General features: G+C 60.6%; 55 protein-coding genes and 3 pseudogenes (1 of these 58 running past the window's edge). 28 read left to right on the top strand and 30 right to left on the bottom strand.

Going from position 1 to position 56,240, the window contains the following annotated elements; all coding sequences use genetic code 11:
• Together cphA and F0185_RS30355 are read left to right on the top strand one after the other, a co-directional pair.
• On the top strand, positions 1-1,480 hold the 3' portion of the coding sequence (gene cphA, locus F0185_RS30360; protein WP_308624814.1) for a cyanophycin synthetase. It extends 1,121 nt beyond the left edge of the window; the window shows 1,480 of its 2,601 coding nt (coding positions 1,122-2,601); its start codon lies beyond the left edge, outside the window; its stop codon occupies positions 1,478-1,480.
• 171 nt (positions 1,481-1,651) lie between these two features.
• Entirely contained in the window at positions 1,652-2,212 is a 561-nt protein-coding gene (locus F0185_RS30355; protein WP_167231703.1) for an SRPBCC family protein, read from the top strand.
• Between the two features lie 16 nt (positions 2,213-2,228).
• Here the strand turns inward: F0185_RS30355 and F0185_RS30350 are convergent, their stop codons facing one another.
• The gene (locus F0185_RS30350; protein ID WP_167231700.1) at positions 2,229-2,684 is read right to left on the bottom strand and encodes a DUF695 domain-containing protein; all 456 of its coding nucleotides are present in this window, start codon (positions 2,682-2,684) and stop codon (positions 2,229-2,231) included.
• A gap of 63 nt (positions 2,685-2,747) precedes the next feature.
• Entirely contained in the window at positions 2,748-4,223 is a 1,476-nt protein-coding gene (locus F0185_RS30345; RefSeq protein WP_167231697.1) for a M20 family metallopeptidase, read from the bottom strand.
• A 122-nt stretch (positions 4,224-4,345) separates the two neighbouring features.
• Here F0185_RS30345 and F0185_RS30340 point away from each other — a divergent pair, with 122 nt between their 5' ends.
• The 3 genes from F0185_RS30340 (at position 4,346) to F0185_RS30330 (ending at position 7,675) form a co-directional block, all read left to right on the top strand.
• Positions 4,346-5,626 (top strand): hypothetical protein, encoded by a 1,281-nt coding sequence (locus tag F0185_RS30340; protein ID WP_167231694.1) that lies wholly within the window; start codon positions 4,346-4,348, stop codon positions 5,624-5,626.
• A 40-nt stretch (positions 5,627-5,666) separates the two neighbouring features.
• Positions 5,667-6,941 (top strand): hypothetical protein, encoded by a 1,275-nt coding sequence (locus F0185_RS30335; protein ID WP_167231691.1) that lies wholly within the window; start codon positions 5,667-5,669, stop codon positions 6,939-6,941.
• Between the two features lie 152 nt (positions 6,942-7,093).
• Entirely contained in the window at positions 7,094-7,675 is a 582-nt protein-coding gene (locus F0185_RS30330) for a DJ-1/PfpI family protein (RefSeq protein ID WP_167231688.1), read from the top strand.
• Here F0185_RS30330 and F0185_RS30325 read toward each other — a convergent pair.
• Together F0185_RS30325 and F0185_RS30320 are read right to left on the bottom strand one after the other, a co-directional pair.
• Positions 7,665-8,546, bottom strand: a complete 882-nt coding sequence (locus F0185_RS30325; RefSeq protein WP_167231685.1) for a hypothetical protein — start codon at positions 8,544-8,546, stop codon at positions 7,665-7,667. The genes F0185_RS30330 and F0185_RS30325 overlap by 11 nt on opposite strands.
• Before the next feature lie 63 nt (positions 8,547-8,609).
• Positions 8,610-9,392 carry a YfaP family protein gene (locus tag F0185_RS30320; protein WP_167231682.1) on the bottom strand — a complete coding sequence of 261 codons (783 nt, stop codon included), beginning with the start codon at positions 9,390-9,392 and terminating at the stop codon, positions 8,610-8,612.
• A gap of 212 nt (positions 9,393-9,604) precedes the next feature.
• On the opposite strand from F0185_RS30320, the gene F0185_RS30315 reads away from it, so the two are divergent.
• Positions 9,605-10,342: a hypothetical protein gene (locus tag F0185_RS30315; protein ID WP_167231679.1), complete on the top strand. Its 738-nt coding sequence runs from the start codon at positions 9,605-9,607 to the stop codon at positions 10,340-10,342.
• 40 nt (positions 10,343-10,382) lie between these two features.
• Here F0185_RS30315 and F0185_RS30310 read toward each other — a convergent pair whose 3' ends face one another.
• The gene (locus F0185_RS30310) at positions 10,383-11,858 is read right to left on the bottom strand and encodes a DUF5123 domain-containing protein (RefSeq protein WP_167231676.1); all 1,476 of its coding nucleotides are present in this window, start codon (positions 11,856-11,858) and stop codon (positions 10,383-10,385) included.
• 519 nt (positions 11,859-12,377) lie between these two features.
• Here F0185_RS30310 and tnpA point away from each other — a divergent pair.
• From tnpA to F0185_RS30295, 4 genes are all read left to right on the top strand, one after another.
• Positions 12,378-12,794 (top strand): IS66 family insertion sequence element accessory protein TnpA, encoded by a 417-nt coding sequence (gene tnpA, locus F0185_RS35620; protein ID WP_441295235.1) that lies wholly within the window; start codon positions 12,378-12,380, stop codon positions 12,792-12,794.
• On the top strand, positions 12,685-13,038 hold the full coding sequence (gene tnpB, locus F0185_RS30305; protein ID WP_167231673.1) for an IS66 family insertion sequence element accessory protein TnpB: 354 nt from the start codon (positions 12,685-12,687) through the stop codon (positions 13,036-13,038). The genes tnpA and tnpB overlap by 110 nt, the downstream gene beginning before the upstream one ends.
• 362 nt (positions 13,039-13,400) lie before the next feature.
• Positions 13,401-13,613: a hypothetical protein gene (locus tag F0185_RS30300; protein ID WP_167231670.1), complete on the top strand. Its 213-nt coding sequence runs from the start codon at positions 13,401-13,403 to the stop codon at positions 13,611-13,613.
• 525 nt (positions 13,614-14,138) lie between these two features.
• Positions 14,139-14,564, top strand: coding sequence for an SRPBCC family protein (locus F0185_RS30295; protein ID WP_167231667.1), 426 nt, complete (start codon positions 14,139-14,141; stop codon positions 14,562-14,564).
• 390 nt (positions 14,565-14,954) lie between these two features.
• Here F0185_RS30295 and F0185_RS30290 read toward each other — a convergent pair whose 3' ends face one another.
• Together F0185_RS30290 and F0185_RS30285 are read right to left on the bottom strand one after the other, a co-directional pair.
• Positions 14,955-15,413, bottom strand: a complete 459-nt coding sequence (locus F0185_RS30290) for an SRPBCC domain-containing protein (protein WP_167231664.1) — start codon at positions 15,411-15,413, stop codon at positions 14,955-14,957.
• 145 nt (positions 15,414-15,558) lie between these two features.
• Complete coding sequence (locus F0185_RS30285; RefSeq protein ID WP_167231661.1) at positions 15,559-16,212, bottom strand: CatA-like O-acetyltransferase; 654 nt, start codon at positions 16,210-16,212, stop codon at positions 15,559-15,561.
• 199 nt (positions 16,213-16,411) lie between these two features.
• Between F0185_RS30285 and F0185_RS30280 the strand changes: the two genes are divergently transcribed.
• A complete protein-coding gene (locus tag F0185_RS30280; protein WP_167231658.1) occupies positions 16,412-17,536 on the top strand; it encodes a serine hydrolase domain-containing protein in 1,125 nt (374 codons plus the stop codon).
• A 156-nt stretch (positions 17,537-17,692) separates the two neighbouring features.
• Here the strand turns inward: F0185_RS30280 and F0185_RS30275 are convergent, their stop codons facing one another.
• The gene (locus F0185_RS30275; protein WP_167231655.1) at positions 17,693-18,634 is read right to left on the bottom strand and encodes a hypothetical protein; all 942 of its coding nucleotides are present in this window, start codon (positions 18,632-18,634) and stop codon (positions 17,693-17,695) included.
• A gap of 82 nt (positions 18,635-18,716) precedes the next feature.
• Positions 18,717-19,187, bottom strand: coding sequence for a pyridoxamine 5'-phosphate oxidase family protein (locus F0185_RS30270; protein ID WP_167231652.1), 471 nt, complete (start codon positions 19,185-19,187; stop codon positions 18,717-18,719).
• A 286-nt stretch (positions 19,188-19,473) separates the two neighbouring features.
• On the opposite strand from F0185_RS30270, the gene F0185_RS30265 reads away from it, so the two are divergent.
• The 6 genes from F0185_RS30265 to F0185_RS30240 all read left to right on the top strand — a co-directional run bounded on the left by F0185_RS30265 (position 19,474) and on the right by F0185_RS30240 (position 27,351).
• Positions 19,474-19,899, top strand: a complete 426-nt coding sequence (locus F0185_RS30265; protein WP_167231649.1) for a hypothetical protein — start codon at positions 19,474-19,476, stop codon at positions 19,897-19,899.
• The gene (locus F0185_RS30260) at positions 19,896-21,353 is read left to right on the top strand and encodes an ATPase domain-containing protein (protein ID WP_167231646.1); all 1,458 of its coding nucleotides are present in this window, start codon (positions 19,896-19,898) and stop codon (positions 21,351-21,353) included. The genes F0185_RS30265 and F0185_RS30260 overlap by 4 nt, the downstream gene beginning before the upstream one ends.
• A 9-nt stretch (positions 21,354-21,362) precedes the next feature.
• Positions 21,363-22,736, top strand: coding sequence for a hybrid sensor histidine kinase/response regulator (locus F0185_RS30255; protein WP_167231643.1), 1,374 nt, complete (start codon positions 21,363-21,365; stop codon positions 22,734-22,736).
• Between the two features lie 88 nt (positions 22,737-22,824).
• Entirely contained in the window at positions 22,825-25,545 is a 2,721-nt protein-coding gene (locus F0185_RS30250) for a PAS domain-containing hybrid sensor histidine kinase/response regulator (protein WP_229477271.1), read from the top strand.
• An 843-nt stretch (positions 25,546-26,388) separates the two neighbouring features.
• On the top strand, positions 26,389-26,781 hold the full coding sequence (locus tag F0185_RS30245) for a hypothetical protein (RefSeq protein ID WP_167231641.1): 393 nt from the start codon (positions 26,389-26,391) through the stop codon (positions 26,779-26,781).
• A 168-nt stretch (positions 26,782-26,949) separates the two neighbouring features.
• On the top strand, positions 26,950-27,351 hold the full coding sequence (locus F0185_RS30240; protein ID WP_167231638.1) for a hypothetical protein: 402 nt from the start codon (positions 26,950-26,952) through the stop codon (positions 27,349-27,351).
• 122 nt (positions 27,352-27,473) lie between these two features.
• On the opposite strand, the pseudogene F0185_RS30235 reads toward F0185_RS30240, so the two are convergent.
• Positions 27,474-27,708 (bottom strand): annotated as a pseudogene (locus F0185_RS30235) (IS30 family transposase); the annotation flags it as partial.
• Positions 27,709-27,716: 8 nt separating this feature from the next.
• Here F0185_RS30235 and F0185_RS30230 point away from each other — a divergent pair.
• From F0185_RS30230 to F0185_RS30220, 3 genes and pseudogenes are all read left to right on the top strand, one after another.
• Positions 27,717-28,139: a hypothetical protein gene (locus tag F0185_RS30230; protein ID WP_167231635.1), complete on the top strand. Its 423-nt coding sequence runs from the start codon at positions 27,717-27,719 to the stop codon at positions 28,137-28,139.
• Positions 28,140-28,292: 153 nt separating this feature from the next.
• The gene (locus F0185_RS30225; protein ID WP_167231632.1) at positions 28,293-28,736 is read left to right on the top strand and encodes a hypothetical protein; all 444 of its coding nucleotides are present in this window, start codon (positions 28,293-28,295) and stop codon (positions 28,734-28,736) included.
• A 585-nt stretch (positions 28,737-29,321) separates the two neighbouring features.
• Positions 29,322-29,441 (top strand): annotated as a pseudogene (locus tag F0185_RS30220) (IS3 family transposase); the annotation flags it as partial.
• 157 nt (positions 29,442-29,598) lie between these two features.
• Here the strand turns inward: F0185_RS30220 and F0185_RS30215 are convergent.
• Positions 29,599-29,901, bottom strand: a complete 303-nt coding sequence (locus F0185_RS30215) for a hypothetical protein (RefSeq protein ID WP_167231629.1) — start codon at positions 29,899-29,901, stop codon at positions 29,599-29,601.
• Between the two features lie 244 nt (positions 29,902-30,145).
• Here F0185_RS30215 and F0185_RS30210 point away from each other — a divergent pair, with 244 nt between their 5' ends.
• Entirely contained in the window at positions 30,146-31,405 is a 1,260-nt protein-coding gene (locus tag F0185_RS30210) for a hybrid sensor histidine kinase/response regulator (protein WP_167231626.1), read from the top strand.
• A gap of 4 nt (positions 31,406-31,409) precedes the next feature.
• Here F0185_RS30210 and F0185_RS30205 read toward each other — a convergent pair whose 3' ends face one another.
• The gene (locus tag F0185_RS30205) at positions 31,410-33,563 is read right to left on the bottom strand and encodes a putative bifunctional diguanylate cyclase/phosphodiesterase (RefSeq protein WP_167231623.1); all 2,154 of its coding nucleotides are present in this window, start codon (positions 33,561-33,563) and stop codon (positions 31,410-31,412) included.
• Positions 33,564-33,752: 189 nt separating this feature from the next.
• Here F0185_RS30205 and F0185_RS30200 point away from each other — a divergent pair, with 189 nt between their 5' ends.
• On the top strand, positions 33,753-35,240 hold the full coding sequence (locus F0185_RS30200) for a vanadium-dependent haloperoxidase (RefSeq protein WP_167231620.1): 1,488 nt from the start codon (positions 33,753-33,755) through the stop codon (positions 35,238-35,240).
• Between the two features lie 26 nt (positions 35,241-35,266).
• A complete protein-coding gene (locus F0185_RS30195; protein ID WP_167231617.1) occupies positions 35,267-36,385 on the top strand; it encodes a polyhydroxyalkanoate synthase family protein in 1,119 nt (372 codons plus the stop codon).
• Positions 36,386-36,403: 18 nt separating this feature from the next.
• Here the strand turns inward: F0185_RS30195 and F0185_RS30190 are convergent, their stop codons facing one another.
• On the bottom strand, positions 36,404-36,664 hold the full coding sequence (locus F0185_RS30190) for a hypothetical protein (protein WP_167231614.1): 261 nt from the start codon (positions 36,662-36,664) through the stop codon (positions 36,404-36,406).
• Between the two features lie 179 nt (positions 36,665-36,843).
• Between F0185_RS30190 and F0185_RS30185 the strand changes: the two genes are divergently transcribed.
• A complete protein-coding gene (locus F0185_RS30185) occupies positions 36,844-37,287 on the top strand; it encodes a hypothetical protein (protein ID WP_167231611.1) in 444 nt (147 codons plus the stop codon).
• Positions 37,288-37,297: 10 nt separating this feature from the next.
• Here the strand turns inward: F0185_RS30185 and F0185_RS30180 are convergent, their stop codons facing one another.
• From F0185_RS30180 to F0185_RS30110, 16 genes and pseudogenes are all read right to left on the bottom strand, one after another.
• Complete coding sequence (locus tag F0185_RS30180) at positions 37,298-37,921, bottom strand: O-methyltransferase (RefSeq protein WP_167231608.1); 624 nt, start codon at positions 37,919-37,921, stop codon at positions 37,298-37,300.
• 100 nt (positions 37,922-38,021) lie between these two features.
• Entirely contained in the window at positions 38,022-38,216 is a 195-nt protein-coding gene (locus tag F0185_RS30175; RefSeq protein ID WP_167231605.1) for a hypothetical protein, read from the bottom strand.
• Between the two features lie 286 nt (positions 38,217-38,502).
• Positions 38,503-39,549: a beta-ketoacyl synthase gene (locus F0185_RS30170; protein ID WP_167231602.1), complete on the bottom strand. Its 1,047-nt coding sequence runs from the start codon at positions 39,547-39,549 to the stop codon at positions 38,503-38,505.
• Positions 39,550-39,598: 49 nt separating this feature from the next.
• Complete coding sequence (locus F0185_RS30165) at positions 39,599-40,552, bottom strand: hypothetical protein (protein WP_167231599.1); 954 nt, start codon at positions 40,550-40,552, stop codon at positions 39,599-39,601.
• An 11-nt stretch (positions 40,553-40,563) separates the two neighbouring features.
• Positions 40,564-40,869 (bottom strand): type VI immunity family protein, encoded by a 306-nt coding sequence (locus tag F0185_RS30160; protein ID WP_167231596.1) that lies wholly within the window; start codon positions 40,867-40,869, stop codon positions 40,564-40,566.
• Positions 40,823-40,945: pseudogene (locus F0185_RS35535) on the bottom strand (hypothetical protein); the annotation flags it as partial. The gene F0185_RS30160 and the pseudogene F0185_RS35535, both read right to left, overlap by 47 nt.
• Positions 40,946-40,960: 15 nt before the next feature.
• On the bottom strand, positions 40,961-41,497 hold the full coding sequence (locus F0185_RS30155) for a hypothetical protein (RefSeq protein WP_167231593.1): 537 nt from the start codon (positions 41,495-41,497) through the stop codon (positions 40,961-40,963).
• 264 nt (positions 41,498-41,761) lie between these two features.
• Positions 41,762-42,694: a type VI immunity family protein gene (locus F0185_RS30150; protein ID WP_167231590.1), complete on the bottom strand. Its 933-nt coding sequence runs from the start codon at positions 42,692-42,694 to the stop codon at positions 41,762-41,764.
• A gap of 128 nt (positions 42,695-42,822) precedes the next feature.
• Complete coding sequence (locus tag F0185_RS30145) at positions 42,823-43,755, bottom strand: type VI immunity family protein (protein WP_167231588.1); 933 nt, start codon at positions 43,753-43,755, stop codon at positions 42,823-42,825.
• Between the two features lie 22 nt (positions 43,756-43,777).
• Positions 43,778-44,875, bottom strand: coding sequence for a DUF4150 domain-containing protein (locus F0185_RS30140; protein WP_167231585.1), 1,098 nt, complete (start codon positions 44,873-44,875; stop codon positions 43,778-43,780).
• A complete protein-coding gene (locus F0185_RS30135) occupies positions 44,872-45,960 on the bottom strand; it encodes a DUF2169 family type VI secretion system accessory protein (RefSeq protein WP_167231582.1) in 1,089 nt (362 codons plus the stop codon). Before F0185_RS30135 ends, F0185_RS30140 begins: the two co-directional genes overlap by 4 nt.
• A gap of 36 nt (positions 45,961-45,996) precedes the next feature.
• Positions 45,997-46,299 (bottom strand): hypothetical protein, encoded by a 303-nt coding sequence (locus tag F0185_RS30130; protein WP_167231579.1) that lies wholly within the window; start codon positions 46,297-46,299, stop codon positions 45,997-45,999.
• Positions 46,296-47,678, bottom strand: a complete 1,383-nt coding sequence (locus F0185_RS30125; protein WP_167231576.1) for a hypothetical protein — start codon at positions 47,676-47,678, stop codon at positions 46,296-46,298. The genes F0185_RS30130 and F0185_RS30125 overlap by 4 nt, the downstream gene beginning before the upstream one ends.
• Positions 47,679-47,832: 154 nt before the next feature.
• Positions 47,833-50,070 carry a type VI secretion system Vgr family protein gene (locus F0185_RS30120; RefSeq protein ID WP_167231574.1) on the bottom strand — a complete coding sequence of 746 codons (2,238 nt, stop codon included), beginning with the start codon at positions 50,068-50,070 and terminating at the stop codon, positions 47,833-47,835.
• Between the two features lie 531 nt (positions 50,071-50,601).
• Positions 50,602-50,739, bottom strand: a complete 138-nt coding sequence (locus F0185_RS35615) for an H-NS family nucleoid-associated regulatory protein (protein ID WP_441295236.1) — start codon at positions 50,737-50,739, stop codon at positions 50,602-50,604.
• A 671-nt stretch (positions 50,740-51,410) separates the two neighbouring features.
• The gene (locus F0185_RS30110) at positions 51,411-51,671 is read right to left on the bottom strand and encodes a hypothetical protein (RefSeq protein WP_167231568.1); all 261 of its coding nucleotides are present in this window, start codon (positions 51,669-51,671) and stop codon (positions 51,411-51,413) included.
• A gap of 151 nt (positions 51,672-51,822) precedes the next feature.
• Between F0185_RS30110 and F0185_RS30105 the strand changes: the two genes are divergently transcribed.
• From F0185_RS30105 to F0185_RS30090, 4 genes are all read left to right on the top strand, one after another.
• Positions 51,823-54,516, top strand: coding sequence for a phosphocholine-specific phospholipase C (locus tag F0185_RS30105; RefSeq protein WP_167231566.1), 2,694 nt, complete (start codon positions 51,823-51,825; stop codon positions 54,514-54,516).
• 27 nt (positions 54,517-54,543) lie between these two features.
• Positions 54,544-55,236 (top strand): hypothetical protein, encoded by a 693-nt coding sequence (locus F0185_RS30100; RefSeq protein ID WP_167231563.1) that lies wholly within the window; start codon positions 54,544-54,546, stop codon positions 55,234-55,236.
• A gap of 99 nt (positions 55,237-55,335) precedes the next feature.
• Entirely contained in the window at positions 55,336-55,590 is a 255-nt protein-coding gene (locus F0185_RS30095; RefSeq protein WP_167231560.1) for a hypothetical protein, read from the top strand.
• The gene (locus tag F0185_RS30090) at positions 55,587-56,045 is read left to right on the top strand and encodes a GNAT family N-acetyltransferase (RefSeq protein ID WP_167231557.1); all 459 of its coding nucleotides are present in this window, start codon (positions 55,587-55,589) and stop codon (positions 56,043-56,045) included. The genes F0185_RS30095 and F0185_RS30090 overlap by 4 nt, the downstream gene beginning before the upstream one ends.
• 80 nt (positions 56,046-56,125) lie before the next feature.
• Here F0185_RS30090 and F0185_RS30085 read toward each other — a convergent pair.
• A partial coding sequence (locus F0185_RS30085) for a transposase (RefSeq protein ID WP_187362618.1) occupies positions 56,126-56,240 on the bottom strand: 115 nt, incomplete at its 5' end.

The following is a 56,240-nucleotide window of genomic DNA, read 5'->3' as shown; positions in this document are numbered from 1 at the left end:
CAACGCCAACCTGTCGACCGGCGGCACCGCCGAAGACGTGACCGACCTGCTGCCGCGTTCCACGGTGCAGATCTGCATCCGCGCCGCCAAGACCATTGGCCTGGACGTGGCCGGCATCGACATCGTGTGCGAAGACATCGCCAGGCCGCTGGCCGCGCAGGGCGGCGGCATCATCGAAGTCAACGCCGCGCCCGGCATCCGGATGCACCAGTATCCGTCGGCAGGCACCCCGCGCGACGCCGGCGACGCCATCGTCGAATCGATGTTTTCCGGCAGCGACGGCCGCATTCCGCTGATCGCCGTCACCGGCACCAACGGCAAAACCACGACCACGCGCCTGATCGAGCACGCCGCGCGCCTGACCGGCCTGTGCACCGGCATGACCACCACCGAAGGGGTCTACATCAACGGCGAGCGGACCATGGAAGGCGACTGCACGGGCTACCATTCGGCGCTGTCGCTGCTGAGCGCGCCTGATGTCGACCTGGCGGTGCTGGAGACGGCGCGCGGCGGCATCCTCAAGCGTGGCCTGGCGTTCGACCGCTGCGATGTCAGCGTGGTGCTCAACGTCTCGGCCGACCATCTGGGCCTGGACGGCGTGGACACGCTCGACGAAATGGCTATGGTCAAGGAAGTGGTGGCGCGCAGCGCCTCCCGCGCCGTGGTGCTCAACGCGCACGACCCGCTGTGCGTGGACATGGCAAGCCGCATCGCGCCCGGTGTCGAGATACTGTACTTTTCACTCGACGCCAGCCACCCGGTGTTGCTCGCGCACCTGGCCGGGGGCGGGCGCGCGGTGTTCCTGCACGAGCGCGGCGTGGTGCTGGCCAGCGGCGCATCCCGCCAGCGCCTGCTCGACGAACGCGCCATGCCGGTCTCGATGAACGGGGTGGCGCGCTACAACGTCGCCAACGCGCTGGCGGCCGCCGCCGCGCTGGCCGCCGCCGGCTTCGCCAACGACAGCATCGTCGCCGGCCTGTCGAGCTTTGTATCGGACGGCAAGAACAATCCCCTGCGCTCGAACCTGTTCGACATCGGCGGGGTGCAGGTGGTGGTCGACTTCGCGCATAACTGCGCGGCCTACGGCGCCCTGTCCGAAATGGCGCGTGGCATGGCGGCGGGCCAGATCGTCGGCGTGGTCTCGGCCCCGGGCGACCGGCGCGACGGCGACCTGCGCCAGATCGGCCAGGTGTGCGCGGCCGGCTTCGATACGGTGGTGGTCTACGAGTCCGAAAGCCGCGGGCGGCCGGCCGGCGAAACGGCGCGCCTGATCTGCGAGGGCGCGGCCAGCGCGTCGCCCGAAGCAGGCCGTCTGCACTGCCGGCTCGACGCCCATGAAGCGATCCGCTTTGCGCTGCGCATGTGCAGCCCGGGCGACGTGCTGATCTTCGGATGCGGTTCGTCGTTGAGCGAACTGATCGAAGCAATTCGCCCGGACATGCCGCAGCTGGCGGAGAAAATTACCGCCGATATCGCCTAGGCTGGCAACGCTGAATCGGTGATGTAAGGAGCATTCCTACAGCGGTTCTGCGATAACGCCTATTCAAGCGCGCAAGCGGCTCGTCTAACATGAAAGGTCTGGCAAGGCCGGCGCATTGGCATGGCGCGCCGGTTGCGCCCTTTCATCTTCAACGACAATCAGGAGGAAACCATGTTGAACCGTATTCTCGGCTTGGTGGCGGTCGCGGTCGGCGGCACCTTGTTGGCCAAACAAATGCAAAACTCGGGCGGCAAGGGCAGTCAATCCCGTGTCAGTATCGAAGTCGATCTTCCCGTGCGGACCGTGTACCACCAGTTCACCCAGTTCGAGCAATTTCCGCAGTTTATGGAAAGCGTGCACGAGGTGCGCCAGCTCGACGACAAGCGCCTGCACTGGAAGGCGGACGTGTTCGGCAAGGTCATCGAGTGGGATGCCGACATCACCGAGCAGGTTCCGGACAAAAAAATTGCCTGGCACAGCATCTCGGGCACGCCGAACGGCGGCGAGGTGACGTTCGAGGCCTTGTCCGATGCGCGCACCAAAGTCACCCTGGAGCTCAATTACGAACCGCAGGATGCGGTGGAAACCATGGGCGACATGGTCGGCGCCGTGCGCATGCAGGCACGCTCGAACCTGCAGCGCTTCAAGAACTTGCTGGAGAAGCGCGGCAGCGAAACCGGCGCCTGGCGCGGCGCCATCGGCAAAGAGAGCGGCGCGGCGCCCATGCATTGAGCGGCCGGGCCGTCGCCTACCCGGTGGCAAAGGACGCGTACACGTCCCACTGCGGATCGAGATAGGCCATGCACTGGACCTGGTGCGAGCTCACCTCGGCGCGCAACTGCTCGTGAACCGGACCGATGCACTCGCCATTCTTCAGGTAGAACACGAACTCTTTGAACGTGCCGGTGGTGATCGCCAGCGCATGCACCACCGGCCCGCCAGCCTGGAGCAGTTCGCGGATACGGTCTTCCAGCTCGCTGATGATCCGGTTTTCTTCCGCATCCGGCAAGCCGCCCGGGTTCGGATGGTTCAGCGGAATCGCGAACCCGACGCGGATGCCAAGCTCCGGGTGCCCGGCCCAGCGCCTGGCCGAGTTGTTGATCCGCACCAGCATCGGACCGTCGCCATGGCTTCCTTCGGCAAGGGTCCAGCTGTCATCGAGGTCGTTCAATTGCTCAAGCGGCAAATGGGGGGCGGATGGCATAGAAAATCCTTGTTCGTCATTGGAAACATGACGCGTCGGCGCAGCGCCGGCGCGCCATCCGCTTTACGGGTGGGCCGCGATCACCTGCGCCACGGCCGCCGTCAGGCGCTTACCGTACGGCACATGCAGGAACTCGTTCGGACCATGCGCATTGCTTTTCGGACCGAGCACGCCGCAAACCATCATCTGCGCTTTCGGGAAGCTCTTTTGCAGCAAACCCATCAGCGGAATGGTGCCGCCTTCGCCCAGGTAGCCGACCGGCGTGCCGAAATGGCTTTCGCTGGCCGCGTTGACGGCGTTCGACAGCCACGGGCTCAGTTCCGGCGTATTCCAGCCGCTGGCCCCGTACGAGCCCGGCGTGCCGTCGGGCACGAAGCTCACGCGCGCATTGTAGGGCGCGTTATCTTCCAACAATGCTTTCAGTTGCAGCGCGGCGGCATTGCCGTCGAGCAGTGGCGGGATGCGCAGCGACAGCTTGAACGCGGAGTAGGGCCGCAGTACGTTGCCGGCATTGGCGAACTCTGGAAAGCCTTCGGCCCCCACCACCGACAGGGTCGGGCGCCAGGTACGGTTCAGGATCGCTTCGAGCGGGTCGGTCGTCACCGGCAGCACCGAGCCGCCGTCGGCGCCGCAGGCCCACGGCATGCGCTTGTAGACTTCTTCCTTGAGGATGGCGGCGGTCGCTTTCGCTTCTTCGATGCGCACGTGCGGAATCTCGCAATGGAAGCTTTCCGGCAGCAGGCGCCCGGTTTTCGCGTCTTCCAGGCGGTCGAGCAGGTGGCGCAGGATGCGGAAACTCGACGGCACCACGCCCGAATGCGCACCCGAGTGGATGCCTTCGGTCAGCACTTCGACCTTCAGGGTGCCCGAGACCATGCCGCGCAGCGAGGTGGTCAGCCACAGCTGGTCGTAGTTGCCGGCGCCCGAGTCCAGGCACACCACCAGCGACACCTGGCCCAGGCGCTCGCCCAGCATGTCGAGGTAGGGCGGCAGATCGTAGGAGCCGCTTTCTTCGCAGGTTTCGATCAGGCCCACGCAGCGAGGACGCGCAATGTTCTGGCGGTCGAGCGCCATCAGGGCGGTCAGCGAGGCATACACCGCGTAACCGTCGTCGGCCCCGCCGCGTCCGTACAGCTTGCCGTTTTCGTATTTGGGCGTCCATGGTCCCAGGTCGCCGCGCCAGCCGTCGAATTCGGGCTGCTTGTCGAGGTGGCCGTAGATCAACACGGTGTCGTTCGAGTCCGCCTTGGTGGCCGGCACTTCGAAGAAAATGACGGGCGAGCGGCCGGGCGCACGCAGCACTTCGAGTTTCAGGCCGGGGATTTTCTTGCTCTTGATCCACTCCTCGGCATCCCGCACGACCCGGTCGAGATAGCCGTTGGCTTCCCAGTTGGCATCGAAAGCGGGGCTTTTGGCGGGCACGGCGATGTACTGCACCAGGGCCGGAACGATTTCTTCATCCCACACGCGGTCGGCGTACGCCGCGAGTTCGCTTGGGGAGAGCGTGTCGCCGGCAGGCGACGTCACTGGATGGGTCATGGGATTCTCGCTGTTGAATGAATATTGTATTTTACTGTAGCACTTTGCTTCATGTAACGCGGCTTGTCGACAGGCGCTGGCGGATCGGCGATGATGGGTATCCTCCACTAAGGGACAACACGATGACGAGCGACGCATCGGCCATGGCCGGCCGCTTAAGCGTTCCCGACCTGATCGCGGCCTTCCGCCAGCCACGCGGCTACCGCGCGGCCTGGGAGCAGCTCGGGCTGTTCCTGCGCCAGGCGCCGGTCGATGAGATTGAATCCTTCGCCGACCAGGCACTGCCGGCGCTGCCGGACGAGGCCAGCATGATCGACAGCGTGCTGTGCGCAATGTCGGCGCCGGCATTGGCGCGCCTGGCCGGGAGCGCGATCGAGCTGATGGAACGGGACCAGCCGTCCGAGATGTGCGACGCAGTACTGCAAGCGGCCAGCCTGCAAATCGCACCGGCATTGCAGCCGCAGCTTGGCCGCCTGTTCGCGCTGGCGCCGAACCAGGGCAGCTACGCCGAAAACTGGCCATGGCGCGCCGCGCAGGACGAGGACATCGCTTTCCTGCGCCACCAGCTCGCCGGTGACGATCCGCACGCGCGCCTGAAGGCCTGGCGCTGCCTGCTCGAGACGCGCCAGCAAGCGGCGCTGGCCGCAGCGGTGGCGGCCTACCCATCGCTGGCGCTGGCGCAACCGCTACTGGCCTATCTGCGCGAGGTCGACCACGACGGCCCCGGACAGCCTTTGTGCGGCACAGCGTGTTCGCACCTGGTTTTTCCCGAAAACTATTTGTCCGACGGCGACGGCGACGGCAAGGCCGGCCCGGGCCCGGCTCACCCGAGCTGGACGCTGCCCGCCGGCGACGCCAGCTATCGCTTCGGCGGCGCCGGCAGCGGCGCCTGCGGACTGTGCGGCGGCCGCTTGCATCACCTGATTACGCTGCCCGCAGCGCAACTGTTTGACGCCGGCGGGGCCGCCGGGGCTGAGGTAGCGCTGGAAGTGTGCCTGTCCTGCCTGGGCTGGGAGCGCGACGTCCTGTTCTACCGGCATGGCGACGATGGTCTTCCCGGCGCGCTCGAGCAGGGCGCGCTGACGCCACGCTTTCCCGCGCACGCGCTCGCGCCCGCCGAGGTGCGGCTGGCGTCCACGCCGCCGCGCTGGCGCTGGCAGGGCTGGGGCCCGGCCAACGGCGCGGAAAACCTGCACCGGGTCGGCGGCCATCCGACCTGGGTGCAGTCGGCCGACTATCCCGACTGTCCTGCGTGCGCGAAGACGATGCACTTCGCCATGCAGCTCGATTCGGGACTGCCCACGACGAAGTGCGACACCTGGTATTGGGGTAGCGGCGGCGTTTGCTACGTCTTGCGCTGCGCACCGTGCCGTATCAGCGGCTTTTTATGGCAATGCACGTAAGTCAGCATGGCGGCAGAGACCATGACAAGGGAGAAGTAACATGAGCGGCAACGCGTTTCTGGATGGGCGCCGTGTGAGCGCGCGCGACGTGATACAGGCATTCCTGGACGAGGGGCATGATGCCGGGGTGTCGCAGCTGAGGATATTGCTGCGCGATGGGTCCGGCGACGAGGTCGATGAACTCGCCGGCGACGCGCTGCTGGCCTGGCCGCCCAGGTCCAGGAACCTGATCGACAAGGTGCTGTGCGTGGTGTCGGAAGCCGCCCTGGCCCGCCTGGCCGCGCGCACCGTCGACGTGCTGGAACAGGCGCCGCCGCCGGACATGCGCGAGCTGTGCGACCTGATCATCGAGGCGGCCAGCCTGCAGATCGGCCCCGCGCTGCAAGCGCATCTTGGCCGCCTGTTCGCGCTGGCGCCGAACCGGGGCCACACATGCGAAGACTGGCCCTGGCGTGCTGCGCAGGCGGAGGACGTCGCCTTCCTGGCCGACCAGTTGGTGACGCAAGACCCGAAGCAGCTCCGCAAGGCATTCGACTGTTTGCTGGAAACGCGCCGGCCCGACGCGCTGGCGCTCGCAATCGACGCCTATCCCACGATGGCCTTGCGGTACCCGCTGCCCCAGTTATTGCGCAGCGTCGATCACGACGGCCCCGGCCAGCCGCTGTATCCCGGCAATTGCGCGCATCTGATCTTCCCGCCAAATTACATCGAGGAGGGCAGCGCCGATCCCGCACCGGGCGCGCAGCACCCGAGCTGGACCCTGCCAGGCGACGGCGCCCTGCATCGCTTCGGTGGCGTGGGCAGCGGCACGTGCGGACTGTGCGCAGGCCGGCTGCATCATCTGGTGACCTTGCCCGAGTACGCAATTTTTGGCATGCATGGCGCGGACGCGTCCGCACTGTCGCTGGAAGTGTGCCTGTCCTGCCTGGGCTGGGAGCGCGGCATGCTGTTCTACCGCCATGACCACAATGGCCTTGCGCATGCGCTCGACCACGGCGCGGTGATTCCGAAATTTCCCGCCAATCCGCTGGCGCCGACCGAGGTGCGGCTAGCGCCCACGCCGGCGCGCTGGACATGGCAGAGCTGGGATGGGGGGAACCTGCACCGCATCGGCGGCCCTCCTGTCTGGATCCAGCATGCCGACTATCCCGATTGCCCGGCGTGCGCCCGCACCATGCGTTTTGCCATGCAGCTCAATTCCTACCTGCCGACGACGGACGAGACCGAATGGTGGTTGTGGGGCAGCGGCGGCATCGGCTATGTCTTCCAGTGCCATCCTTGCAGGACGATCGCTTACTTCTGGCAATGCACCTGAATCGCCGCGGACCAGCGGGAATGCCGCATTGGCGATTCCGGCGTATTATTTGAAAGTTAAGATCTGAAAATCAAGATCTGAAAATCAAGATCTGAAAATCAAGCAAACGGCAAGCATCACCTCGTTACACCCCACCCACCAAGGAGAAAAGCATGGCTGGAAAGAAGATTTTGTTTTTGACGGGCGATTTTGCGGAAGATTACGAAACCATGGTGCCGTTCCAGGCGCTGCAGATGGTGGGGCACACGGTGCATGCGGTCTGTCCGGGCAAGAAGGCCGGCGACAAGATCAAGACCGCCATCCATGATTTCGAAGGCGACCAGACCTACACCGAAAAACCGGGCCATCTGTTCGCGCTCAATGCCAGTTTCGATGACGCCGAGGCGGGCAATTACGACGCCCTGATGATTGCCGGCGGACGCGCGCCCGAATATCTGCGCCTGAACGAACGGGTCATCGCGCTGGTGCGCCAGTTCGCGCAAGCGAACAAGCCAATCGCCGCGGTCTGCCATGGCGCGCAATTGCTGGCCGCCGCCGACGTGATTCGCGGCAAGCGCATTTCGGCCTACCCGGCGTGCTCGCCGGAAGTGCGCATGGCCGGCGGCGAGTACGCGCAGATCGAGGTCGATCAGGCTGTGACGGATGGCAATTTCGTCACGGCGCCGGCCTGGCCCGCGCATCCGCAATGGCTGGCCCAATTCCTCGTGCTGCTGGGCACGGAAATCAAGCTGTAAGCGGTGGCGCCGGCGGCGATTGGGTGGGATCGATCCACCCGCGCCGCTGCAGGTGACAGACGCTGCTGCACAGCAGTGCCGGCATCAGCAGGTTAACCAAGGGCACCAGCATCAGCACGCACAGGATCAGGCCCAGCATGGTGATGGCGGGGCCTTGGGCATGCATCAGCGCGCGCCGCTGCTGCGGGTCGAGTACGCCCTCGGCGGCAAGCAAGTACATCAGCCGCACGTTGAACTCGAGCACGAAGCGCAAGACCACGTACAGCGACCACAGGGGAACGAGCAGGGACAGCATGAGTTTGAGGATCTTGCGCGTCCATTGCCATGCGGACAGGCGTGGCAGCGTGGGCAAGGGCCTCGGTTGCCATCCGGTATAGCGCGTGTGGGCGACCCGCTGGGCGCGCCGCAGCAACAGCCAGCGCAGCGGCAAGGTGACCGTGGTCAGGTTGGCGAAGGCGAACAGCAGCACATAAAAGAAGCCCGCCATGGCCAGTGCGGCAAGGAGAAACTGCAGGAATAGTCCGAGGTCCATGACGAATTTGACCAGGTCGCGCAGCAAACGCGCGATGTCGCCCATGATATCGGCGTAGCCCTTGCCTTGCCCGCCACCCCCGCCGCTCCCCATGCCCAGGCCGCCGTCCAGCAGGGTCAGCCCGCCGAACAGGGCGAACACACCGGCCCGCCCCGCCAGCTTGAAGAAAAACGCATGGTAGTGGTAGTACAGCCAGAGACACAGCAAGGTCGGCGCCGGGCACCACAGCGATGCGCGCCACCACAGGCCGGCGTGGCGCGCGTCGCGCAAGCCCATCCCGATGCACGCGACTGCTTCGCGCAAGCCAGCCGACCAGCGCCGATACGCCTGTTTCCACATGGATTGTCCGAAATAGAGAAACCGCGAGTATAGGTTACCGGTGGCGCGGCGCCCGCCCGAGCGTCAGAAGGTGAACGATTTGACCAGGGTCAGCTCACCGATGCTGCGCATCGGCAGCACGAACTCTTCGCGTTTTTCGCGCGGGGTGTTTTCGTTGTACACCAAGGTCACGCGCGCGGTGATCATTTCCATCTGGCGCTTGGTTTCGTCGAAGTGATAGCCGTTCGCGCCCAGCTTGCCCCAGTAATTGATGTACACGTGATAGTTGCCGCGCAAGGGCGCGGTCATGGTGTACATCTCGGGACCGGGGCCGTCCACGCTGTCGACGTCGAGGCCGCCGCCGTTGGTCAGCACCGGATGGCCAAAGTAGGCATGCTGGCCGTCCGGCGTGACGATGTGCAGGTCGATCTCGGCTTCGGTGTCGTCCCAGGCGCAGATCACGCGCAGGCCGGGCAGGGGGCGGCCCGAGTTGGTTTCGTAGAACTGCACGCGCCTGAGCGACTTGCCCTGCGGCGATTTGACTTCGACACTGTTCGAGCCGGCGCCGAACAGGTAGGGGCGCGCGTAGTGGCCCTGCTCGTCGGTCAGCAGGCGCAGCGGATTGCCGTTGACCACCAACTGGTGCGGCGCGCGCTTGCCGGCCGCTGCCGCGATATGGCCCTTGATCATGCTGCGCTTGCTCTGCGCGCCCCGGTCGATCGGGGAGTTCGGGTAGGCCATGGCGGCTTGCTCGCTCTTGTCGACCAGGCCCGAGCGGTTCCATCCGCCGGACGGCGAGGCGATTTCGGTGGCCATCGCAGGTGTCAGGGCCAGGGCCAGAAGGCACAGCGTCCAGGTCGGTTTCATCGGTTTCTCCATGCAGGTGGGGTGATTGTAACCGCTGGCCATTCATTTCGATATTGCCTTTGTTTTATTGTTAATTGGAGCGTAAGATTGAATGTAAGACAGCGCGATCCGCGCCATATCGTCATGCAGGCAAGAGGCTGATCCATCAGCCCGGCGTTACTCAGGGTTAGGGTAGGAAATGACACTCACACCAATCACTGGAGAGCATGTATATGAATATCAATCCGTTCGATCTGTCGGTATCCGATTTTGTGGCGCAATCGGCCAAGTGGTGCGAGGAATTCAGTATTCCGGAAGATTATCCTTACGATCTGAAGGTGGAGATCGCGGACCGCGTCTTGTTCGATGCCGGCACCGATAAATTCGAGCAGATCGCGGACGAAGCCGAAATCTGGATCGAACAGGAGCGTACGCGGCTGGGAGAAGCCTTGCCCACGTTTAGCACGCACGCCGATTACATCGTGCGCACCGAGCAGTTGCGTGACGAATTCAAGATTCCCAAGTTTCTGCCTTACACGGAGCAGGTCCGCATCGCCGATGAAGTGCTGCACTCGCTCGACCGCGCCAAATACGCGGCCATGCTGTCGACGGCCGACGAGTGGAGTAAAAAAGAAAGCGCCAACCTCGATGCCGACCAGCCGTTCGACGGCTGGAAAGAGCAGATCCGGCGCCAGCTGCTGCAGATCCAGAAAGGGAAATACCTGATGATTTATCTGCCGTACGGAGCGAGCAATTTCCGTATCGAGCAGGGCACCCTGACCAGCGTCGACTGGAACAAGGGCACGGTGCTGCTGCATAACACGGTATATAACCGCGATGAAACCGTGGCGATCGATAACATCCAGAGTATCGACGAGAGCCGTAGCGGTTCGGGCGCGCTCGGGTCGGTGCAAACGGCCGACCTGCGCCGGGTCGGCAGCGACTGGTACCGCGGTAACACCAAGCTGTAAGCAACGAGAGGCCATCGCCAGGCGACGGCCTCGGCCCGCTTTAGCGCGGCGCCCCGGACGGTATCGCGGCGCTGCCGAATTCATCCGCGCCCAGGTCGATTGCGCCTTCGGTGCGCGCTTGCCCATCGATATCGGCCACGCCGTTGACCGCAATCACGCCTGACGGAAAGTAGCGTGTCCACAGCGGGGAGCTCCAGTTCGTCACGGCCGCCGTCACGGCGCCGGCATTGATGGCGGGCGAGGCGGCCTGGAGCTTGAGGTTGCCGGTCGCGGGCGCCACGAACTTTGGATCGGCAACCACCTTCGTGCCGGGAAGCGATGACGCTGCCGTGCTGGTTCCCCACCAAATATTCTTGCCCCACACATTGTTACTGTTGCCGCTGCCGGAAATTTCGTACGCTTCTTCCGCGCTGTTTTCGCCGAAGAAGATGTTATTGCTGAAGCGGCTGTCGGTCACCTTGTACTGGAACAGCAGTTCGGTGCCCCAGCCCTGGTTCTTGTAGAAGGAATTGTTGTGCACCTGAATGCGGCGCGAGGCGCCTGCCGAGGTCGAGTAACCGCCCAGCGACAAGCCCGCTTCGCGGTTGTTATAGATGACGTTATTCATCATCAGGATATCCTCGGTGGCCTTGCCTTTGTGCTCGCTGGCGAACTCGAAGCCGATGTCATTTCCCGTCGAAATATTCCGGTCGAAAATGATGTTGCGGCCACCATCGACGTAAAACCCGCCGGCCGAGCCGACGTTGGCGTACCAGGGATTCTTCTTGCTCGAATTGTTCTTCGCCGTATTGCCGCGCACGATGCCGTTGCGGACCCGGTCGTTCTCGCCGCACCCGCCGCATTCGCCTTCGTAGCCGATGAAATCGAAACCGATGTTGTTATTGTCGTGCACGTTGTTCGACAATACTTCGAAGCGGTCCACATTGCCGTTGATCACCAGCGCTTCGCTCGCCTGCAACACGTTCTGGTACACCTCGTTGCCTTGCACCAGCAGATCGGTAATGCCGCTGGCGTGCGTGCCGAACACGGCCAGCCCGTGCGCCCCGACCGAGCAGGGCTCCTTGCAGGTGCTGGTGTGCTTGATGTTGTGGATCTTGTTGTTGACGATCTGAATGTTCGATCCCTTGCCTTCGACCAGGATGCCAACCGGTGTTGCCGACGCGCCGGTGATGAAGTTGGCAACGTCAAAGCCTTCCACGCGCACATAGTTCGAATTGGTAATCGTGATCAAGCCTTCGCGGTCGCTCGGCACCAGTCCGGTTCCGCTGAGGAGTACGCCGGGGTCGCCCTTGACGGTGATGAAGTTGCCCGCGCTGCCGTTCTTGTCGGCCAGTTTCACTTTTTGCGTATAGGTGCCAGCCAGCACGCGCACGGTGTCGCCGGCGATCGCCGTGTTGACCGCGTTCTGGATCGACTGTCCGGGACCGACGGTGATGGTGGCGGCGCAGGCTGCGCCGGTGTGGCCGATCATGGCCAGGCAAGTCAGTTGTAGTACGGCGATATGGGCACGCTTCATCAGGCATTCTCCAGGTTGGAACCGCTAGGTGGGGGTGATTGCAGCCGGACTTGTCGGTCCGTCATGCAATCTGCGCCCATCTTATTCTCGTTAATTCGAAAGAACAAGGACATTTCGTTTTCTTGCGTTTTGGCCTTTTGGAATTTCTTTTTCTTCCGAGAATGCCTGGGGTAGCGCGGGAAACGATGCGTGCGGCCGGGCAGGGTGGCACTGTCACGCGGCGAAGTTCTAATCGGAGAACCTTGTTTTTTTGAACGCGAATTGAGACAAATTCAATCGCTTGCACTGTCTTTTAAGAGCGCCCAACAAATCCTCCCGACATACCTCCAACAGATGAGTGAGCAGGCAAGCGAAAGAAAGGCATGGTGGATGTCGGCTCGCCGTTCATAACGGATGCGCCGTCTGCGAAAACGGTGTCGCCACCGACAAACACGATTCGTAAGCGGTCCATGAACCCCAAGCTGTTCAGGTGATTCAAACAGCGGCATCCTTGCCATATCGTTTTCATCGGGAGTAGATATGGCAGGCGGCATGGATTTTTGGCGTGAGCATGTGATGGCAATCGAGCGGGATGGCTGGGTGAGCAGCGAGTACGCCCGAGCCCACGATTTGTCGGTGAGGTCGCTGTATTACTGGCGGGCCAAGTTCAGGTCGATGGCAGCGGCGGCCGACATACAGAGCAAGTTCGTCACCCTGAATGTCACGCCGGTGCATGGCACGGCGCCATCGTGCGTGCTGACGATTGGCGCTGTGCGATGGAGCTTGGCCTGCTGCCCACCCCGGAATGGCTGGTGGCGCTGGCGACAGCAACTCAGCGAGCGCGCTGATGCATCCTGGCTACCCCATCGCACAGGTGCACCTGTGCCGGGCTCCGGTGGGCTTTCGCAAGTCAATCAAGGGCTTGTCGGTGCTGGTCGAGCAGGAACTGGGCCTTGATCCATTTTCCCAGGCGCTCTACGTGTTCGTCAACCGGCAGCGCACCAAGCGCAAAGTGCTGTACTGGCATCGCAACGGCTTCTGCCTGTGGCTCAAGCGGCTCGAGGCCGAACGCTTCGCCTGGCCGGACGAGCGGTCGGGCGTGGAGCCGATCAGCGCGCAACAACTGCAGTGGCTGCTCGAAGGCTTCGACCTGTGGCGTCACGCCCCGCATAAAACACTCGCGTACGCTTCTGTTTCCTGATGGGGGCTGTTAACATGCTGCATGCCTGCAGTTTCCAACATTCCAGCCCTCATGCTGCTGCCGATCGCTTCCCAAGCCCGACGTCGCCGCGTTCAGGTTGCCAGCGTCACTACCCAGCGACGCCGCCAGCCTGGCCGCCCTGCTGCACGCGCAATAGAAGGCGTTCGTCGCCACGGTCGAGACCCTTCATGCACAGGCCACGCAAGCGGCTCAATATGCCCTGGAACAGACCGTGTAGCGCAGGACGAGGCGCCACAGCCACCGGCAGATGCTGGCGGCAAGACGCTTTCACGCAAGGCGCGCGGTAAGCGCACTACCGCGCTGGCGGTCAACCGAATACAGCTGTAACCTGAAAGCCTCCAATGCAACGCATTACAGCACAACACCTCGCCCGGGCCATCGAAGCGCTGCGCACCATGACCATGGAGCGCAAAACGGCATTGGCAGACGAGGTGTTTCAACAGCAGCCCACGCTGTTTGGCTCCTTCCTCGTCTTGACGAGATTCGGCGTCTCCTTCGAGAAAATGGAATTCCTGCTGGAGCGTCTGTTCGTTTGCTTCCTGGCGATGCGATAGTCCGGTATCCAATGGCCGCACATCACAGAGGGCGAACTGGATAAGCAAGGCGCGCGCTTAAGCGGGACAGTCAACTTTGCCAACGGTCTGGGACCGGCACTCCCGAGCCAGTCGCAGGCCCAATTCATCGCCAGCTACCCAGAGGCACATTTGCTTGCCTGTGTGACAGCCGAGCTGACGCAGTGGCTAGCCAAGGTGCGGCCCGAGGAGAGCGACAAGTACGTGATGCTAGCTGCCATGAATATCGTCAACTGCCTCGCGCATGTTCCGCTGCACGGGGCATCGCGCTAGCGGACTGCTCAACTGGGGTTAGTGGATCGCTTACGAATAACCCGCATATCGAGTCTTTCGAGGATGAGCGGACTGGCCGGATACGGTACAGTTCAATCTTAATTCCCGGGCGGCCATTCGCACACCACGACGTTAGGCACAGAAAGGTCAAGCCATGGCGACTCAGGATATCGATGTGATGCCGCACTCGTAGAGTGCGTTACATAATTTATAGACTACAAAGGAGTAACCGAAATGCAAGTGGAAAGTCGAGTCACAATCTCTGTGCCGCCGGAGAAAATATTTGAGATTTACGCGGATGTCTATAACTGGAAAACTTGGGACCCAGATACCAAAGAATCGTCGATTGACGGGCCGTTCCAGACTGGGAGCAAAGGCAAGATTACACCGCAGAAAGGAATGACTGTCCCAATGAATTTCATTTCAGTGGTTCCCAACAAGGCGTTCACTGTCGAGTCGCGGATTCCACTCTTCCGTATGGTGTTTGAGCACGAACTCAACGCAACTGCTGCCGGAACCGAAGTCGTCCATAGAGTTACTTTTTCCGGTGGATTGTCTTTTCTGCTGGGGCGTATCGTCGGCAATCCGTTGCGCACTGGCCTTCCAATCACCTTGGCATCGCTCAAGCGACTGGCGGAGAATGGCCGGGTTGCTGCCTAACCGGGCGCACGAGCCGACGTTCCTCGGCAAGCCTCGATTCGCGGCTCAGCTCCAGAGTTGGCACGCGCCCAGCTTGTCTTTTCCTGCTCAGCGGTGTGCTGAATTTCTCCATCATCGTTTATCCAGGCGACCGGTGCAAGACGGCGCAGAGTTGACGCTTACGCTGGAAGGCTTCGCGGTGTATGACGACACCCCGGCCGGCGTGGTGCGGCGCGCTATCGCCGACGGCGCGTTCCCGGTGCATGGCGACGCCGTCAAGATGGTGCGCGCGATGCTCGACAGCGTAGGGCAGACGCCGGCGCCGCGCCGCCTTGCTGGCACGCGTGGCGGAGCTGGACGCGCAGAAGGATATTGCCCTGGCGGCCGATACGGCGGCGTGAATGACCTGATTCAGGCGGCGCGGCTGCGCTCGATCAGGGCCGCCTTGTCTCTTACCAGGTTGGCAGGGTGGCCCGATTCAAGCAGGACCTTCAAGTCGCATAAAACGATGCTGAATCCTTCGGTGGCATTGACTGTCTGATCCATCGCGTCGTCACCCTGGAAACCCCGGACCTCGACGCTGACAACCGTCATGTCGCTCTGCAGCTGCGACAAGCGGATGTCGACCAACAGGCCGCTCTTGGTCCACGTGAACCCAATATGGTGCGGCCGGTCGAATGCAGTCACGTGCACGCCTTCGATGGCGCCCGGCACCATGAATTCCCATTCGACCTGGGCGCCGGGGCTGAGCGCATCGGTGGTGGATGTCAACCAGAAGCGCGTGATGCGCTCGGGTTGAACGAAAGCGTCGAAGGTGTCCGTCGTGCTGCATCGAATCGGCATCGCCGCCCTGGCGACCAGCTCAACCATGGGAATCTCCTTGAATGGAATATGCCTGGTGGGTACGAAGCCATTTTACGCCGCTCGCGCCTGAAGGAGATCAACATCGAGTGCGGGGTGCCGGTCAATGTTCAGGCTTGCACTGTTTTCAACAGTTCAGGCTGAAGCCAATCGCTCATGTACCGGCATGCGCGGCCATGACCTCGCTCACCCGCTTGGCTATCGCCTGCGCCAGCAGATGCACATGATAGCCGTCGACAAAGCCGTGATGCGCCTGCACCGAAAACGGCATCGTCATCGTTTCGCCCGCCGGCGCGCTGAATTTGCCCCAGGCCAGCGAGGGAATGTCGCTATTGCGGTGGCAGAAAACCGGATGCTCGATCGCGCGCATGTCGAACCACGGCATGCAGGTGATATAGATGTTATCGCGGGCCTGGCGCGGCGTCAGGTCGGCGCTGGTATTGATCAGCGCGCGGCTCGCGGTCGCTTCGCGGCCGGCGCGCACGCTGCGGGCGATGAATTCGCGCAGGTCGGCACTGCGCGTAAAGCGCGCAAAATTGAGGTTGTTATCGCCGTTAATCACCGTGAACGAACCGATGAAATCATCTATCTTGATTACCTCATCTTCATGAATGCGGTACATGAAATTGTCGATCGTTTCAATCGCCGACAGCACGCAATACAGGAAGAAATGAAACGGCGGCAGTTCGCGCTGCTTGCAAAACGGCCGGAAGTCGGGCAGTTCCAAGGTCAGGCTGATATTCAGGAGGGGATTGTCAAATTGGCGGAATGCCTCATAGCGGTCGCGCCGCAGTTCGAAATTTTTCATGCGCGCAGTGTAACCGATGGTCGTTACCGCCATCAATCCGTGGCATGGGTTTCCCGCATCCCGGTAATGACGTTCCATCCCGCCGATTCAACCGCCTGTCGCGCGATCGACTACCTTTTCCCGGCGCCGGCGTATTGTGCTTACTCATCCTGCGTTGCAGGCAGTTTCCATCACCGTATGCCCGATCCCGGAGTTTCTTATGCTGTTACGACGAATTGCAGGTATCGCCGCACTGACCCTCGCCAGCGCCGCCTGCGCAGCGGCGGCCCCCGACCAGCTCGACGCCATCGTTAAAGCGGCCATGGCCGGCAGCCAGGTGCCGGCGGTGGGGGCCGTGATTTTGCGCGACGGCGCCATCGCCGCGCAAACGGTGCAGGGCAGGCGCCGCAACGACCAGCCACAGCGCGCCGGAGCCGACGATGTCTGGCTGATCGGTTCGACCGGCAAGGTCATGACCGTGGCCATGATCGCGCGCCTGGCCGAGCGCGGCGTGCTGGCCTGGGACGCGCCGCTGGCGACCATGCTGCCCGAGCTGGCCGCCGGCATGCTGCCCGAGTACCGCCAGCTCACGCTGCTGCAATTGCTGTCGCATCGGTCCGGCCTGCCGCGCGACTTGCTCGACCTCAAGGGCGCCGAGCACTTCTTCGGCGACACCCGTCCGACCGGGCAGCAACGCCTGGCCTACATCGCCGCGGCGCTCAAGGACAAGCCCGAGGTCGCGCCCGGCACCGCCTTCGCCTACAGCAATACCGGCTTCCTGATTGCCGCCGCCATCGCCGAAAAAGCCACCGGCGAGAGCTATGAAGCGCTGATGCGCAAGGAAGTGTTTGAACCATTGGCGATGCGGCGTGTCGGCTTCGGCAACACGGGCGAGGGACAGAATCGCGGCCACCAGCATGGCAAGCCGATGTTGAGGATGGTCAAGTTCGACGATGGCGCGCCGGCCATGTTCGCGCCGGCGGGATTTCTCCACATGAGCCTGGCCGACTGGGCGCGTTTCAATCTCGACCAGCTGGCCGGTGGCCAGGGCAAGGGAAAACTGCTGACGCCGGCATCTTACAAGCTGATGCAGACCGCGCAGCCGGGCAGTCCGGCCGGCCTGGACTGGGGCGTGCAAGCCTCGGTCGCGGGCCGGGCGGGTCCGGCCCTGGTGCACCAGGGCTCGGACGGCAACTGGCTGGCCATCGCGGTGCTGTTTCCGGAGCAGGGCAGCGGCGCGCTGGTGGTCGCCAACGCCGCCGAAGAGATGGGTGCGGACAAGGTCTTGAACGGCATCTTCGGCAAGCTGTTTCCGATCCTCAGTCCGGCCAGCAAGCGTCCCTGACCGTCTGTCGGGTCCGCCTCACTTTCCAGGGGCCACGTCCCGGCCCGGGAGCGGCGTATCGGCCAGCATGAAGCGGCGCCCATGGCCCGTCATTTTTCACGCGCCACCTTGACGCGATGCGCCCGGCCAAGCATGTCGTGCGCATTGCGGCGCGCGTTAAACCTGGATCCGCATGCGCCGCGTCATCCGCGCAATCGGGTCGACCATATCCTGCGAGTAGATCAGGCCATGGTCTTCTGGTGAAGCAATCTCAATCTCCAGTTGCGCGACGCCGCACTGGGCGAGCCGGTGTACTGTTTCCGAACTGTCATTGGGAAAATTCAGGCTCTGTTTGTTGAATGCGGGCTGGAAAATGCCGATGAGCGCCTTTTCGAGTGCGTCGATAATCAGCTCGAACGACATCGCGGTTTCCGGCTTGCCCGTATCCGACGTCAGGCGGCCGGGTTTGTACAGGATCGCAAACAGCTCGCGGTTGGTCTTCTTATGATTGAACAGGTTCGCAATGGCGCTTTCCGTGCTGTGTCCATTGCCCAGCCGATCCGCGACTTCACGTGCACCGTCCGTGCCCACGGCCTTGCCGATGTATTCGATGTTGAGATTGAAGAGCCCCGCCGGCGTGGCGCGTTGGGTCGCCGGAACGAAGGGGACCAGGTTGTTGGCGAACTTGAACTTTGCTTCCGCGCCATCGAAATGAAAGCGCAGCGCATCCGGCGTGCCGGGCGAGAAATGCGCGATCGATATGCGCTCCGGAAAGCGTAATCCCGCCAGGGTTGGCGTTACCAGCGGCGCTTTGCATTCGACCCGGACGGTTTCTTCCTTGCCATCGTCTTTGGTCACGGCCAGTGTCACATGAAAAACCCCGTTGGCCGGGTCGACGTAGTCGAGCGAATCGGCCACGATGCGCTGGCGGTAGGCGGACGCGATGAAGTAAATGTGAAAACCCGAGAAATCGCCATAAAAATGGCAGAGATCGAGACCCATGTCGAGCAGCGTCTTGTATTCGCCATCGCGCTGCGGCGCCTGCTTTAGCAGCGGTACATGAACCAATGGAATAATCGTCGCCGGACCTGCGTCAAGTTTCAATACCGATTGTTGCATCGTTGTCCTTTCAGCGTGTGTGGCAGCCAGGGCGGCGCGGCCTGTTCGCCGTCGGGCGTCAGGCCATGCGCGCGGCGCCGTCCTAGCGCAGGTCGAAGGTTTCCGTGTGGCCGAATCCCTGGGTGTAGTCGAGCAGGGAGATGGTGAGCGGCGTGATCCGGACGAACAGCATGCCCGGCCACGGCAGTGCGCTGGTGTCGGCCACCACCTGGGCGAACGCGGGAAACTTCTGAAGCAGGGCCGACGATGCGCGCCGGGCTTCGACCGGTTCGTGAATCATTTCGGCGAGCGCATCGATCGACATGCCCTGGATCTCGTTCCACGTGCGGTACGGCGCGTTGACCGTCAACGCCACGCGCGGATGGGTGCGCAGGTCGTGCGCCTTGTGGCTGTCGAGCGCAATGGCGACGTACAGCACCAGGCCGTCAGCCGCAAAGCTGACCGTGGACGCGTGCGGCGTGCCGTCGTCGCGGATCGACGCCAGGGTCAGGTCGGCCGCGCCGGAAAGGATGGTGTTGGCAAGCGCTTGCTGCGCAGGGGGAAGTCGGGTCATGGAAGTCCTTTCAGTCATTCGTGAAGGCAATCGCCGTCGCGTTGCCGCCATGGCAACACATCTGCAAACCGCGCGCGTTTGCCGCCAGGCGGTGGTCCGGGCGCCCTTTCAAGCCTAGCACACGGCGCCCGGACGGCGCGCACCGCTCGCCCGCGCGGCGCATTGTTGTATTCATGCGCCTGGGGTAGGGCCACCGAATAAAACCTGCGCCAAAACCGATAAACGTCCATACTGCGTCACGCCCAGTTGTAAATGTGCACATAACCACTACTTACTTGGCCATTTGATGGAATCCAGCGACGCGATGCGGCAAAAACTGATCGACGAGGTGCTTGCCGCGCCGCCGGAGGGCGACTTCGCGGGCAATCGTGTTGCCGGCGAGGCGGCCTTGCGCGCCTGGGAACGGCTGTCGAATCACCTCAGGCCCCTGATCGGCGACACCGCGCTGTGCGCCATGGTCGCGCGCGCCAGGCACCTGACTTTCCCCGATCTGCCCGCCAATCCGGCCAACCGCGACCTGCGTTCGAGCGCGCAGTTGCTCGAGCGCCTGGCCAGCGAGCTGGCGGCCATGGACGCGCAGGCGGCCGCCACCTTCAACCGGGCGTTGCTCCAGAGTTTTACCAGGCTGTTGTCTGGCCTGATAGGCGAGGCCCTCACGGTCCGTCTGATGAATACAGCATGGGCCCAGCGGTCCGGCGGAAAGAGTACATGAACCTGAAAGTGCAGCTGGGCCTCCAGCCGACCGGCGTACCCGGGCTCGACACCTTGCTGGGCGGCGGCCTGAGCGAGTTTTCCTTCAACGTCATCGCCGGCGCGCCGGGGAGCGGCAAAACCACGCTGGCGCACCAGATCATGTTCGCGCTGGCCGGCCCGCACAAAAAAGCCCTGTTCTTCACCGTGCTCGGCGAGCCGCCCCTGAAAATGCTGCGCTACCAGCAGCAGTATCACTTTTTCGATATCGACAAGGTCGACGACAGCATCCGCTACGTCAACCTGGCCGACGACTTGCGCGCCGGCGACTTCAGCGGCGTGCTCGAACGCATCACGCGCGAAGTCGAAGCGTTTTCGCCCGGCCTGGTGTTCGTCGATTCCTTCCGTTCGGTGGTGCAGATGGCCAGGAACGGCAACGAGGGCGTGAGCGACCTTCAGTATTTCATCCAGGAACTCGGCACCCGCATGACTAGCTGGCAAGCGACCACCTTCCTGATCGGCGAATACGCCAACGCCGACACCGAGGCCAATCCGATCATGACGGTGGCCGACGGCATGCTTTCGTTGAGTAACGATATCGTCGGCAATTCCTCGGTGCGCAAGATACGCGTGGTCAAGATGCGCGGCCAGGCCCACTTGCTGGGCGCGCACACCTTCCGTATCGACACGCAAGGCTTGACCATCTATCCGCGCATGTTGCCGCCGCTGGACGAGACCCCGAGCCGCGCCAGTACGCCGGCCCGGCTCGCCATGGGCAATGCCGAACTCGATGCCATGCTCGGTGGCGGCTTGCCGCAAGGGCACGCGGCGATGGTGGTCGGGCCGTCCGGCTCGGGCAAGACCATCCTCGGCACGGCCTTCCTGGCCGAGGGTGCGCGCCTGGGTGAGCGCGGCGTGATCGCCTGTTTCGAAAAAGGCGCGGCGCACTTGCGCAACACCGCGCTCGACGCCCTGATCCGCAACGGCGACGTGACCCTGGTCCGGAGCCGTTCGCTCGACCTGTCGGTCGAGGAAATCCTCGACGACCTCGTCGCCGCCGTCGAACACGGCGGCGCCACCCGCGTGGTGATCGATTCGCTGTCCGAGGTCAGCCTGTACCTTGCGCCCGAGTTCCAGAGTGACTACCGGTCCTCAGTGTTCCGCATCCTGGCCGGCCTGGCGCGCCTCGGCGTGACGGTGGTGGTGACCATGGGGCTGGACGACCGCTTCACCGAGCTGCGCTTCAGCCAGTCGGACACCGGTTTCTTGGCCGACGCCATCGTCGCCATGCGCTATGTGGAGATGGAGGGCAGCCTGGCCAAGGTGATGTCGGTGGTCAAGGTGCGCGGCAGCGCCCACAGCACCGACCTGCGCCGCTACACGATCGACGCCGGCGGCTTGCGCATCGAGCCGCGCGCCTTGCCGTACACCGGCCTGTTGTCCGGATGCGCGGTGGCCGTCGTGCCGCCCGGCTAAGGAGACGCCATGGCGATTGAGCACAGTACCGAAGGATCGCCGGCATTGACGCCAGTCATGGACGCGGCCCTGCAGGACGACTGCGCCGACCCCGCCACCTTGCGCGCCATGCTGGCGCAACTGGCCGGCGAGGTGGCCGGCCTGCGCGCCGCCGCCGTGGTGCAGTCGGCCCAGGGCGATCAATTGCGCGAAGCGAACGGCAACCTGGTGCTGGCCACCCTGGAGGCGCGTACCCTGCGCGACGCGGCCGAAGGCGCGCGCCGGCGCCAGAACGAATTTTTGGCCATGCTGGCGCACGAGCTGCGCAATCCGCTCGCGCCGATCAGCCTGGCCAACGCCATGCTGGTGCGACTGCCGGAGCCGTCCATCGACCTGCTGAACCTGCACGCGATCATCCACCGCCAGGTTGTGCACCTGACCCGCCTGCTGGATGACTTGCTGGACGCGGCGCGTATCAGCAGCGGCAAGATTTCACTGTTGCGCAGTCCGATGCCGCTGGTCGAGTTGCTGCGCCGCTCGGTGCAGACGGTCCAGGTGCGCCTGCTCGAGCGCGACCAGCAGGTGCAGCTGGACTTGCCGGAAGAACTGATCGTCGACGGCGACGCGGTGCGCCTGGCGCAGGTGTTCGCCAACCTGCTGGTCAACGCCTCCAAATACACCGGCGACCATGGCTTGATCCGGGTCGCCGCGCGCGCCCACGAGGGCCTTGCGCTGGTGACCGTGAGCGACAACGGCGCCGGCATGGACGCCGATGTGCTGGCCAGCGTGTTCGACCTGTTCACCCAGGGACCGCGCGCGCTGGCCCGGGCCGAAGGCGGGCTCGGGGTCGGCCTGAACGTGGTGCGCAACATCGTCGAGCTGCACGGCGGCAAGGTGACCGGCAGCAGCGATGGCCTCGGCCTGGGCAGCGTCTTTACCGTGACCCTGCCGCTGGCGGCCGACGCCGGCGTGCTGGCGCTGTTGCCGGACACGGACGCGCCGGCGGTCAGCCGCCGCATCCTGCTGGTCGAAGACAATCTGGACGCCAACGAAACGCTGACCCGCCTGCTGCGCGGCGAGGGCCATCAGGTCACCTCGGTGTACGACGGCGTGACCGGGCTGGCGCAGGCGCGCGCCCGCGCCTACGACGTGCTGATCTGCGATATCGGCTTGCCCGGGCTGGACGGCTACCAGTTGATCACGCAATTGCGCAAGACATCGGGCGCGCACATTCCGTTCGCCATCGCCATTTCCGGCTACGGACAGGTGGAAGACCGCACGCGCGCCATCGCGGCCGGCTTCGGCCAGTACCTGGTCAAGCCGCTCGACGCCGACGGCCTGCTGGCGCTGGTGGCCTCGAGCGCCGTCTCCCGCTTCATCGCCGCCGCCGCCCGCCCAGGCTAGGCTACGGCGCCGCCACACGTCTGCGCGGCTTCGCCGCAACCTTGCTGGGCCGGGTTTTGCGCTCATCGTTGTTACTCAAGGTTTCATTATGTTTACTCCTCATTCCGCCTGGCCGCGCAAGCTGGCGCTGGCCGGCCTGGTCGCCGCGCTGCTGACCCTGTACACGGTCGGGGCGCTGGCCCTGGCCAGTCCGAGCCGTTCGATTCCGCTGGCCCTCCTGTTCGGAGCGGCCGCCTTGATGGCCCCGCTGTGCCTGTGGCTGTGCAACCGGCCCACCCGGGTGCTGCTGCGCGGGCTCAAGGATCCGCCCGACAATGGGCGCGCGCCGGTGCGGCGCCTGATCAAGTCGGAAGCGCTGCAGGACGCAATTTTCAACAGCGCCAATTTTTCCAGCATCGCCACCGACGCCCAGGGCGTGATCCAGATCTTCAACGTCGGCGCCGAGCGCATGCTCGGCTATGCGGCGGCCGACGTGGTCGACCTGATCACCCCGGCCGCGTTTTCCGATCCGCAGGAAGTGATCGCGCGCGCCGCCGCCCTCAGCGCCGAGCTCGACACCCCCATCGCGCCCGGCTTCGAGGCGCTGGTGTTCAAGGCCTCGCGCGGCATCGAAGACATTTACGAACTGACCTACATCTGCAAGAACGGCAACCGCCAGCCGGCGGTGGTGTCGGTGACGGCCCTGCGCGACGCCGGCGGGGCCATCATCGGCTACTTGCTTATCGGCACCGACAATACCGCGCGCAAAAATGCCGAGCAGGCGCTGGTGCGGGCCGGGGCCTTGCAGGCCGCCATCTTCAACAGCGCCAATTTTTCCAGCATCGCCACCGATGCGCGCGGCGTGATCCAGATTTTCAACGTCGGCGCCGAAAAGATGCTCGGCTACGCCGCCGCCGATGTCGTCGACCGCATCACCCCGGCCGATATTTCGGAGCCGGACGAAGTGGTGGCGCGCGCGATCAGCCTCAGCGACGAACTCGACACGCCGATCGCTCCCGGCTTCGAAGCGCTGGTGTTCAAGGCTTCGCGCGGCATCGAAGACATTTACGAGCTGACCTACATCCGCAAGGATGGCAGCCGGTTCCCGGCGGTGGTGTCGGTGACGGCCCTGCGCGACGCCGACGGCGCCATCATCGGCTACCTGCTGATCGGCACCGACAACACTGCGCGCAAGCGGGTCGAGGCGGAACAGGCCGTGCTCGACCAGAGCTTGCGCGACCAGCAGTTCTACACCCGCTCGCTGATCGAATCGAATATCGACGCCCTGATGACCACCGATCCGCACGGCATCATCAGCGATGTGAACCACCAGATGGAAGCGCTGACCGGCTGCACCCGCGACGAACTGATCGGCGCGCCGTTCAAGAATTACTTCACCGACTCGGCGCGGGCCGAGGCCGGCATCAAGCGGGTGCTGGCGGCCGGCAAGGTCACCAACTACGAGCTGACCGCGCGCGCGCGCGACGGCAAGGAAACCGTGGTGTCCTACAACGCCACCACCTTCTACGACCGCGACCGCAAGCTGCGCGGGGTGTTCGCCGCCGCGCGCGACGTCACCGAACGCCAGCAGTTCGAACAAACCCTGCAAGCGAACAATGTCGAGCTGGAAGCGGCCCGCGGCGTTGCCGAAAAGGCCAACCTGGCCAAGTCGGAATTCCTCTCGAGCATGAGCCACGAACTGCGCACGCCGCTCAACGCCGTGCTCGGGTTCGCCCAGCTGATGGCCTCGGACGAGCCGCCGCCCACGCTCAAGCAACAGCGCTCGATCAACCAGATCCTCAAGGGCGGCTGGTATTTGCTGCGCCTGATCAATGAAATCCTCGACCTGGCCCAGATCGAGTCGGGCAAGGTGTCGATGTCGACCGAGCCGATGTCGCTCAGCGACGTGCTCGACGACTGCAACGAGCTGGTCGGCCCGCAGGCGAGTGCGCGCGGCATCTTTTTGCTGTTTCCCACGCCCGGCGCGCCGTTCTACATCCACGCCGACCGGGTGCGGGTCAAGCAGGTGCTGATCAACCTGCTGTCGAACGCCATCAAGTACAACAGTGTCGAAGGTTCCGTGCACGTGGCGTGTTCCTCGCGTCCGGGCGGCATGGTGCGGGTCGCCGTGACCGATACCGGCGCCGGGCTGGGCCGCGAACAAGTGGCGCAGCTGTTCCAGCCGTTTAACCGCCTGGGCCAGGAAAACGGGGTGGAGGAGGGTACCGGCATCGGCCTTGTGGTCACCAAGCAACTGGTCGAATTGATGGGCGGCACGATCGGGGTCGAGAGCGAGCCCGGGCGCGGTTCCAGGTTCTGGGTCGAGTTCGCGTCCTGCGCGGCGCCGGCGCAGCCACCCGCGCTGTCGGCGGCCGATGCGGCGGCCCTGGCGCGCGCGCGTCCGGCGCCGGGCGCGGCCCAGCACACCTTGCTGTATGTGGAAGACAATCCCGCCAACCTGCTGCTGGTCGAGCAATTGATGGAGCGGCGCCCGGAGTTCAAGCTGCTCACCGCCATCGACGCCCACCTGGGCATTGCCCTGGCGCGCGCTTACCGGCCGTCGGTGATCCTGATGGATATCAACCTGCCGACCCTGAGCGGCTTCGGCGCCTTGCGCATGCTGCGCGGTTACGAGGAAACGGTGCATATTCCGGTGTTGGCGCTGTCGGCCAACGCCATGCCGCGCGATATCGCACGCGGCATGGACGCCGGATTTTTCCGCTACCTGACCAAGCCGATCCAGATCGCCGAGTTCATGGAGGCGCTCGACCAGGCCTTGCTGCACGCGCAGGAGCGCGGGCACGACCCGCTGCCGGGCGTTGTTGTCTGAGTGTCCGCGCTGGCGATGGCGCGCTGATGAAGGCGAAGGCAGATTTGCTGAAGATGGAAGCTGAGTTGCGATCAGGGAATAACGTGGTTCTCGCGAGCGGAATGGATCGCGGGATTGTTGTCGATTGATTCGCTACTGGCTCACGTATGACCGCAACGGGGCGGAAGCTGCCTTCGCCAACGAGCAGCATACTGTCGAGTAAAATGGCAGCCTTCGGCCAGGAGCTGCCGTTCGATCTCGATCTCTGCGACCTTCCCAGCGTCCTTGCACCTGAATTGTTGGAAGCGCGCTTCAGGGCTCAGAAACTTGATTCTCAGCCAGCGACTAGAAATGAAACCTAATGAATCATTGAAAGCATGTCAGGAATTCGATGCTGCAAAAGCTGGTCAGGGAGTAGCGAAAGCGATTCCACAGAATCGGGCCTCTGCTCCATCCAAGCTGAGACGCGGTAAAAAGCATTGCCCAGTTTGCGTTGCACATCTTCAGAAAAATGCCAGGCGAACTAAGTTGATGAAAGCGTGTCATACCTGTGGGGCTCACTGGCAGGCAAGTAAGGTTTGTGCCAAATGTGCAGGTGGGCCAATTTGGCAGGGAAAACACGGTGCGGCATGTCAAGCATGTGGCTTCCATGGATTGGCATCATCAATAATTGCTCCGGAAAGTGCGCGCCAATGACGTCCAGGATTACATGGACAAAGCTGACGATCATCTTGCGGATGAGCGTCCGCTGGGGGGCGGGACCGGCCTGGCAGCCACCGCCGATTTGGGCCAGAAGCCGTCGCTCGCCGACCTGCAACCGTTGTTGAGTCAACGCCGATCCACGATTCCGTCACTGCTAGCGCCATGAAAAAACTCACCGTGATTTTGGTGGACCCGCCTGACGATGAAGCCGCGTCAGTTACGCTTCGAAGCGAACAGGGTGAGGTAGTCGCATTTTGCCATCCATGCAGCCTCAAGGTGGGCGATGTCATCGCAAATCGTTTATCAGTTCTGGATGCCGATGTTCGCGCGGCCTATTTGTCCGACTGGCCAGATGACGAAAAGGAGGCACTGTCATCAGAGCACTTGGAGCGGATAGGCCATTTCGCCTATCGAGGGCGGGGGCGGGTTATCGACTCGGAGGAAGGGCTAGTTGCTGTGCAAGGCTTTGTGATCGAGATGGGCGCGATGAATGATGGCCATGTCGATTTCGAGATCACCCGCCTTGATATAAGTCTTAATCCCAGCGGGCCATGATCCGCTGCGGGCGGCGGCCAATGAGCCGACCGCATTTGATGTCGAACGCATTCGGCGGTAACCGGCCAGAAGCCGCGATTCAAGCTACAGAAACTTTTCTGCTTTCTTGGTCAATTCAACTCCGGGAGACCGGGGTCTTCGTTGCACGCCGTTTGAATAAGGCAGTCCATGATTGTGAGTGTCACTTGCAGCACTGATCGCTTTAACTTGTCCGTGGTCGGAGACGACTTCATCAACGAATGCTGTTATGGCGAGGATTTTTCGCGGTGGCTCGTGGCCTCGCTCGAGTCGCAGGCAGTCGAGGCTAATGTTCTTTGTATGGAGGACTTTGGCTGGGCCAATACAGCCAAGGAAGCCGGTAACTCCTACCTTATGTGCGTGGGTGGCGTGGCCGACAAAGGGCCCGACCATCCGAACCGTGGTCAATGGCGTGTCATGCTTGAGCGTAACCGCACGCTTATGGACAAGATACTTGGCAAAAACAAGATCTCCGCAGAAGATCCCTTAGTGAAAAAAGTAGTGCAGATCCTGACCTCTGCCGGGTTCAGCCAGGTTGAGATCGAATTCTGATGCGAACTGTACGAGGCCTAGTATCGGCTGCCGATCAATCGAGTTTTGGGTTGGGGGCTGGGCAGGCAGCGGCGCGCGGCCAGGAGCGGTCATCCGATAGCCTGCTAAACTGTCCAGCAATCCTGAGAGTAGCTAGATAGGTCCAGCCCTTTTGGAAAGTACTGCCGCGGCAGCCCACCCGTGTTTTCGTTGGATCCTCGCTGCCATCGGCTCTTGGGATCACAGAAGTAGACTTGAATGTCGGTTGCAAGGGTAAAGCGTTTATGGCCAGTCATTTTTTCCGCGATGCCACATCAGCGATTTGTATAGTTCGCGAGACAGTCTGCCAGCATTGTTGATCAATGCATTCTTTATTGAGGTGAGGTGTGAAATCTCTGGAAATACTCGTCAAGCGATGGAAATTAGAGAGCGTGAGACCTTTTCCGCCATATGGTGAATCGATAATACGCTCCACTTTTTTAGACGCAGGAATTGAAGCATCGAAAGACCTAATTTGGCTGTACGGTGCCTTCGGTGGAATGGATGTTCCTGACGACAACCTGTGGCGTCTCTGGCCGCTCCTTGAAGTGGCTGAGCGAGTACATGAGGCAAACGCGTTCGGCGTGTTGTTTTCAGACTATCTTCTCGACTCGTGGGCTTATCGTATCAAACCAAACGACACGGATACCAGTGCAGTCTACGTCGACTATTACGATGTGAAAGATCCATTGCTGGTGGCGCATACACTCGGCGAATTTTTTGAGAAGTATGTCCGGAATGCCGATGAATTATTGAATCAACCGTGTTGAGATAAAGACAAACCCAACGTCGGCTGTGGGGCGACAGTACTGGTCGCGCAAGCGGGCCTTTTTACCGTGAGCGATTGGGCCGGCGGTCCTGCGTCCGTTATCATGGCGGGTTCCGCCCATGAGGGCTGCAGAGCAGGACCGACCGCACATCGCATGGGCACCTACAGCGACTACATTCATCTCCAACGGGAATTTGTCCAGCCGGTGGGCGATGCCGGGAGGGTCGTCGTTGCGGACGACTTGATCGGCAAGTTGGGCGCCTTCCTTGACGCCCACGCGTCCGATTTTATGGTGACCTACCATGCGTGTAGTTTGCTCGCACAATTTTACCGGCTACGCACGCGGGATCGGTCAGTGCATCTGTTTGATGCTCTCAATATGACGTTGCGCAACAAACGCGTACTGATCGCGTTGTTCTTGTCGCCCCGGGACCGGCACCCGCTTCCTGCCCGCGTCGAGAACTACGACGCTGGCGCAATCTGGCTTGCGATCGACGATCTCCCGCACGGCGACGACAAGGCCAACTGCATCGGCAGGTTTGCCCATGTCCTGTCGCGCGAGCTTCTTGACAGGGCGTATACCGCCGTCCTGGCTTGACCGCGCCTGCGCCGTTTTATGAGCTTCCGCACGGTCACAACTTCGCCACAAAGGGCTTATATATGCAGCATAGGCGTTTCGGAATCTGGCTGCTTGTCAGCAAAAAATCATTTGAGGATCCTCGTATCTGGCGCGAAGATTCTCAGTCGTACGCATTGCAAACGCCTTTTCAACGGCGCGTCGGTGTGAAGTATGTTGGTAAGGGACATCCTCGATTTCCCGATTCCTTCACTGGCTTTGGGACCATAGGGCCTCGCTACCGCCCACGGTCAATGGCAATGCTTTTTCGCGGCCACTTTCGTAAAGGTCCGGTCAGGCCGCAGTCATTTTCGCTGCTGCCCGGCTATCGCGCTGTTTTAGCTCGCGCAACTGGGTATGCGATAATTTCTTCAGGTCGTCTTCGCGCCGTCAATAGCCCAGGTGCTGTGTTCGTGGGCTCAATGAGAACATGAGAATCGCAATGAATGATCGAAGCGATGGGCCGAGTGTGGCCAATAGCAGATGGCTGAAAGATTTCGCGTGAACGATGGGGAAATGGCAAGAGAGAAGAACGATTACGTGTAGCATTTCTGACTTGATCTGACGTCAGCGATCAAGGAGTACATCGAAATCTTCTACAACCGCCAGCGACGCCACTCGCGTCTTGGTTTCATATCGCCGGCTTCATTCGCCGAAAACTTTAGGAAAAGAGCGCGGGCTGGTTGAAACGGACATGTCCACTATTGACAGTACACCTCACCTTGGACTCATCGTCCGCTACATGGGCATTCCCGAAAGGCGCTTGCCAACTCGACTGCTGGCGCTAGGTCGAGAGGTTTTGTCAGGCGTTCCGAGGCGCGCTGATGGCTCACCGATGCCGCGCTTACGGCTCGACCTTGACGCAGCGCCCGAACACCTGCACCAGGGTGGTCCAGCCGTTGATGCCGCCGCGGTTGTTACCGATCTGAAAGCGCTTGCCGTTGACCGCCTTGACCAGATGCAGGTATTCGTTGCCGTTGACCTTGCACAGGACGATCTCGTCCTTCACCGGCGGCACCGCGCCCAGCGGTTCGACGGTGACCAGCTGGCCCGACGCGATGCGCCCGACCATCGAGGCCCCGCGCGGCCGGAACTGCACGCTCTGGCCGCTCTTGAGTGCTGCAATATAATGTGCCGCCCATCCCATGTGGGTTCCTTGTCCGTTGTTGTGTGCGCTCCTTATACCATGCGCCGCGCCTGTTTTGCCGACCGGCGCCGCCGCGATTGTTCGGTGTTTTACCTCCGCCCGGAGCGCTACGCCTTCGTGCTGCACACCACATTTGCAGCGGAGAGTCGATCCGCATGACGGTGTTCTGTTGAATTAAGTCAACACACATGGCGTTTTGCCGCCATACTTCGGGGAGCCAGCTTCGGCCCGACGAAAGGACGCCATGGCGAACCAGGACAGCAACACAGGATCGTCCCCACCAACCGACCACGACCGTGCCGACGAGGTGGCCGGCCTGCGCCTGCTGCTGGCCGAGCGCGACGCCGAACTGGCGCGCCTGCGCCTCGAAGCGGGGCAGGTCAAGGAGCGCCGCAGCGACTTCCTCGGCATGCTGGCGCACGAACTGCGTAATCCGCTGGCGCCGATCAGCCTGGCCAACACCATGCTGGCCAAGCTGCCCGAGCCCTCGTCCGGACTGCTCAACCTGCACTCCGTCATCCATCGCCAGCTCCAGCACCTGACCCGCCTGCTCGACGAACTGCTCGACGCGGCCAGCATCGACAGCGGCAAGCTGGTGCTCGCACGCGCGCCGCTGGAACTGGGCGCCGTGCTGCGCCGCGCCCTGCAAACGGTCCAGGTGCGCATCCTGGAGCGCCACCAGCAACTGCACATGGACTTGCCGGAAGAGCTGCAGGTGCATGGCGACCCGCTGCGCCTGGCGCAGGTGTTCGCCAACCTGCTGATCAACGCTTCCCGGTATACCGGCGACGGCGGCGTGATCCGGGTGGCGGCGCGCGCCCATGAGGGGATGGCGGTGGTCACGGTGGCCGACAACGGCGCCGGCATGGACCAGGGTGAACTGGCCGGCATGTTCGACCTGTTTACGCGCGGCGCCCGTGCCGCGGTCCGGGTCGAGGGCGGGCTGGGCGTGGGGCTGAACGTGGTGCGCAATATCGTCGAGCTGCATGACGGCAAGGTGATCGGCGCCAGCGACGGCCCCGGCCGTGGCAGCGTGTTCACCGTCTCGCTGCCGCTGCTGGCCAGCGACACCACCCAGGCCGCGCTGGCGCCGGGCGCCATGCCGGCAAGCCGGCGCATCCTGCTGGTCGAAGACAACCTGGACGCCAACGACACCCTCGGCCAGTTGCTGCTGGGCGAAGGCCACAGCGTCACCGCCGCCTACGACGGCATCGCCGGGCTGGCGCTGGCGCGCACCCAAGTGTTCGACGTGCTGATCTGCGACATCAACCTGCCGGGTTTGAACGGCTACGAGCTGATCACCCAACTGCGGCGCACTGCCGGAGCGCACATTCCGTTCGCCATCGCCATCTCGGGCTATGGCCGGCTGGAAGAGAGCACGCGCGCCATCGGCGCCGGCTTTGGCCAGTACGTGGTCAAGCCGATCGACATCGACGCCTTGCTGGCGCTGGTGGCGTCGGACGCGGTCACGCGCTTTATCGCCGCCGCCGGCAATACCCGCTAACAGCTCAGGCGCGGCATCCCGGCGCCGCGCGCAGCAACTGCGCGAAGCATTCCTCGCTGGTCGCTTGCGAAAACAGGAAACCCTGGGCGTAGTCGCAGCCGGCCTGGCGCAGCCAGTCGCGCTGCGCCGCCGTTTCGACCCCCTCGGCGATCACTTTCAGGCCCAGCTTGTGCGCCATCGCAATGATGGTCTCGGCGAAGATCTGGCTGTTCGGGTTGGTGGTGAGCATGTCTTTGACAAATGACTGGTCGATTTTCAGGAAGTCGACCTTGAATTTGTTCAGGTAAGCCATCGACGAGTAACCGATGCCGAAGTCGTCGATGGTCAGCTGCACGCCCGCCTGTTGCAGCCGGGCCAGCTTGTCGCGCACGCCGGGGGAATCGTCGAGCAGCACGCCTTCGGTGATTTCGACCGCGATGCGCGGCCCGGCGCGGCCCAGCAGGGCCAGGTCCTCATCCCAGGTATTCTTTACGAGCCGGCTCATGAATTCGACCGGCGACTTGTTCACGCTGATCTGGAACGGCGTGCCGGTCAGCTCGGCCAGGCGCACCGCGCACGGCACCGCCTGCGACAGTACCCAGGCGTCGATCTCGCCGATCAGGCCGGCTTCCTCGGCAATGCCGATGAAGCGTTCCGGCAGCACCAGCGAGCCGTCCGGATGGCGCCAGCGCACCAGCGCTTCGGCCTTGACGATGGCTTCGGTGGCCAGCTCGACGATGGGCTGGTAATACACCAGCAGTTCGCAGCGCGCCAGCGCCTGGCGCAATTCGTCGATCACTTTCAGGCGCGCCCAGGCCGAATCGCGGATGTCGGGCGTGAAATAGCTGAAGCGGTTGCGACCGCCGTGCTTGGCCACGAACATGGCCTGGTCGGCGTTGCGCAGCAGGTCGTCGGGCTGCTGCGTATCTTGCGGGCACAAGCTGATGCCGATGCTGCCCGAGACATGCACCAGCTTGCCGCCGATGGAAAACGGGCGCGCCAGTTCGGTCAGGATTTCGCCCACCAGCACCTCGACAAAGGCCAGCTTGCTCACCTCGTTGAGGATGATCGTGAATTCGTCGCCGCCGATGCGCGCCACGGTGTCGGTGGCGCGCACGCAGCCCTGCAGGCGCTGCGCGCAGTGTTGTAGCAGCTGGTCGCCGGTATCGTGGCCAAAGCGGTCGTTCACTTCCTTGAAGCCGTCCAGGTCGATGAACAGCAGGGCCAGCGCGAACTCGGTGCGCGCGGCGTGCCGCACGTCGTGCTCGAGGCGCTCGCGGAACAGGGTGCGGTTCGGCAGGCTGGTCAGGCTGTCGTAATAGGCGTTGCGCAGGATTTTCGCTTCCGACGCCTTGAGTTCGGAAATATTGCGCGCGGTACCCGTAATCGAATCGACCTCGCCGTCCTTGTTAATCACCGGCATCAGTACATAGCGGTAGGTGTGCACGGCGCCATCGGGCGCCGTGCACTGCAGCTCGCCGCGCCCGATGGCGCGCGTCTGGCCCACGGCGCGCAGGTCGCGCTCGATCTGGGCGGCAAAGGCGGGGCAGAAATCGGCCAGCCGGTGTTCGCACGGACTCTTGCCGGGCGTGCTGAACAGGCGCGCCAGCGCCCGGTTGGCATACAGCACGTGGCCGTCGGTGTCGACAATGTAGTGCAGGTCCGGGGTGGCCGAGAGCAGGGTGTCGAAACGGTGCGTGACTTCATCTTTTTCGACGAAATACGCTGCCAGCGACTCCGTCAGCGCCTGGTCCACGGCTTCGTTGAAGCGGATCAGGTCGTCGTTGGCCAGGTCGTTGCCGTCGCCGTCGTGGTCGGCCCACAAGCGCATCACGCTGGCGCGCAGGGCGCGAAATTCGGCCACTGTGTCGCTGACGGTGAAGCCGGCGCTCATGCGGCCGGAGCCGTGCAGCTCGGCCTGGGTGTCGCGGGCATGGGGCGGCGCGCGCCCGCGTCCCTTGGCGGCCTGTTCGGACGGCGTCTGCGGCTGGTCCAGGTCGGCCGCGATGGCGCCCAACATGCCGGCCGCATGGTCGCGCAGGCGGTCGGCCGGCATATGGCGCGCCGCCGGAATGCTGCGCGCAAACTCATCCCAGTGCTGCAGGATGGCAGGCAAGTTGTTGCGGATAAAACGCGCGATGCGCGCCTTGTCATTGTCATTCTCAGGTGGCTGGTTCATGGTTTCGGTCGCACGTTAATCCTATCGGGTTTGACAGGGCGGTTGCAAAAAAGTTCCACGAGAGCGCAACAATTTTCGCCGGGAATGACGACCTCATCCCATTGACGGGATCGTGGGACGGTGCGCGCGGGCGGCGTTATCGTCGCAATCGTGGCGCTGTCCGGCGCGCCTCACCCCGAGGAGAACAACATGAATCCGCTGATCAAGAAGGCCCGCCTGGCATTGCTCGTAACCGCGCTCGGCTGCCATTGCCTGCCCGCACAGGCCCAGTCCGGCGCGCTGGCCGCCGCGCCGCCCATGCCAGCGGTGGCGGCCACGCCGGCCAGCCTGATGCTCGCCGTGCGCTACTGGAGCGAAGCGGCCTTGCGCGCCAACGCGCTCGACCATACTCCAGCGCCGCCCGGTTCGGCGCGCCCCTATTACGAGCAGTACGGGCCGGCGCGTTCCAGCCGCGCGCTGGCGATCCACCACCTGGCCATGTTCGAAGCGCTCAACGCCGTGCTGCCCAGCTATCCCAGCTACACCGGCATGGCGCAGGCGCCCTCGGACAGCTCGCCCGACGCCGCCCTGGCCACGGCGGCGCGCGCGACCCTGCAAGCGCTGTACCCCGGCCAAGCGCGCGCCGTCGAGCAAACCTACCAGCGCGACATGCTGCGGGTCGGTCCCGGCCGCGCCCGCGATAACGGCGTCGAGACCGGCCGCCGCGCCGCCGCCGCCGTGCTGGCCATGCACGATCCGCGCGCTGGCCCGGACGACCTCGTGGTCGGCGTCAGCTTTTTCCCGAGCAATGCACCTGGTAAATGGCGACCCGATCCCGTAAGCCGCGATCCGCGCGCGCTCGGTGCCTTGTTGCAAGATGCGACGCCGTTCGTACTGCCTTCGGTTCACCCGTTCCGCCCGCCGCCGCCACCGGCCCTCACCAGCGCGGCCTATGCCGCCGCCTTCGAGGACGTGCGCCGGCTCGGCGGCGACGGCGTGCACACGCCCACCGTGCGCACGCCGGCCCAGACCGTGTCGGGCATTTACTGGTCGTACGAGGGCACGCCGCTGATCGGCGCCGCGCCGCGCCTGTACAACCAGATCGCGCTGCACATCGGTTCGCGCCGCAACCTGTCCGGCATGCAGATGGCGCGCATGCTGGCGCTGGTCAACGTGGCCATGGCCGACACCTGCCTGGTGGTGTGGACAACCAAGTACGCCGAGCAATTCTGGCGCCCGGTGACGGGCATTCGAGAAGCCTCGCCCGGTACCAGCCCGACCGGCCTGGGCGACGGCAACCCCGCCACCCACGCCGATCCGTCCTGGACCCCGCTGGGCGCGCAGGCCAGCAACACCAGCGAGCCGGACTTTACGCCGCCGTTTCCCTCCTATCCGTCCGGCCACGGCAGCTTCGGCGGCGCGCTGTTCCAGACCCTGCGGCGCTTTTACGGGACCGATGCGATCGCGTTTTCCTTCGTTTCCGACGAGTTCAACGGTGTCACGCGCGACAACGACGGCCGCGTGCGTCCGCGCCTGGTGCGCGGCTTCGGGTCGCTCTCGCAGGCCGAATACGACAATGGCCGCAGCCGCATCTACCTCGGCGTGCACTGGGAATTCGACCGCCGCGCCGGGCAGCAGGTCGGGCGCCGCGTGGCCGATTACGTCTTCGAACGCGGCCTGGTGCATCCGGCGCCGTGATGCGCTTGCCGAAAGGGAGGGCAAGCATGACGACCCTGGACCTGTTCGAGCGCATCGACCGCCTGCGCCAGCGCCAGGGCAAGGCCCTGGAACTGCTCGGATTCGGCCCGCGCGAGACCCCCTCGCGCGTCGTGTTCAGCGCGCCCGGCCTGCGCCTGCGCTGTTACGGTACGGGCACGCGGCGCCGTCCGCCGCTGCTGATCGTGCCGGCGCCGATCAAGCGCTGGTATGTGTGGGACCTGGCGCCTGGGCGCAGCGTGGTGCGCCAGGCGCTCGCGCGCGGCTTCGGCGTGTACCTGATCGAATGGACCGGGCTCCCCGCCGGCGCCGGCATGCCCGGGCTGGCCGATTACGCCGGACCGCTGATCGACGCCTGCGTCAAGGTCATCCAGCGGCACAACGCCTGCGTGCAGGTGGCGCTGTTCGGCCATTCGCTGGGCGGTATCCTGGCCGCGCTGCACAGCGCCTGGCGACCCGGGCACGTGGCGGCGCTGGCCCTGTTCGAGGCGCCCATCGACTTCGACGGCCTGGCGCCGCTCGTGCGGCTCGTCACCGGCACGACCTTGCTGGCCAGCTTGCCGTCCGACCGCGGCCGCCCGCTGCCCGGTTCGCTCCTGAGCGCGATCTTCGCCAACGCCGCGCCCGCCGCGTTGTACACCGGCCCGGCCATCGATTTCCTGGCTAGCGCGCCGTTTCCCGAGCTGCTCGCGACCCACCTGCGGGTGCGGCGCTGGACGCTCGATGAACTGCCCATGCCGCGCGCGCTGTTCGACGACGCGCTCGCGCTGCTGTTTGCGCACAACAGCTTCATGCATGGCGACCTGGTATTGAACGGGATGCGGCTCGATCCGGGCCAGGTGCGCGCTCCGCTGCTCAGTTTGTACCGGCCGCTCAGCGCGCTGGTGCCGCCCGACACCGTGCTCGGCTTTCACGAGGCCGCCGGCAGCGCGCACAAGGTGCTGCTGCCCTACCTGGGCGATGTGGGGGTGGCGCTGCAGCATGTCGGCCCGCTGGTGGGCGCCGGTGCGCACCAGTTGGTGTGGCCGCGCGTGTTCGACTGGCTCGACCAGCTTGGCGGGACGGCGGCGGCGGTGAGCGAGCGCACCGGTCCGCGTGCGCTGGGCGGCTTGCCCATGCTGGTGTAGCGTGGGCTGGCGGACTGCCTACGGCGAGGGGGTCAGTGGGTCGCTCAACAAGGCTTCGAGACGCAAGTCGTCGCGGTGGAACATGGCCTGGTCGGCATGGCCGCCGACCAGGGCGCGCCAGCCGATGTAGACGCCATAGGCACGCTCGCGCCGGTAGCAAGCCTCGGCCCCGCTCCTGCGCCGCGCCTCGGCCATGAATTGCGCAATCTGGGCCGCGCAATGGGTGGTGATGGCCGCGTAGCTGTAATGGCGCGGCAGGTGTGGCGGCACTGGTTTCATGGTAGCCCCCCGGGCCGGGTCGACAGCGGTTCTGGATCATCTTCGGCAATGCAAGCCGGGCCACCATCCCATGACGATGACCTTATCACCTTGGACCGTGCCGCGCTTTCCGTGTTCCCGCCATGTGCCGCAGGGCGATCCGCGTGCCGCGTCCGGAACATGCCCAGTATGATACTGAAATGGACTCGAAAATAGCGGATGAGGAACGCATCAACTTCAGCGACCGGCTCAAGGCGGCCTTGCTGGCCGCCGGCCTGCCGCTCAAGGCGGCGCCGTTCGTGCGCGCCTTCAACCTGCGCGCCGATGGTGCCGCCGTGACGATCCATGCGGCGCGCAAATGGCTCGCCGGAGAGACTCTTCCCACCCATGAACGAATCCTGATCCTGGCCAACTGGCTGGGCGTGCATGCCGCCTGGCTGCGCTACGGCGACGCCGAAAACGCCGACTTGCCCGTGTCCACGATTCCGGAAGCGTTGCTCTCGAGCGCCGAACTGGCCCTGCTCAAGGATATCGTGTCCCTGCCGGAGTCCACCCAGCAGATCGTGCGCCAGATCGTCGATGCGTTCCTGCGCAATCACCGTAGCGCAGAGCTGCGCTCCGGCAAGCACGGTTCGCGCCAGTAAACGGTCGCGCTCAGCTTTCGCGCCAGCTTGCCCAGTGACGCGCCAGGTCGGCATCGCGCCCGGCGACCAGTTCGCCCTTGCCGACCTGGACCACGCTGGTGCTGAAGGCGCCGTCGGCCTTGATGACCTGGACGAAGGGCGCCATCTCGGCTTCGTGCGAGGTGGCGTTGTCGACGATGAGCAGGCCGTGCGGGCGCAGGACGCGCTTGAGGTCGGCCCACCAGCCCGGATAGGCGGCGCGCTCCGAATCGAGGAAGACCAGGTCGTAGGCGCTGTCGGGCGCCTCCGCCAGCACCTGGCCGGCCTCGCCTTCGCGCTGGGTGATGACGGCGTCCAGGCCCGAGGCGACAAAATTCTTGCGCGCCATGGCCAGCTTGTCGGGCGCCATCTCGATGGTGGTGACCTTGCCGCCCCTGGCGGCCACGGCGTCGGCCAGCCACAAGGTCGAATAGCCGTTCGAGGTGCCCACTTCGAGGATGGCGCGCGCGCCCAGCGAATCGATCACATGGGCCAGGAATTGGCCGGTGCCGCGCGTGATGTTGAGCATGCGGCGAGCGCGCTCGTCGTGGGCGGCGTCGTTGGCTTGCCCGAAGTGTTCGAGCTCGCTTAACAGTGCTTGCAGTGCCATGTCCATATTGACAATCCTGACTGGTTGATAACCCGGAAATTATCCCATCTTTCCGCGCCGCTGCGTTGGCTTGCCTGAAATATTGCAAAAAAATACAGCAAGGCGGTCAGCCGACCCGCAAGGTCAGCGCGGACCCGGTGCAGGTCGGCGTGACCGTCATGCCGTCCACGGTGATGGTGCTGAACTTGCCTTTCAGGCTGGCCGCCCTCATCACGGTGAGCACGGCGCCGGCGGCCGGCTTGTAGCCGTTCTGGAACGTGACGCGCAGGGCGCCGCTGCCGATGGTGGCGATGCCGCCCACCGCCAGCGCGCCACTGCCTTGCTTGACCAGCTTGCCGCTGTCGGCAATGTCGTTGCGCCAGCGGTCGCTGGCGTGGAAGCCGCCCTGGCCGCGTTCATCACCAGCACCATGCTGCCGCTCAAGGCGCCGTAACCGTCGGCGGCGTCGAACAGGTTCAGGTGGCCCAGCCTTCCGGATCGTCCATCACCGGGTAGCCGGACGAGCCCGGCACGGTGTCGGATGAATAAATCAGTGCTTCCCTAGCGCGTACCCCAGATCGAAAGCATTGCCTGAAATCATAAGTCCACTACATTCCAAGCACCAAAGCAGCGCGCAAATGATCATCGGAGCTAAATAGCAATAAGTGTGTTTGTTTGGGTTGTTCACCTTCCACCTGGCGCAGGAGATTTGCAGATAATGCCACATGTACTAAAGCTGTCGCAGTGCCAACATCACCAGTAACTAGCGCCGGTGTGTAGCGTTCCCAATTACTCTCTAATCGGTCCGAAATACGCAGTAAGGTAAATCCAAATTGGTCTGCACGATATGGCTCACCATTAAGATCACTGAATATGTGTGTGATCTTTTGCGTTTTAGATACGGTCGCAATTGCATCATTTGCTGCCTTGGTACAACCTAGACCAATGCACGGGCGGGTATCTGTACGCGAGACTAGCTCATTTATGACCCCCGTCCCTTGTATCTTGCACCAAGCGGGACCAGTAAGGCACAGCATTATCGCGGCAGCAGCTTCACTGGGCACGCGACCATACGGATTAAGGCTGCGCGTGCCTCTGTAATCTCTGCCGGCATTGTGCAATAGGTCTTCCTGTTCAAGCCAGCCCAATGCGGCAGGGTGCAACCACGAATCGACCGCAAGTACTATTGCAATTCGCGTCTTATCTTGTGGAATTCGCTGTAAAGCTAGAACAGCCGAATTTAACGCTTGCGCGCCTGCCGCATGGCCTCCCTTTACAATATGAATATCAACGAACCTAAACGGTTTTCCCTGAATGGCTTCAAATAAATTCTCTGATAACTGAGTTGGCACACCTTCGCGAATTTCGGAAGGAATTGCCAAGATTAACAGATATTCCGTGCTCTCTACCAAGTTCTTGTTTGAAGTTGATAATTGTCGATATAGATCATCTAGTGCAGCTAGCGCCATCGCTATCCAACGTGTACTGTCGAATAGTTTTGGCTCGGGGAAGAACGATGCAAGAATAGGTGAACCCGTTTTATCAACGTAAAATGGATGCTTTCGATTAAGCGATAGCGTGGACGTCAATGCAATCTCAGCTAAGTTCATACTAGGTCCGCTGGGAAAAACACAGCTTGCGGCGATGATATTCATAATGTCGGCATTTTTTAATTGAACAGGGGGTGTAATTCATGCTGTTCAGTCAAAATGAAACTTCCTCCCACCGATTTTGCCAACGCTCATAAGTATCACTTCTCCATTTTGGCATCCACAAAACAGAGGGCATAAATTTTAGAGATTTCAACTGCCGGTCAAGTGCCGCATATTCAGCGATCGCCTGATGATCGATCGTTGAATTGCGATCGCATATGGATGGTTTTTCACCCGTTTTCCAATAGCGCACGCCGTCTTCAAGCGTCGTACATGCGAGTAGGGTTTTGCTTTGCGCTGGCCCTAATGAACTCAACCGACGTTCTGGAATACCAATTTGCCAATTAATTGAACGAAAACCCCGAGGCATATAAAAAGCATAGTTACCAAACGGATCGTTGAGGTCAACGCCGAGGTAACGCATACACAGATTCTCCATCGCCGGACTAACTTCCATCACCTGTTCAAAATCGCATGTAAAGCCGTAACCAAATGTGGAATACAACAATTTTTGTTCTAGCATGGATGAGATTACCTTTCTAGCTTTATTCAAATCTGTCCATGCCGTTGGATCTGATGATCTCAAGCAAATTGAGATCGTTATCGGATCGTCCGGGAAAAAATTATCGCCGACTGTTAACCGTGCACTGACAGCGCATGCCCGTATTGGATTTGCATCGCGTTTGCAATTGAGTAAGATTGTCACCGGTTGCATTCTTATTGGACGTGAACTTGCATCTACAAATTCAGATCGCAAGGCATCTAAAAGAACGTCATCCACAACGCCAACATGCTCATTCATACCCTGCTCATGAGTGATTAGCGTCGCTACTTCTATTTCAGCAGGAAATAGAGCGGCGCTCAACATCCAGGCGTTTAAAGTCGCAAGTAGACTGGTTATTTCGTCTTTCGAGCAATGCCCGATCAACTCAAGCGTTGGCACCGCGACTAGCTTGTCAGAAAACTGTACTTCAGTAGAAGATAATTGAATTTTCGAAGTGTCCATATTATTTATCTCTATTCTGGAAAAAACCGATCAAGCCATTTGGCGCGCAAGCCTGGATGATCACGTTCACGCATGCCGGGAACCGACATACCTGTAGTGACAGCATGCCGATTACGTAATGGATTGAGGACTTTGCCTAAAGCACGATACGTTTCCAACGTATTGCCTTTATGAGTGTCACCCAGCTGAGGTTGATCACCGATCCGAATGCTCGCGCCACCGTCCGCCAGCTCACTAATTGTCACTCCTGGAATATGGGCCACTGCTGAATCAAGCGAGATCACCCCCCCCCATCTTTTCCACCATGTTTTTTCCAAGCAAAGTAATCCAGCCAATATCGGTCAAACCGTGTATTAATACGGCACTCTGTGACGCGCGAGGGCACATGATTCCTGGGTGTCGCTGTAACTATTGTGAATAATAAGGATCAAGTTCGCGATCAAAATTTTCATTGTGAACAAAACAAAAGCCAACGTAGCCCGACTGCAATGCAAAATCATTAAGTGATTTCTTTAAATATTGTTCAATTCCCGCTAGCCCATACTGATCAAACCACGGAAGCTGAAAGCAGGCCCGTACATAGGTATGAGGTTTGCCAATTTTACTGTAATCGAATTCGAAAGCAGGGGCACGCATTTCATCGCGCGTGCTACCGTACCAGAGGTGGGCGATGACGCCACCTTGCTTGCGTCGTTTTGGATTTTGCATTTCTCTGGGCAGATTCTGTAAATGATCCGCAGTGATTGCCTTCGCACGGGCCTGATCACCATCCAGAACACAATATTTCAAGTCATCTCTGAATAATTCAAGGAATGCCTGATATGGCCCTAACATCTCTGGGGAGTCTGGGACTCCCAAGTCAGCATCAGAAAATAGTGTCACGCAAACGCAAGGCTCACACATGACGATACCATCAGTTTGCAAACCATATTCGGAAAAATTCATAATCTCTCATTCCCAGTGATAATCAAACCACCTCAACATGGATGCTCACATCCTGCACATGAGTAATTAGCGTCATCACTTCTATTTCAGCAGGAAATATGGCGGATTTTAACCTCCAAGCGTTTAAAGTCGCAAGCACACCCTTTAATCCGTCTTTCGAGCAATACCATCCAGTTCAAGCATAAGAATTGCGACTCACTGCTCATCAAAACAATTTAGTTTCGTAGATGATAAATGAATGTTCCAAGTTTCAATTGTCTATATCTATTCTGGAAAAAACCGGTCCAGCCATTTGGCACGCAAGCCTGGATGGTCACGTTCGAGCATGCCGGGAACCGACATACCTGTAGTGACAGCATTCCGATTACGCAAGGGATTGAGAACCTTACCTAAAGCACGATAAGCTTCCAACGTGTCGCCCTTTTGAGTGTCACCTAGATGAGGTTCATCATCAATCCGAATGCTCGCACCACCGTCCGCTATCTCCTTAATTGTCACACCGGGAATATGGGATACTGCAGCATTAAACGACATCATACCTCCCAGCTTTTCCACCATACTTTTTCCAAGCAAAGTAATCCATCCAATATCTGTCATCCCGTGTATTGACACAGCTTTCTGTGACGCTCCAGGGCACATAATTCCAGGATGACGCTGTAACCACTGCGAATAATAAGGAGCAACTTCGCGATCAAAATTTTCATTATAAACAAAACAAAGGCCAACGTAGCCTGCCTGCAAGGCAAAGCCATTAAGTGATTTCTTTAAATACAGCTCAATTCCCTTTAGTCCATGTTGATCAAACCAGGAAAGCGAAAAGCACGCCCGGACATAAGTATGGGGCCTGCCAACCTTGCTGTAATAAAATTCCAAAGTAGGAGCACGTCTTTCTTGCCGCGTGCTGCCGTGCCGTAGGAACGCGACAATGCCACCTTGCTTGCGTCGTTTTAAATCTTGGATTTCTCTCGGCAGATTTTGTAAATGATCTGCAGTAATCGCCTGCGCGCGGGCCTGATCGCCATCCAAAACACAATAATTCTGTTCATCCTGAAATATTTCAAGAAATGCGTGATACGGCCCTAACATCTCCGGGGTATCCTGCACTCCTAAGTCTGTGTCAGGAAATAGCGTCACGCAAACGCAGGGTTCGCATATGACCATGCCATCTTTTTGCAAAGTATATTCAGAAAATTTCATACGCAATTTCCATTTAGAGCTGATGAACTCTGACGACGTTCAAATATTGCCAACTGATTGAACGAAAACTCCGAAGCGTGTTTCCGTAGGTGACAATTGAATATCCGAAGTGTCCATTTTTACTAAATTTACTCTGGAAAAAACCGGTCAAGCCATTTGGCACGCATGTCTGGATAATCACGGTCACGCATGCCGGGAACTGACATGCCTGTAGTGACAGCATTCCGGTTACGTATCGGATTAAGAACCTTGCCTAAAGCACGATATGCTTCCAACGTATCTCCATTATGAGTGTCACCGAGCGCGGGGTTGTTACCAATCCTAATGATCGTGCCACCGTTTGAAAGCTCGTCAATCGTAATTCCGGGAATATGTGCAATTGCTGAAGCTAGTGAGATCGCTCCCCCCATCTTTTCAACCATATCTTTCCCAAGCAGAGTAATCCAGCCTATATCGGTCAAGCCGTGTATTGATACGACTTCCTGTGCCCCGCTAGGGCACATAATCCCCGGATGCCGCTGTAACCAGTGCGGAAAATACGGATCTACTTCGCGATCAAAATTTTCATTATAAACAAAGCAATAGCCAACGTAGCCCGACTGCAAAGCAAAGCCGTTAAGTGACTTTTTTAAGTATTGCTCAATTCCCTCCAATCCATGCTGATCAAACCAGGTAAGCGGGAAGCAGGCCCGTACATAAGTATGAGGCTTACCAATCTTACTATAATCAAACTCGAAAGTGGGAGCACGTCTCTCTTGGCGCGTGCAACCATGCCGAAGGAGGGCGATGACGCCACCTTGCTTACGTCGCTTTAAATCTTGCATTTCTCTAGGCAGGTTCTGCAAATGATCTGCGGTGATTGCCTTTGCGCGGGCCTGATCACCATCCAAAACACAATAGTCTAACTGATCTTGAAATAATTCAAGAAATGCCCGATACGGCCCTAACATCTCTGGGGCCTCCGGCACTCCTAAGTCTATGTCAGAAAATAGCGTCACGCAAACGCAAGGTTCACATATGACGATGCCATCTTTTTGCAAAGTGTACTCTGAAAAATTCATGTGTTGCTTCTCCTCGTGATAACTAAAATGGTAATCCAGGCCGACCTGGTAATCCCGGAGGTCCAAAAAGACCGCTAGCCTTTTTCATGCTTTCCCCGATCTCCTTGATAACTTTATTATTTTCGCGACGCTGTTCATTTTCTTCTAAGTCACATGCGCAGTCTGATTCATCAATTCTTACCAATTTACCGTTGACTTCAAGGTTCTTCATTGCTTTAGATTGATTCGGAGTCCAATCGTCCCCCGCAAACTTAATTTCTACAATTTTATCAACATTGTCCCATGTGGCTGGCAGGCTTCCATTCTTTAGAGTAACCATGTCCCAAATCACAATAGTCCCCTTATTTCCATGGGATTTATTCATGACACGCTTAACTGAAGCAGGGGCAGTAGGGCCGCCAGGAAAAGTAGTACGCCCGGTCTCTGAAGCAATAAGATCAGTAGGAATTTTATAAGGTACTTCAGTCAATACTTTTGGATCTTTCGGTACTGTACCAATCCAGGCCCAGCCACTTTTATTAAATTGATCGGCAAAGCACGCTTGGCGACGATGTGTTTCATTGGCAGCTGAAGGACTTTCCAGCGTTAAGTCCTCAGTACCCCTTATCGCATCCCATGCTTTTTCTGCCACCTCTGCCATTTCGGTTCCGCTGGGGAAATACTTCTTGCGGCACTCGCATATTGCGATACAAATCTTTTCCATCAGAGGTGCAGGTAGCGTAATTTGCTTTAAACCAGCCATGTTCACCGTGTTACGATGATTCATCCACATTTTGTCGGTGAGTCTGCAAGCAGGTTTACCTTCAAAGAATACGTCAAACGAATGTGTAATGAAGTCTGCTTCAGCGAGGAAGGTGCCGGATTTAATGCCACCAAAAGAACCTCCGCCATCCAACGAACTTTTGGCAAAAATTGAACCGAAGTTGGCAATCATATTGCCCTTATCGGCAAAAACCGTCGTGGTGCCGTTAGCCAAGTCTTTAGAGTAAGCCTCGTTATCAAATGGCCGCGGTATAGCTTTTTCCGGTGTTTTGCATATGTCCGGTAGAGTGTTATGCGTGATACCGTTACTACCACGATGGCAAAGCGTGAGATTGTTAACGTTGATAGTAACGGTCATGCCTGCCCCGATTCATTCCGTGTAGCAGGCATCTGATAGACATTGGATGCTCGCTGCGGCAGATTCGCACGATCTAAAGGACGATCCTTTTCCGTGATTATCGTAGTGCGTAGTTTATTTACCTTGGCATGACAAGGCAGTGCCATGTGGTGCACTACACTGACCAAGGGGCCGCTACCATCGACCCCGTCGGGCTGTAAGATCACGTTATGAATCACACTCCGTGCCTCGGCTACGGTGCCGTCATAGAATAGCGTTTTGAAAGCTAGGCTCAGTCTGGGCAGGCGACTGTGAAAGACGCCACTTGGTGCAAAACCTGCAACTGTCAGCCCTTTTAGCATCAGCATTTCGCCTCCTTTTAGATGCCCTTTAGCTTGCTGCTCTTTGGGCGCTACCTGCCAATGCCTTGGGTCAAGATCGGCCGCCGGTAGAGGGGCACGGTTTTTTTGCCAAGCATCGTCATACGTGCCTGCGTATTGACGGCGCATCGGCCAATGACGCGGCATTGGGCCAAGACCTTGCGATTCATTACTGGCGAAAAGGCTACCTTGCGGTCTGCTAAGGTGCTCTAGATTGGGCATAGTGCGGCCCCCGTCGTCTCTTTTAGCGATGCCACAACCAACTGGATTACCCGTGCTGCAATCTGGTCCGCCACCCCCAAGTGCACGCCCCCAGGTGAGGGGCATTCTTGTAAATGGTTTTGGTTGGCTGTCGCCAGTGCGCAAAAAACCGAGCCTTGCACGATCCCCTATTACTTGAATTTCGCGCGCAACTGATCCCACGGCGAAGCCTACACGCATTCGTTGTACGGGCTCACCAGATTGACTATGGGCATGGCCGACCAACCAGACATCGGTGGCGTTTTTAGCTGGGCCCAAGTCGGTTTCAAATAGTGGGCTTGTGCCGTCTTCATGTATAACTAAGCCACTATTTACCGGAGCTTGATACCCTGCAACGCATGTGCTGCCGTCGGGTAAAAGTTCGTATGTGGCCTTCACGGACACTATCCAAATCTCGGCACCATCCGCATCACGTATCCAAGTATTATCTGCGGCATAACGGGTCTTGTTGTCGAGTTGCCACATAACGATATTTGCGTCCTCTTTATAATTCGCTTAAGATCAGTTGATTTCAATCTGCCCGCCCACGATGCGGTTGGTTCCTTCCGCAGCGCTGACGATATATTCTCCGCGTAAGACTATTTTGCCATTGGCATGCAGTGTTATGCTTGACTGGCCGCACTGCAACGTTATCTTACGTTGCGCCGTTATTACCAAGTCTTCTTCTGGGCCGCCAAAACCACCTAGCTGAGCTGCTAGGGCTTCGTTATTATTCAACTCCAAGGAAGGCGTTTCAAATTCCCCTTGCTCATGCGGAGTACCTTCATTAGCTTTAGTAGCTTCGGTCTTAAGAGAGATCGTCATGCTGCGCGGTCCTTAGAGTTTGAGATGCAGTTTGTTATCCAATGACGCTGTTGATGCATTGGTGCGCTTGTGCTAAGACTTGCCCCACCTGGTAGGCGCACGTGAAGTCGGCGTGACGCGAGGGTGCGCCATGCTAATTTACCACTTTTTAAAGTCACAATGAGGTTATCATTCGTACATGGCAAACCTGCTAGCCAGGATGATTTAGAACTGAGATGCGTTTTGTTTGTCGCCCACCAGCGCTCAAAACCTGCTTGATCTGGCGGTGGCAGATTGGCGTATGGTTTGGCCGCAGGAATGATGGGGCTTGCATCGACTCGATCATCAATGAGTGCTTTCTCTGATTCGGTAGGCTGCGCTTGCCATCCGTCACGAGCAGGAAGGGAACCCGTTAGCAAGGACAATGCCGCGCCTGCACTCCTTGCATATACTGGGTCACCCAAGTATGCAATGAGGTCCGGAGCGCGCTGCATATTCCCGCTCCACCCTAAGGATTGCAAGTAAAGGTCTAGCTTTTCAGTTTGAGCGGCAAGCGCGGTTAACACCGTATCAAACTCTGCAAAGTTCCAACAAGCCAAAGCATAGCTAGCCTGTCTTGCAATATTTTTTGCCTCAACTGTACCTGTCGATAATTCAAGTAAGACGCGTGTGGCATGTTGCTCGGCAACTTTTGCAGCGTGTGTATCGATTTGTTTCGTGTGCCGCCATAGCATGACTTCTGCGGCAAGGCAGCGTAGTTGGGCGACCGGTGATTGCAAAAACTGCACCGCTTTAGCTACTGCCCCTGGATGTGGTGTCGCTAGGGCGAGTTGCATTAATGTACACATTGTGTCCGAATTTTCGGACGGGTTGTCGCTATCTTTGATTATGCCTTCCCACCATGGCGTATTGCAGAGGTTTGCTAAAATCATAGGATGGTAACTACAAGCAGACAGTGCAAGCACATCGAACAAGCTAGAACTTTTGCCCGTTTGGTTTTCGGTCGGTTGCTGCCACTCGGAAATAGCCCACCATGCTCCATCAGATGTTGTCCATTCCAATGCGGCGACATAGGCAGCACGCAGAGCCGGTAAAGATCTTATTAAACCAATACAAGCGCTATGGATCGGTTGATCTTGAATGCTGATGGCATGAAGTGCGATGGCGAACAACTCACCACGGGTTAATGGCTCAAGCAATCGCTCATGTATCACTGTGGATGACGTTCTGCCAATTAATCGCAATGCTCGTGAATAGGATAGCAAGTCTCGGTCTATGGCGGACAATGCGGCGGCATCAAGCACATGAGAATCAAGTGCCTGACTGCGTCTCTGCCAACCAAACGCCAATCGATCCAGATATTGATTAGCCAATGTGACGTGGGTACTGGTAGCCAGCATAAAGTTTAGTTCTCATCAATTTGAAAGTGGGTTACCATGCTTGCTCGCCATTGATGTCTTTCGCAGGTCGGGCACACGCCTATAGCTTATTGAGCCAATTGACCATAATTGAAGCAAAAGTTGTGTTCGCACAAAATTCCATTCAGATACCCGTCTAATTGATATTTACGTCTTCGCCGGTTACCCGAACCGGCCCGGTCGCTTCAACGACTACTTTCGAGCCGTTGATAAGGATTTTGCCGTCTGCTGTCATCTTTAATTTCGCCAGGCCCACGGTGATTTCAAGTTCTTCCCCAGCACTAATAGAAATTTTCTTTCCCACGTTCGTGCTTTGGTTGACTCCAATTACGGTCGTCATAATCATCCCAACGTTCAAGCTGTAACCAAGCCCAACATTCTCCATGCGGCCCATACCTACGTTTTGCATGTAGGCCATGCCGATGGTTTCGGTCTTCATCTTCGCTACGTTGATCGACCAATTTTTGCCAATCTTGTCTTTTTCGTTCTTCGAGACAGACTTCGTACGGCTTCCACCAACATTAAATGTTTGTTCCTTTCCTACCATGACAGACTGATCTTTTCCGACGCTGATCGTTTCGCTGATTCCAACCTCCTCATCGCGGTTGGCCCCGATGCTGATTTGTTCGTTGTGATCCACACGTTCGGCCCGATTGTTGTGAACGGTGACGGTTTCGTCGTGCCCCACCGTTTCAACGCGATCCCGTTTAACCAGAGTCGTTTCGTCCCTGTCGATAGTTTTTCGCCGGTCGTTGCCAACCCACTTGTCCTCGTCGTGCTCGACTTCGGTCAATTGATTTTTTTCCGCATGCAGCCAGAGCTGCTCACTACCTTTTTTGTCCTCAAAGCGCAGCGCATTGGCGTTGTCGTAGCTGCCGCCCGGCGTGGAGCGTGATAGGATGCCGCTTTGCGTCTTATTGGCCGGCAATGTCCACGGCGGCATCGTGTCCGCATTCGGCACCATGCCGGTGATGATCGGACGGTTTGGATTCCCGTCTATGAATTGCACAAGAACCTCCCCGTTGATTCGGGGAATCGCGGTCATACCAAAGTTAGCGCCTGCCCATGGCGTCGCGACGCGAAGCCACGCTGAACTCTTTTCGTCGTTGGTGCCGGCGCGGTCCCAATGGAACTGCACGCGCACGCGCCCGAATTCATCCGTGTGAATCTCTTCGCCAGCCGGCCCAACCACGGTCGCGGTTTGGATGCCGTGGATTTTCGTCTCCACGCTGTTGTGGTCGCGTCCGGCGCGGTACGGAATGATCTTGCGGATTGCGCGCAGCCGATTTTCATAGTGAGATTCGGTCGTGTCTTTGACGTGATAGTTGTTCGAGGCGCGGTGAACCACTTCAAGAATCAAGAACTCGCGCGCCTGGGTGTCGCCGCCGCTAGCGCTCACGTCGAAATGATCGGTCAGCCTGAACCAGCGCCCTGGAAGGACGTTGCGGTTATTCCCCGAACCTTCAAACTGCTTGCCAGCTGCCTCGAATTCTTCCATGCGCAACTGCGCCAAAGAGCGACCGCCACCCGTGAACCCGTACGCCCCCGTGTATTCGTAGGATTCAATTGCCGGCACATCCCCTTGCTGATTTACTGTCGGCAGCGAAGTGTGAACTGGCTTGGGCGATTTGAAGTCAAAGGCTGCGAGCGCAACTGCACCCTGCATAATTTGTCGCGACGGGGACCACTCGCCCAGCCCGTCTTCTTCCGCCGCACCGCCATGACGCTGGAAACGGATGGAAGGGCCACCGTCGATTGGCTCGACACTGGTGGTGTCATCCGACAGCACAAGCTTGTGGCCATTTTCCGAATGCTCGAACCAATACACAATGCCGTTGCCAACCCAGCGCCGTTCAAGAAAATTGCGGTCACTCTCGTCAAACTGACAGCAGTCCGTCAGCACCTCGGTCGCGCCGGCCACACGCCAGTCCCACTCAGCCAGACTGCCATAGTCGCCGAAGATGCTCGCGGTCTGCTGGTACATCGTCGTGTAGTGGAACAGGTAGTTATCTTTCCGCAACCCCAGGTACTTGTACCAAGGACCGAGCAAGGCTTCGTAATACGATACCCCGCCGTCGACCGTTTTGAGGGCGAAGCTGAAGACGATCCCGGTGAAGTAGCGCAGTGTGCCGTCCCGGCGAACCAACTGCACACACAGCATCTTTCCCTGCATATCCTTGAGCGGGATGTCGGGATTGTCAGACAGCAGTTCGACGCGGAACTCGAAGGGCTTAGACAAACTCTCGAATGCATCAAGATTGTTAACGAGCAATTGACCAGCAGGGCCGTCTTGATTTGGAAATGACAAGCGCAACAGGCGATTGTGCTGACGGTCTCCAACGAGATCACGTAAAACGATTAAAGCTTTGCTCATGCTTTATTCCAATAGTGAAATGAATGAGACGCCTTAAACCCGATATTTATATAACTGTCTAAGGGGCCTGAACAGATGTAGCTTCCAATTATTAATACGAATAAGGTGCTGAAGTTTCCCATGCTTAAAGGGTAAAGAGCAATCAGCTATAAATTTCCTGCATGGACAATTAACAATTATATATTAACATGATAATTTATGCATCTGCTCTGTATCTTTTGAGACAACAACCTTCGGCGGCACAACGAGCAACAAACTCATGACGGCTCCTTTGGCAACGGTGAGCTTGTATGAGTTCGTCGCCTGCGGGTCGTTCCCGCCATCGGCGTGAAGTTTGCGTTAGGTCACCGGCTGGGCTTCGTGTCGGCCGCCGCTCGCGCACTTGGCGATGGTGGCCACAGCTCGCTTGGCTTCGTCTGATCTGGCAGGTGCGCGGTTTTCTGAGGTGCCACCGAATGCCGAGGTAGAGGCGTGTTTCCCGGCTCTACTTTCGTCGCTTATACATTCTGCGGACTCAGGCCAGCATTGCATTTATGCGCGAAGTGCGTCCATCTGCACGCCGGCAGCAAGGGCACTCTTCAGCCATTTAGGACGAGGACCAATGCCGGCCCAAGTGTTGGCTAAATTGATTGGGTCTTGATAGACAGTCCCTTCGCGCCGCCTTTTCATCGTCCCCACCTTAACGCCTTCCGTCCCCTGAAGAAGCGATTGTAGGGGCATGCCGAGGCGATGTGCTACGGCGTATATTTGCCCGATAGCGTCAGCCCGTTCTTTCTTGTGCCGCGAAGCTATCAGAACGCCAACTTTTCGTTCAAGTCGCGAAGTTGCGCCAATGACATTTGTGATGAGTCCATATTTCTCCCAATCATAATTGCAACGTAGAACGCGTATTCTATGCAAAGTTTGAATTTGGTTACAGGGGTTACAATCTCCAACTATTAGCCGCGATACGAGCAGCATACTTGTTTGCATCACAATAACGATTGAAAGAAACACCATGTATAGCACCGAGACTTTACAGCCTTCTTACTCCGCGACGATGGAATTTGTTAAAGAGCCCAGCCTGATCCCGCGCTCATGCGACCAGTGCGACTGGTCCGGCGTAGCCGCAGATTTGGCGGAAATTGGCGATGCGTCACTTACGCCCCTATATTTCCTGGCCCTGTTTTAAGTCAATTTCCGCTTATAAAAGATTCACGCAGCGATCCATCATCGTCACAACGAGCATCAATGTCGTCCTTGAGTTTTCCAATCGAAACATACTCTCACGCCATGTATTGCTGCCGGCGGGCCGCGCGCGGCTGGGCTTCGTTGTCGCAGCAATGACCAGAACATCGCATCTATTCCGAAAAGTAACAGTGGGCGTCGCCGCGCTCGCTTTTGGCGACCGTGTCGACAAAAGCGAGCGCGTCCGGCAGCGGCACGCTGTCGGGCGCGCCCTGGTCGGGCGCGCCCTGGTCGGGCAGCGCGGCCGGGATCGCCAGCGGCGCCTCGGCTTGGCTTTCGTGGTCGTCGTGGCTGCCGCACGCCCCCAGGGCGAGCGCCGTTCCGATGGCGATGGGGAGGGGAGGGCGGCGATGCAGTGCGGTGGGAAGAAACATGGTCGGGCCAGTCAGCTTGCATACAAGCCGGGAATATAGCCGCTCAGCACGACAAGCCAATGACAACGATTTCCTGCCGTTCCGCCGACATGCTGCGGTCATATTCGACATATATGATCGACAACTTTCCAGCGTATCCACGGAGCCACGCATGTCCACCAGCAGACGCACCTTTCTCAGCCTGGCTTCGGCCGGCGCCGCCAGTACCTTGTTCCCCGACCTGATCCGCGAGGCGCTGGCCGTGCCGGCCAATAACGTCACCGGCACCATCGCCGACGTCGAGCACGTGGTCATCTTCATGCAGGAAAACCGTTCCTTCGATCACTATTTCGGCAGCTTTCCGGGCGTGCGCGGCTTCGACGATCCGCGCGCCATCACGCTGCCGAGCGGCAAACCGGTGTGGTACCAGCCGGACGCGGCCGGCAGCCACGTGCTGCCGTTCCACTTCGACGCCAAAAACACCAGCGCGCTCTCGCTCGGCACCGACCATTCATGGAAGGGCGCGCAAGCGACCTGGCAGGGCTGGGACGCATGGGTCAAGAAAAAGTCGCCGCAGAGCATGGGGTACTTCGATCGCGGCGACCTGCCGTTCTACTACGCGCTGGCGGACGCCTTCAGCATCTGCGACGCCTACCACTGTTCGATCTTCGGTCCCACCGATCCGAACCGCTTCTATTCGCTGTCGGGCACCAGCCGTGGGCGCATGAGCTCCCTGGGCAGCCTGTACAACGTCAATGCCACCGGCTACTACAACAACGATCCCCGCTACGACAACGTGTCGGCCGCCACCACGGCCAGCGCGCCGACCTGGCGCACCTACGCCGAGGTGCTCGAAGCGAACGACGTCAGCTGGAAGGTGTACCAGGAATGGGACAATTACGGCGACAACTACCTGGCGTACTTCAGGCAGTTCCGGGTCAACCCCGACGGCAGCCGCCTGTCGCCCGACAGCGCCCTGTACCAAAAGGGCCGCACGCTCGCGCCCGGTTCGACCGAAGCCAATGCGCGCGGCACCAAAGGTGACTGGATGGTGGCCGACTTCGCCGACGACGTGCGCTACAACCGCCTGCCCAAGGTCTCGTGGATCGTCGCGCCCAACGACTACACCGAGCACTCGCCGAACTCGCCCAACGCCGGCGAAAACCTGACGGCGCGCCTGCTGGCGGCGCTGGTGGCCAATCCGGTGGTGTGGTCCAAGACCGTGTTCCTGCTCACGTACGATGAAAACGACGGTTTCTTCGACCATGTGCCGCCGAACATTCCCCCGCTCGACCCGAGCATGGGCCGCACCACGCTGCCAGACGTCGGCGCCGACGAAAACCTGGCCGGGGTGCCGGTCGGACTGGGGCCGCGCGTGCCGATGCTGGTCATCTCTCCCTGGAGCCGTGGCGGGCGCGTTTGCTCGCAAGTGTTCGACCACACGTCCAAGCTGCGCTTCCTGGAAGAGTGGCTCACGCTCGGGCTGAAGAAGAACCGCGCCAGCGTTACGCTGGAAAATATTTCGCCGTGGCGGCGCGTGGTCTGTGGCGACCTGACGTCGGCCTTCGATTTCAAGTCGCCCAACAGCGCCTGGCCGGCCAGCGTGCCCAAGTCGACCGCGTATGCGCTGGTGTCCGGCAAGCCGTATCCGGCCCCGCCGGCCCGGCAAACCCTGCCGCTGCAGGAACCCTGCAAGACCGTCACGGGCACGCGCCATGCCTGCGCGCTGCCGTATGTGCTGGGCGCGCACGCGACGGCGGGCGCCGGCAAGCAGGTCGAACTGTCGTTCGTCAACAGCGGCAAGGCCGGGGCGGCCTTCATCGTGTACTCGAACGCGCGCGGCGACGGGCCGTGGTACTACACGGTCGAAGCGGGCAAGCGCATCGACCGGGAAACGTGGAACTGGAGCGGGGCGCGCTATCACCTGAGCGTGACCGGCCCCAACGGCTTCCTGCGCGAACTGGCCGGCGGCACGGCGCCGGGCGCGGCCAGGCCGGAAGTGCAGGCCAGCTACGACCTGGCGGGCGCCAATCTGCACCTGCTGCTGTCGAACGTGGGCGGCGCGGCCGCCTGCACCTTCACCATGACCGACAACGCCTACGGCGCCGCCGTCTCGACCTACGTGGTGGCGGCGGGGCAGCAGCAAGCGGTGCAGTGCCTGCTGGCCGGCAGCTTCGGCTGGTACGACTACAGCATCGGCTGCGATGCCGATCCGGAGTATCTGCGCCGCGTGGCCGGCCACGTGGACAACGGCGCGCCGGGCCGCACCGATCCGGCCATCGGCGCCAACCGCCGCCGCGTGGTCTTGACGGCCAGCGCTGCGGTGGTGATGCGCGGGGCCAGCGTGAGCGTGACCTACGCCGCGCCGGCCGGCAAGCGCGATCCGAAAAACTGGATCGGACTGTATCCGGCCAATGCCACGCCGGGCGCCGGCCAGCCTGCGCTGCAATGGGCGACTGTGCCGGCGGCGAACGGCACGCATGCCTTCGATACGGCCAAGCTGGCGGTGGGCGATTACATGGTCTGGTATTTCCATCAGGGCGGCTACGTGGCGCTGGGCGAGGCGCTCACGCTAAGCGTGACGCAGTTTGCCACCAGCACGCCGGCGATCAAGCGCGGTGCGCCGATCGGGTTCACGTTCGCCATTCCCGCCAGCCGGGTCGCCGCCAGGAACTGGATCGGCATCTACCGCGCCGGCACCTCGCCGGGAGCGGGCAGCTCGGCCATCTGGCAGTACGTCGCGCAGGCCGGCGCCAGCGTCACCTTCGACAGCAACAGCCTCACGCCGGGCGCTTACAGCGCCTGGCTGCTGTACAACGACGGCTACGCCGCGCTGGGCGGGCCGCTGACGATCAACGTCGCCTGATCTATTTACTTCACCGGAAGAGCAACCATGTTCAAGCGATTCAAACAGATGGCACTGGCCGTCACCTTGCTGGCCGCCTGCGCCGCCGGCGCCACGGCGGGCGTGCTGCGCCTCGAGCAGCGCGGCGCGCTGGCGCAGGCCGGCCAGATTCTGCAGTCCAGCAGTTTTGACGACTTCGGGGCCGGCTATCACTTCCCCGGCAGCGGTTTCACGCGCGGCGGGGTGCGCTACAACTCGGCTGAAAACCTGGTCGTGGGCGGCGGTACGGGGTTTTCCATCGGCCAGTCGCGACCGGTGATGTCGAACGAATACTGGTCGCCGATCGAAGGCAGCATCGGCGGCGACGTGCCTTACACCCTGTTCGGCTTCGACGCGGCGGTGACGGGCGGCAGCGTCGACGTCATCGTGGCGACCAATCTGGGCAGCTACCTGTTCGATGGCCTCCTGCTGCAAGACGGGCTGGCGGGGCTGGACTTCCTCGGTTTCCAGGCCACCGGGGGCGAGTATTTTACCGGCTTCACGCTGCGCAGCATGGGCGAGGGCTACCTGGCCGGCATCACCAACGTGGCGCTGGGCGAGGCGCGCACGGCGCTGCCGGAACCGGGGGCCATGGGCTTGCTGCTGATCGGGCTGGGCCTGCTGCTGGGAAGGGTGCGCGGCTTTGCAGGCACGCCGCCATGTTTTTCGAACCAGTCCACCGGGATTGACTCCCCCAAATGACCAGGTAAGTTCCTTCGTCTTCGTTCGCAACACCCGCCCTGGCAGCCTTCGCGCGCCGGCTTGGTGTTGCGTGACATGGATACTGACAGGAGCTTCACTTTGGCCATGCATTCCCATGCGATGGGCGCCGTTTCCATTTTCGATTCCGTCGCCGCTTCCATTTCCCTGCGGCGCGTCTCGCTCGCGTTCTCGCCCGAGCGCCTGTTGCTCGATGATGTCAGCCTGGTGCCGCATGCCGGCCTGAGGCGGGCGAGGAGAGGTGTCAACAAAAACACGGTCGGCGCGTTGGTGGGTATGATGGCGGCGGAGCGTTGCTCCGACTTCGCATCAATCCTTAACAAGACCAACAAATGAAAAAAATCACCACCCGCCTGGCGACGCTGGACGACGTCGACTCGCTCGCCACCTTGTTCGACGCTTACCGCCAGTTTTATGAGCTGGACCCGGACCCGGCCCTGTCGCGCCAGTTCATCCTCGACCGCATGCTGGGCAACGAATCGGTGCTGCTCATCGCCGAAGATGAAACGGGCACGGCCGCCGGCTTTTGCCAGATGTACCCGACCTTCTGCTCGCTGGCTGCCGCGCCCATCTACGCGCTGTACGACCTGTTCGTGCTGCCCGAGGCGCGCCATCTCGGCGCCGGCCGCGCCCTGATGCTGGCCGCCGAAGCGCACGCCCTGCGCAACGGCGCCGTGCGGCTCGACCTGACCACCGCCAAGACCAACCTGGCCGCCCAGGGCCTGTACAACGGGCTCGGCTGGAAGCGCGACGATATCTTCTACGCATACAGCAAAACCCTGGCTGCGTAGTTTGATCGGTTGCGCGGCAAACCTCGCCCTTCAGGGCGGGGTCAAGAGCGCGGACGGCGCAGCCGTCCGGTTTGGTGCGTCTAGTGCGGCGTCTGCTGCTGTTCGATGTACTGCCGGATAACGGCGATAGGCGCACCGCCGCAGCTACCGGCAAAGTAGGAAGGCGACCATAGCGCGCCGCCCCAAAGCTTCTTG

Origin of the sequence: Massilia rubra (genome assembly GCF_011682065.1) — a bacterium.
Taxonomy (GTDB): Bacteria; Pseudomonadota; Gammaproteobacteria; order Burkholderiales; family Burkholderiaceae_D; genus Telluria_A; species Telluria_A rubra.
The sequence above is the reverse complement of the archived record's forward strand: the minus strand, read 5'-3'. Positions and strand labels throughout refer to the sequence as shown.

What these genes read in the sequence shown, in the direction of transcription:
- F0185_RS30355 (WP_167231703.1), top strand. Translation starts at nt 1,652, where the DNA reads ATGTTGAACCGTATTCTCGGCTTGGTGGCGGTCGCGGTCGGCGGCACC.
- F0185_RS30350 (WP_167231700.1), bottom strand. Translation starts at nt 2,684, where the DNA reads ATGCCATCCGCCCCCCATTTGCCGCTTGAGCAATTGAACGACCTCGAT.
- F0185_RS30345 (WP_167231697.1), bottom strand. Translation starts at nt 4,223, where the DNA reads ATGACCCATCCAGTGACGTCGCCTGCCGGCGACACGCTCTCCCCAAGC.
- F0185_RS30340 (WP_167231694.1), top strand. Translation starts at nt 4,346, where the DNA reads ATGACGAGCGACGCATCGGCCATGGCCGGCCGCTTAAGCGTTCCCGAC.
- F0185_RS30335 (WP_167231691.1), top strand. Translation starts at nt 5,667, where the DNA reads ATGAGCGGCAACGCGTTTCTGGATGGGCGCCGTGTGAGCGCGCGCGAC.
- F0185_RS30330 (WP_167231688.1), top strand. Translation starts at nt 7,094, where the DNA reads ATGGCTGGAAAGAAGATTTTGTTTTTGACGGGCGATTTTGCGGAAGAT.
- F0185_RS30325 (WP_167231685.1), bottom strand. Translation starts at nt 8,546, where the DNA reads ATGTGGAAACAGGCGTATCGGCGCTGGTCGGCTGGCTTGCGCGAAGCA.
- F0185_RS30320 (WP_167231682.1), bottom strand. Translation starts at nt 9,392, where the DNA reads ATGAAACCGACCTGGACGCTGTGCCTTCTGGCCCTGGCCCTGACACCT.
- F0185_RS30315 (WP_167231679.1), top strand. Translation starts at nt 9,605, where the DNA reads ATGAATATCAATCCGTTCGATCTGTCGGTATCCGATTTTGTGGCGCAA.
- F0185_RS30310 (WP_167231676.1), bottom strand. Translation starts at nt 11,858, where the DNA reads ATGAAGCGTGCCCATATCGCCGTACTACAACTGACTTGCCTGGCCATG.
- tnpA (WP_441295235.1), top strand. Translation starts at nt 12,378, where the DNA reads ATGGCAGGCGGCATGGATTTTTGGCGTGAGCATGTGATGGCAATCGAG.
- tnpB (WP_167231673.1), top strand. Translation starts at nt 12,685, where the DNA reads ATGCATCCTGGCTACCCCATCGCACAGGTGCACCTGTGCCGGGCTCCG.
- F0185_RS30300 (WP_167231670.1), top strand. Translation starts at nt 13,401, where the DNA reads ATGCAACGCATTACAGCACAACACCTCGCCCGGGCCATCGAAGCGCTG.
- F0185_RS30295 (WP_167231667.1), top strand. Translation starts at nt 14,139, where the DNA reads ATGCAAGTGGAAAGTCGAGTCACAATCTCTGTGCCGCCGGAGAAAATA.
- F0185_RS30290 (WP_167231664.1), bottom strand. Translation starts at nt 15,413, where the DNA reads ATGGTTGAGCTGGTCGCCAGGGCGGCGATGCCGATTCGATGCAGCACG.
- F0185_RS30285 (WP_167231661.1), bottom strand. Translation starts at nt 16,212, where the DNA reads ATGAAAAATTTCGAACTGCGGCGCGACCGCTATGAGGCATTCCGCCAA.
- F0185_RS30280 (WP_167231658.1), top strand. Translation starts at nt 16,412, where the DNA reads ATGCTGTTACGACGAATTGCAGGTATCGCCGCACTGACCCTCGCCAGC.
- F0185_RS30275 (WP_167231655.1), bottom strand. Translation starts at nt 18,634, where the DNA reads ATGCAACAATCGGTATTGAAACTTGACGCAGGTCCGGCGACGATTATT.
- F0185_RS30270 (WP_167231652.1), bottom strand. Translation starts at nt 19,187, where the DNA reads ATGACCCGACTTCCCCCTGCGCAGCAAGCGCTTGCCAACACCATCCTT.
- F0185_RS30265 (WP_167231649.1), top strand. Translation starts at nt 19,474, where the DNA reads ATGGAATCCAGCGACGCGATGCGGCAAAAACTGATCGACGAGGTGCTT.
- F0185_RS30260 (WP_167231646.1), top strand. Translation starts at nt 19,896, where the DNA reads ATGAACCTGAAAGTGCAGCTGGGCCTCCAGCCGACCGGCGTACCCGGG.
- F0185_RS30255 (WP_167231643.1), top strand. Translation starts at nt 21,363, where the DNA reads ATGGCGATTGAGCACAGTACCGAAGGATCGCCGGCATTGACGCCAGTC.
- F0185_RS30250 (WP_229477271.1), top strand. Translation starts at nt 22,825, where the DNA reads ATGTTTACTCCTCATTCCGCCTGGCCGCGCAAGCTGGCGCTGGCCGGC.
- F0185_RS30245 (WP_167231641.1), top strand. Translation starts at nt 26,389, where the DNA reads ATGAAAAAACTCACCGTGATTTTGGTGGACCCGCCTGACGATGAAGCC.
- F0185_RS30240 (WP_167231638.1), top strand. Translation starts at nt 26,950, where the DNA reads ATGATTGTGAGTGTCACTTGCAGCACTGATCGCTTTAACTTGTCCGTG.
- F0185_RS30225 (WP_167231632.1), top strand. Translation starts at nt 28,293, where the DNA reads ATGGGCACCTACAGCGACTACATTCATCTCCAACGGGAATTTGTCCAG.
- F0185_RS30215 (WP_167231629.1), bottom strand. Translation starts at nt 29,901, where the DNA reads ATGGGATGGGCGGCACATTATATTGCAGCACTCAAGAGCGGCCAGAGC.
- F0185_RS30210 (WP_167231626.1), top strand. Translation starts at nt 30,146, where the DNA reads ATGGCGAACCAGGACAGCAACACAGGATCGTCCCCACCAACCGACCAC.
- F0185_RS30205 (WP_167231623.1), bottom strand. Translation starts at nt 33,563, where the DNA reads ATGAACCAGCCACCTGAGAATGACAATGACAAGGCGCGCATCGCGCGT.
- F0185_RS30200 (WP_167231620.1), top strand. Translation starts at nt 33,753, where the DNA reads ATGAATCCGCTGATCAAGAAGGCCCGCCTGGCATTGCTCGTAACCGCG.
- F0185_RS30195 (WP_167231617.1), top strand. Translation starts at nt 35,267, where the DNA reads ATGACGACCCTGGACCTGTTCGAGCGCATCGACCGCCTGCGCCAGCGC.
- F0185_RS30190 (WP_167231614.1), bottom strand. Translation starts at nt 36,664, where the DNA reads ATGAAACCAGTGCCGCCACACCTGCCGCGCCATTACAGCTACGCGGCC.
- F0185_RS30185 (WP_167231611.1), top strand. Translation starts at nt 36,844, where the DNA reads ATGGACTCGAAAATAGCGGATGAGGAACGCATCAACTTCAGCGACCGG.
- F0185_RS30180 (WP_167231608.1), bottom strand. Translation starts at nt 37,921, where the DNA reads ATGGACATGGCACTGCAAGCACTGTTAAGCGAGCTCGAACACTTCGGG.
- F0185_RS30170 (WP_167231602.1), bottom strand. Translation starts at nt 39,549, where the DNA reads ATGAATATCATCGCCGCAAGCTGTGTTTTTCCCAGCGGACCTAGTATG.
- F0185_RS30165 (WP_167231599.1), bottom strand. Translation starts at nt 40,552, where the DNA reads ATGGACACTTCGAAAATTCAATTATCTTCTACTGAAGTACAGTTTTCT.
- F0185_RS30155 (WP_167231593.1), bottom strand. Translation starts at nt 41,497, where the DNA reads ATGAATTTTTCCGAATATGGTTTGCAAACTGATGGTATCGTCATGTGT.
- F0185_RS30150 (WP_167231590.1), bottom strand. Translation starts at nt 42,694, where the DNA reads ATGAAATTTTCTGAATATACTTTGCAAAAAGATGGCATGGTCATATGC.
- F0185_RS30145 (WP_167231588.1), bottom strand. Translation starts at nt 43,755, where the DNA reads ATGAATTTTTCAGAGTACACTTTGCAAAAAGATGGCATCGTCATATGT.
- F0185_RS30140 (WP_167231585.1), bottom strand. Translation starts at nt 44,875, where the DNA reads ATGACCGTTACTATCAACGTTAACAATCTCACGCTTTGCCATCGTGGT.
- F0185_RS30135 (WP_167231582.1), bottom strand. Translation starts at nt 45,960, where the DNA reads ATGTGGCAACTCGACAACAAGACCCGTTATGCCGCAGATAATACTTGG.
- F0185_RS30130 (WP_167231579.1), bottom strand. Translation starts at nt 46,299, where the DNA reads ATGACGATCTCTCTTAAGACCGAAGCTACTAAAGCTAATGAAGGTACT.
- F0185_RS30125 (WP_167231576.1), bottom strand. Translation starts at nt 47,678, where the DNA reads ATGCTGGCTACCAGTACCCACGTCACATTGGCTAATCAATATCTGGAT.
- F0185_RS30120 (WP_167231574.1), bottom strand. Translation starts at nt 50,070, where the DNA reads ATGAGCAAAGCTTTAATCGTTTTACGTGATCTCGTTGGAGACCGTCAG.
- F0185_RS35615 (WP_441295236.1), bottom strand. Translation starts at nt 50,739, where the DNA reads ATGAAAAGGCGGCGCGAAGGGACTGTCTATCAAGACCCAATCAATTTA.
- F0185_RS30110 (WP_167231568.1), bottom strand. Translation starts at nt 51,671, where the DNA reads ATGTTTCTTCCCACCGCACTGCATCGCCGCCCTCCCCTCCCCATCGCC.
- F0185_RS30105 (WP_167231566.1), top strand. Translation starts at nt 51,823, where the DNA reads ATGTCCACCAGCAGACGCACCTTTCTCAGCCTGGCTTCGGCCGGCGCC.
- F0185_RS30100 (WP_167231563.1), top strand. Translation starts at nt 54,544, where the DNA reads ATGTTCAAGCGATTCAAACAGATGGCACTGGCCGTCACCTTGCTGGCC.
- F0185_RS30090 (WP_167231557.1), top strand. Translation starts at nt 55,587, where the DNA reads ATGAAAAAAATCACCACCCGCCTGGCGACGCTGGACGACGTCGACTCG.